This window comes from Rhodococcus sp. NPDC059968 (assembly GCF_042738615.1).
Taxonomy (GTDB): Bacteria; Actinomycetota; Actinomycetes; order Mycobacteriales; family Mycobacteriaceae; genus Rhodococcus_F.
The window spans coordinates 1-54,972 of record NZ_JBHWUE010000053.1 but is presented as its reverse complement, the minus strand read 5'-3'; the positions used below and the strand labels follow the sequence as shown (position 1 = coordinate 54,972).

Genomic DNA, 54,972 nt, shown 5'->3' with positions numbered 1-54,972 from the left:
CAACCACATCACCACGGGTCTCATCCGCACCGAGAGCGCGGCGTCCGTCTACGGTGACGACGGCGGCGCCGCCGTCACCCGAACCCTGCCGATGGGGCGGATGGCTGTGCCGTCCGACATCGCGGACGCCTGCCTGTTCCTGGCGAGCACGCAGGCGTCGTACGTGAACGGCGCCGATCTCGCCGTCCACGGCGGCGGCGAATACCCCGCGCGGTACCTCGCGACCCACCCCTGACCTCCTCGCCGAATGTCACATCGGTTCAGTTCATCTGCACCGATGTGACATTCGGCGACGGCGGGCGAACGTGCGGTCAGCCGAACGCGGCGCGGGCGCCGGCGATGAGCGGCCGATCGCCCTGGACGAGTTCGAACGACGCGCCACCCGCATCGCCCCAGGCTCGCAACGTCGGTGCGTCGCCCGGATACACCGGCGCGGCGAACCGTCCCTCCAGCCGGACGAGGTCGGCCGGGTGGACGTCCAGCGCTCGCGCGAGTTCCAGCGTGCTCGCGGCGAGGGTGCACAGCCCGTGCATGATCGGCCTGGGCTGCCCGATCCGCTCGGCCGCCGCCGGGTCGATGTGGATGTGATGCCGGTCGCCGGTCAGCCGGTACAGGGCCGCCTGGTTCTCCGCTGTCTGCAGAACAGCCTCCACGGCCGGTTCGCCCTCGGACCGAGACGGTTTCGCGGGGCCTCGATCGCCACCGAAACCGCCGGCACCGGGCGCGAACAGCGACCAGGTGGCGACGAAGAACTCGGACTCGACGCGCACCTCGAACACCGCTGCCGAGCCCTTGTCCCACACCTCGCCGACCGACGCCGACAACGCGATCTCGCCGCGACACGGTAGCGGCGCGAACACCGTCAGTTCCTGCGATCCGTGCAGTGCCGTCTTCGTGTCGAAAGCGCCCCGCGACCCCAGTTCGTCCGGCGCCCACTGGGCGAGGGTGAGCGCGAACGTGGGCAACACGCGCAGACGCTCCTCGAAGACGAGGTCCAATTCGGTGGCCCGTGCACCCACCGACAGTGCGTACAGGATGGCGTCGCGCTCGTCGTAACTCACGGTGCGGGTGCCGAGGTCCTCGCCTCGCCACGCTCCTGCCGTCGTGCGCTCGGTTGTCGTCATGATCAGTCCTCTCTGCCCAGGATCAGGCCGCTGGTGGGCACGGCGGTGCCCGCGGTCACCAGCACGTTGCCGATGCCGTCCGGTTGTGTGGTCGACGTGCCGCGGATCAGGCGTACCGCCTCGGCGATGCCGTTGACGCCGTGCAGATAGGCCTCGCCGATCTGCCCGCCGTGGGTGTTCGCCGGGAGGCGGCCGCCGACCTCGAGGTGTCCGTCCCGGATGAAGTCCTTCGCCTCGCCGGGGTCGCAGAAACCCAGTTCCTCGAGTTGCGGCAGGACCAGCGGGGTGAAGTGGTCGTAGAGGATCGCCGACGAGATGTCGTCCGGCGCGAGACCGCTCTGCCCATAGAGTTGCCTGCCCACGAGGCCCATCTCGGGGATCCCGGTGATGTCGGGCCGGTAGTAGCTGGCCATCATGTGCTGGTCCTTGCCGGAGCCCTGCGCGGCGGCCTTGACGATCGCCGGGGTGGTGCGGAGGTCCTTGGCGCGTTCGGCGGAGACGACGACGAGGGCCTGACCGCCGTCGGTTTCCTGGCAGCAGTCCAGGAGGTGCAGCGGTTCGGCGATCCACCGCGACTGCTGGTGGTCGTCGAGGGTGATGGGCCGCCCGTGGAACCAGGCGGCGGGGTTGTCGGCGGCGTGCTTGCGTGCGACGACCGCGACCCGGCCGAAGTCCTCACTCGTGGCGCCGTACCGATGCATGTACCGGCGGGCGAACATCGCCACCCACTGGGCGGGCGTCGACAGTCCCTGCGGGGTCAGCCAGGCGTACGCCGCCCGGTCCGCGGTGCTGTCCATCGGGCGGTCGTGCTGCCCGAGTCCGTAACGCACACCGGACCGTTCGTTGAACGCGCGGTAGCAGACGACGACGTCCGCGATGCCCGTCGCCACGGCCATGGCCGCCTGCTGGACCGTGGCGCACGCGGCGCCGCCGCCGTACCCGATGCGGGAGAAGAACTTCAGCTCGCCGATGCCCGCGTTGCGGGCGACCAGCACCTCCCCGTTCGTCTCGGCGGTGTACGTGGACAGTCCGTCGACCTCGGACGGGTCGATGCCCGCGTCGGCGAGCGCGGCGACGATTGCCTCGCACGCCAGTTGCAGTTCGCTTCGTCCCGAGTGCTTGGAGAATTCGGTGGCTCCGATGCCGACGATGGCGGCGGCGCCCGACAGGGGGCTGGTCACAGGTCTCCTCGTGCAGGCCAGGCGACGACGACGGTGCCGGTGGCGTGATCACCGAGGCTGTTCGCGCCGCGGATCTTCACGGTGACGAGGTCGCCGTCCTTCGCGACCACCTCACCGGTCAGGGTCATCTCGTCGCCGGGGTAGTTGGAGGCACCGAGCCGCACCGCGATCCGGCGCAGCGACACGTGCGGGCCCGCCCAGTCGGTGACGAACCTTCCCACCAGCCCGTTGGTGGTGAGGATGTTCATGAACACGTCCTTCGACCCCCGCTCCACCGCGCGGGCCGGGTCGTGGTGAACGTCCTGGAAGTCGCGGGTGGCGAGGGCGGTGGCGACGATCAGGGTGCGGGTCAGCGGAATCACCAGCTCCGGCAGCCGATCGCCGATCGTGACGGACTCGTAGGTCGTGGCGCCGACGGTCGCGGTCATGCGACCACCTCGACCCCGGCCGCCAGCTGCGCGCCCAGACGTGCCAGGTCGGAGCCGGCACCGCCGAGTGTGGCGGCGAGCTGTTTGCCCCACAGCAGGTGCCGGTGCACCGGGTAGTCGGTGTCGACGCCGATTCCGCCGTGCACGTGCTGCGTGCGGTGAACGACCCGCTGCCCGCCGTCGGTCGCCCACCATTTCGCGACCAGCACAGCGGTTCCCGGATCTTCCCCGCTCGCGAGGAGCCAGACGGCCTGCCACAGCGTCACCCGCATGGCCTCGAGGTCGATATAGCAGTCCGCGAGCTGGTGGGTGACGGCCTGGAACGTCGCGAGCGGGCGACCGAACTGGGAGCGTCCGTTGAGGTACGTGACGGCCTGACTCACCGCACCTTCCCCCACGCCCAGTTGCAGAGCGGCGACGGCCAGTTCCACCCGTTCGAGCAGCCACCGCACCGCGGTACCGTCCGCCGGGCCGATCGGTTCCGCGGGGGCCTCGGCGAACGTGACGTTCGCGCAGATCTCGTGGGTGGTCGACTCCGCCTGCTGCGCAGTCACGCCCGCGGTCCCCGGATCCACCAGGAACAGCGCTGGACCGCTGTCGGTGGTCGCGGAGACCAGGAGGCGTTCGGCGAGGTTGGCCACCGGCACTGCGGCCTTGGCGCCGTGCACCTGCCACCGGCCGTCCACCTCGCGTGCCGTCGTCGCCGGTTCGCCCGCGACGTACGGTCCGAACTCCTCGAGTCCGACGGTGACGATCAGGCTGCCGTCGGCAGCCGCGGGGACCAGCGCGTCCCGTTGGTCCGGCGTCCCGAACTCGGCGATCGCGAGCGCGCCGAGGACGTGCGGCCACACCGGAACCGGCGCCACGGTCCGGCCCTGCTCCTCGAGCAGGACGTACAGTTCGGCGAGTCCCATGCCGCCGCCACCGAGGTTCTCGGGCAGGGCGATGCCGAGCAGACCCGTGGTCGCCAGTTCGCGCCACAGTTCCCGGTCGATCCTGTCGGCGCTCGACTCGACGTCCTTGATCCGCTCGGGTCGCGACTTGGCAGCGAACACGTCCGCGGCCAGTCCGCGCACCGCTTCCTGCTCCTCGCTGAAGGTGAAATCCATCAGTGGTCCTCCGATGCCGGACGGAATACGGGAAGGGTGAGCTCCGGGTCGGCGTCGATCCAGTCCAGTACCACCGGCATTCCGATGCGCACGTGGTCGGGTTCGACTCCCGTCATGTTGGCGATCAGGCGGGTGCCCTCCTCGAGTTCGATCACCGCGACGATCAGTGGGTAGTCGAAGGCGTCGATCTTCGGGTGGTGATTGACGACGAACGTGTAGACGGTGCCCCGCCCCGACGCGTCGACGGTGTCCCACTCGGTGGAGCGGCACTCCCCGCACATCGGTCCGGTCGGGTGCCGCAGCACACCGCAGCTCACGCACCGCTGAATGACGAGGCGGTGCTCGCGTGCGGCCGCGAACCAGAACGCGTTGTCGTCGTCGAGGGCGGGCCTCGGGCGCAGCGGGCGCGTGGCCGTGCGCTCGGCGGGCCGGAAGCGGAGTGTCCGCCACCGCTGGGTGCCGACGATCTCGCCGTCGCCGTTGCAGTACGTCTTGAGGGTGGTGACGAAATGTCCTGCGCCGAGACCGGTCTGCTTCTCCTCGGACACGGACTCGACCACCTCGGTCGTGCTCACCCGGTCGCCGAGGCGCAGTTCGGCGAAGAATTCCTGGTCCGAATCCGTGGCGACGACAGACGTGAATCCCGCCTCGTCGAGTGTGGCGATCAGTTCCGTCCAGACGGGTGACGGGTCGGCGCCGGACATCTTGTCGGCGTACGTGCGCATCGTCCACACCTGCAGCATCTGGGCGGGTGCCACCGCGCCGCCGCGGCCGGTGGCGCGCGCGGCGTCGTCGTCGAGGTAGACGGGGCTCGTGTCACCCATCGTCTCGACCCAGTGCCGGATCATCGGAGTGTTCACCGGGTCGGGACCCCAGGTGGCCGGGACGATCGTCCGTCCCTCGAAAGCGCGCAGCCGGGTGAGGAGTTCGCTCATTTCACCCTCTTCTCGCGGACGAGTCCGAGGCCGAGGGTGCCGACCATGTCGCGGAGCACCTCGTTGACGCCGCCGCCGAACGTGTTCACCACGCTTTGACGGGAGATCTGTTCGATCTGGCCGGCGAGGATCGCGCCCGGCGAGCCCGGACGCAGCCGTCCGGCGGCACCGAGGATCCCGAGCAGCGTGCGGTAGACGTCGACGTGGGTTTCGGTGCCGAACGTCTTGGTGGCGCCGGCATCGGCACCCGACAACGCATCCCGCGCGACCGCGGCGGTCATCTTCCAGTTCAGCAGTCGCATCGCCTCGAGCTTCGCGTGAGTGCGCGCGAAGTCCATCTGCACCCACGGGATGTCGAGTGCACCGTTCTGCCCGGCCCAGTCGAGGACCTGGTGCCACAGGCCGAGCGCCCGTCCACCCAGCGCGGCGAGCCCGATGCGTTCGTGATTGAGCTGCGCGGTGATCAGCTGCCACCCGCCGTCGACGTCGCCCACGACGTCCTGATCGCCGACCCGGATCCCGCTGTAGTAGGTCGACGTGACCGTCAGCCCACCCACGGTGTGGATCGGCGACCAGCCGAAACCGGGATCGTCGGTGGGCACGATGAGGATCGAGATGCCCTTGTGCTTGGGCGCGTGCGCATCGGTGCGGCACGCCAGCCACACGTAGTCGGCCGTGTTGGCGCCACTGGTGAAGATCTTGTTGCCGTCGACCACCCAGGTGTCCCCGTCGCGCACCGCCCGGGTCTGCAGCGAGGCGAGGTCGGTGCCGGCTTCCGGTTCGGTGTAACCGATGGCGAAGACGATGTCGCCGGCCAGGATGCCGGGAAGGAACCGCGCCTTCTGCTCCTCGGTGCCGTACTTCATCAGGGTGGGTCCGACGGTGTTGACGGTGACGAACGGGAACGGCAGTCCGGCCCGTTGCACCTCGTCGAAGAACACGAACTGGTCGTCGATCGACCGTCCCTGCCCGCCGTACTCCACCGGCCAGCCGACACCCAGCCAGCCGTCCTTGCCCAGGAGTCGCACGATGTCGCGGAAGTGCTCTCCGCCCACACCCTCCTCACCCGCGATCCGCCGCGTCGCCTCCGGCAGCAGCGCCGCGAAGTAGGCGCGCAACTCCCGCCGGAGTTCCCGTTGCCCGGGCGATTCCCTCACATCCATCGGCGTCCTCCTCGAGCCTGTGCGTGGCTGTCGCCACGTGTGTTCTGGACGCTAACCAGCACTCCCACGCCTCGGTGCCGATGTCTCGGTCAGCGGGAGGCGGCTGTCGCCGATGCCGGACGTCCGCTGGAATGGTGGAATGGCCACCGGATTCGCTCTCACCGAACTCACCGCCCGCTACGCGCGGGCCGTCGACCGGCGCGAGGCGGCAACGCTCGCGGCGTTGTTCGACACCGACGCGACGTTCGTCCTCCCGCCTGCGTTGACGGGCACCGGCGCGGCAACGGAACTCCGCGGCAGTGACGTGCTCGCGTCCGCCGTCGTGGACGCGGTCTCGCATCTGCAGTCCACCCGGCACGTCGTCCACCAGCAGGTGATCGACGTGGACGAGTCGACGGCGTCGGGCGAGACGTACTGCACGGCGCACCACGTCTATGCCGGCCGAAACGGATTCCGCGACAACCGGATCGCGTTGCGCTACCACGACCGGTACGTGCTCGGCGTCACGGGCTGGCAGTTCTCCCGGCGCGAACTGATCGTCGACTTCAGCGAGGACGTGCCGGTCACCGTGCCGGACTGAGTCCCAACCGCGCCGAGCAGGCGGCCATCTCGTCGATGACCTGGCCGAGGGACTGCGCGTGCCGGGACGCCGACAGCACGAGCCGATTCGCGCCCAGGTCCCGGGACCGGTCGAGCTTGGCCTCGTCCAGCCGCGGCAGCGTGGCACCCAGCACGAGGTCGACCTCGGCGGGATCGCGGCCGGCGTCCGCTGCCGCCGCCCGCATCCGGGCGATCGCCCGGTCCAGGTCGTCACCGGCCAGGCCGAGCGGCTGGAACCCGTCGCCCAGCCGCCCTGCCCGTCGTGCGGCCGCCGGGCTGTGTCCGCCGATGTAGAGCGGCACTCCCGTATCCCGGTGGGGTTTGGGCCAGCTCTGGGCGCCACGGAAGGAGAAGTGTTCGCCCGCGAAGTCGACCGCGCTGGTGCCCGACCACAGCGCCCGCATCACCGCGATCGCCTCGTCGGCGACCGCGCCGCGCCGGTCGAAGTCGCCGCCGCAGGCCTCGATCTCCTCGCGCATCCAGCCGAGACCGAGGCAGATGCGGAGGCGCCCCGCGGACAGCCGGTCCAGGGTGGCGAGACGCTTCGCCAGCACCACCGGGTGGTGGTTGGGCAGGACCAGTACTCCCGTCGCGAGACCCAGGGTCGTCGTGGCGCCGGCGACGAACGACAGCAGTTCCAACGGGTCCGGCAAGCTGCAGTCGTCAGGCAGGTGCGACTTGCCGGTGGGCGAGTACGGATAGGCACTCGCCGTGTCCGCGATGACGACCGAGTGCTCGACGGCGGAGATCTCGTCGAACCCGAGTGATTCGGCGGCCCTCGCGAATTCGAGTATCCACTCGGGCTCGCCCGCCCGTCCCAGCTCGACGGGAATCACCACACCCAGTTTCATGTCACCCTCACCGTCACACGTGCAGGAATCGTTGCCGGCCGTGCGTGTGGAACTCCTGCTCCAGCGCGGCCTTCTCACTGTCGGTCATCTCGTGGTACTCGGGAACACCGCGTCCCACCCACCGGAAGACCCGATCGTCGCAACGCCAGCACTGTTCCTGCAGCATTCGTTTGAGCACCTTGTTCGATCCCGTCACCGGCAGGTCCGTCGACACCCGGACGAAGCGCGGCGCAGCCTTCGTGCCCAGGTCGTCCTGGCCACCGAGGAACGCGGCGAACTCCGCCGGATCGAAATCGGTCGGGTCCGACACCTCGACGGCCGCCATCACCTGATCGCCCGACCGCGGGTCGGGGACGGCATACACGCCGGTAGCGACCACTTTCGGGTGGCGGCGCAGAATCCGCTCCACCATCAATGCCGAGGTGTTCTCCCCGTCCACGCGGATCCAGTCGCCCTTCCGGCCGGCGAAGTAGATGAAGCCGGCCTCGTCGACGTACCCGAGGTCGCCCGTCCAGTACCAGCCGTGCCGGATGCGGTCCGCGATCGCGCCCTCGTTCTTGTAGTAGCCCTCGAACCGCGCCGCGCCGGCCTTGTCGATCATTTCGCCGATCGCCTCGTCCGGGTTGAGCACGCGACCGTGCTCGTCGAGCCGCGCCCGGGCCTTCTCCATTCGGGTGTCGGGGTCGACGATGACGATGTTCTCGTTCGCGGGTCTGCCGAGCGCGCCCTCGGGGGCGTTCGGGTCGAGCGTCACCGAACCGGCGCCCTCGCTCGAGCCGTACCCTTCGTACAGTTCGGCGCCGAACCGGCGGACGAATTCGGTTTTGTCCTCCGGGGAGGCCTCGGTCCCGAAACCGCGGACGAGCGTGTTGTCCCGGTCGTCGGGTTGCTCGGGTGTGGCCATCAGGTACGCCAGCGCCTTGCCGACGTAGGTGAAGAACGTGGCGCCGAAGAACCGGATGTCGGGCAGGAATCCGGACGCGGAGAATTTGCGCGGCAGGCAGACCGTGGCGCCGTTGGCGAGGGCCGGCGCCCACAGTGCCATCAGCGCGTTGCCGTGGAACAGCGGCATGCAGCAGTAGTCGACGTCGTCGCGCACGTGCCCGTATTTGGCGGTGTTCGCGTATGCCAGGCGGGCGAGCCGGCCCTGGCTGCACCGCACCGCCTTCGACGTGCCGGTGGTGCCGGACGTGAACAGCAGAAGGAACAGCGTCGACGCGTCGATCCCGGGATCCTCTGCCGGACTCTCCACCGCGTGGGACGCGACGAGTTCGGCGTAGGCCGGATCGTCGACCGGCAGAAACCGGTCCTCGGACAGCCCGAGGTCGAGACCGGCGAGCTGCGCCTTCCCCGCGGTGTCCGTGACGATCAGCTGGCAGTCGACGTACCGGATCTCGGCCTCGAGTTCCGCCCCGCGACGGGTCGGATTGATGCCGACGACGGTGGCGCCCGCGAGCGCCGCGCCGCCCAGCCAGAACAAGAACTCGGGGGTGTTCTCGAGCAGGACACCGACGTGGAACGGTCCGTCGCGCCGCAGCGAGGACGCGACGGCCCCGCGGGCCGCACTCTCGCGCACCACCTCGTCCCAGGTCCAATCCTGTACCCGGGTACGGACTCCCAGCCTGTCGTCGCCCAGCCGGTCGAGCAGCATCCGGGCGATCGTGGTGCGTTCCAACTCCATCTCTCCTGTCGACACGGTAGGCACGCTCACGGCACGCGGAGCACGCAGTGGGTGCCACCGTAGATCGCCGTCATGCACTTGTTGCAGTGAATGCACAGACCGGGATTGTGGGTCTCCTCCGCGATCCGATTGACGAGGTCGGGTTCCCGCAGCAGTGCCCGTGCGACAGCCACGAACTGGAAGCCTTCCGCCATCGCCAGATCCATGGTCGCCCTGCCGGTGATGCCGCCGAGCAGGACGAGCGGCATCGTCACGGCGGCCCTGATCTGGCGGGCGTCCTCGAGAAGGTAGGCGTCGCGGTAGGGGTACTCCTTCAGGAAGTGCTTGCCGACCAGACGGATTCCCAGTTTCGTCGGCTGCGGCATGACGGCGGCGAACTCACGGAGCGGCGCGTCGCCCTTGAACAGGTACATCGGATTCAGCAGCGAACTGCCTGCGGTGAGCTCGAGCGCGTCCAGCGAACCGTCCTGTTCGAGCCACTGCGCCACCTGGATGGCCTCGTCCACCCAGAAACCTCCGGGAACACCGTCGTCCATGTTCAGCTTGGCGAGGATCGCGATCCTGTCCCCCACCGCGTCGCGTACGGCGCGGGCGGTCTCGAGCGCGAACCGGGCGCGGTTCGCCAGGGATCCGCCGTACTCGTCCGTGCGTTTGTTGACCTTCGGGCTGAGGAAGGAGCTGATCAAATAGTTGTGGCCGAAATGGATCTCCACGGCGTCGAACCCCGCCGCCGCCGCGCGGCGAGCCGCGTTGGCGTGCGCCTCGACGATCCGGGCGATATCTGCCGTGGACGCCGGCTTGGAGAAGTTCTGAGTGGTCATCCGGAATGCACGGGACGGGCCCAAGGCCGGGGATCCGATGTACTTCGCGGCCGCGACCGGTCCCGCGTGGCCGATCTGCGCCGACACTGCCGCACCCTCGGCGTGGATGGCGTCGGTCAGCTTCCGCAGGCCCGGCATCGTCTCGTCGGTCCATTGGATCTGGCCGGGTGACGTCCGTCCGTCCGCGGCGACCGCGCAGTACGCGACGGTCGTCATGCCCACGCCTCCGGCGGCGGGCTGCCGATGGAATTCGATGAGTTCGTCGGTGACCAGCCCCTTCGGCGTCAGGCCCTCGTACGTCGCTGCCTTGATCACGCGATTGCGCAGGGTGATCGGCCCGAGTTTGGCCGGGGCGAGCGGATCGACCTTCACTGTGGGCGGGTCGAGATCTATCGTCATAGTGTTCCTCCAGCTGCGATTCGCTGTCGAACGTAACGGCGCCGGGATGTCACGGATCGCGGCAGTCTCGCTGAGTGGTAACCACGTCCGGGCGCCCGTCACGGCGTGCCATCTTGTGTCGGTACGAGTGCCCGAGGACGAAAGGTCGCCTTGATGACTGCCCCTACAGATCCACAGTTGCACCTGGATCAGGTGATGTCGCGTCTCACCGGACCCGGTGGCCGGTTCGAGCTCGTCGAGGAGGCTGTGCTCGGCACCCGGATGCCGGTGATGAAGAACCGTGGGCGCTCGGTGGGCGAACTCCTCACCACGTCGCTCCGGTGGGGTGACCGCGACTACCTCGTGACCGCCGACCGCCGGATGTCGTACACCGAGCACGCCGCGGCGGTCGCGGCCCTGGCGACGGCGCTGCGCGAGGACTACGGGGTCCGGAAGGGCGACCGGGTCGCGTTCCTGGCCGCGAACACCCCCGAGTGGGTGGTCGCGTTCTGGGCCACACAGGTGCTCGGCGCCATCAGCGTCGGACTGAACGGCTGGTGGGTTCCGCGGGAGGTCGAGTACGGACTGACGCACAGTCGCCCCACCGTCGTGATCGCCGACGCGAAGCGCGCCGAGACGCTCGCCGCGGTCGGCACCGACCTCCCGGTCCTCACGATGGAGGAGGATCTGCCTGCCATCTTCGCGCGGTATGCAGGTTCCCCGATGCCGCACACCGACGTCGACGAGGACGATCCCGCCGCCATCCTGTACACCAGCGGCACGAGCGGCAGGCCCAAGGGAGCGTTGCATTCTCAGCGCAACATTCTGGCCGTCGTCGACTACCACCGGTTCAGCGACGCCGTGGTCGGCGAATTCAGCGGACGGCCCGTCGATCCCACGGTGCCGAGTTCGCTTCGCTACCTCCTGACGTCTCCCCTGTTCCACATCGCGAGCCTGCACAATCTGGTGATTCCGCGGCTCGCGACGGGCGGCGCGGTCGTCATGCACCAGGGCGGATTCGACGTGGACGCCGTGCTCCGTCTCGTCGAGCGGGAACGAGTCACCAACTGGGGAGCGGTGCCCACGATGGCGTCCCGTCTGGTCGAGCACGACGACCTCGACAGGTACGACCTGTCGTCGCTCACGTCGTTCTCGCTGGCGTCCGCACCGTCGTCGGTCGCGTTCAAGGAACGCCTGCGCGAGAAGGTGCCGTTCGCGCGTAACGCGCTCGTGGACAGTTACGGGCTCACCGAGTGCAGTACCGCGATCGCCGTCGCCACCGCCCCCGAACTCGAGCAGTTCCCGGGCACGCTGGGCCGGCCGATCATCACGGTGAGCATGGAGATCCGCGACCCGTACGGGGAGTGGCTGCCCGACGGCGTCGAGGGCGAGGTGTGCGTGCGCAGCCCGTTCGTGATGCTCGGCTACTGGGAGGACGAGTCCGCCACCGCTGCGGCGATCGCCCCGGGCCGGTGGCTCCGGACCGGCGACTACGGACTCGTCGAGAACGGCCGCCTGCGGCTGACCGGACGCCGCTCGGATCTGATCCTCCGCGGCGGGGAGAACGTGTACCCCACCGAGATCGAGCAGTGCCTCGACGAACACCCCGACGTGCTCGAGTGCGCGGTGATCGGGACACCCCACGAGGATCTGGGGCAAGAGGTGGCGGCCGTCGTGGTGTTGCGACCGGGTGCCGTGACCACCGAGGCGGAACTGCGAGACTACGCCGCCGATCGCCTGTCGTATTTCAAGGTCCCGACCCGCTGGCGGATCACTACAGACCTGTTGCCCCGCAATGCGACCGGCAAGATGATCCGCCGCGACATCACCGTCTGACACCGCTGAGCGCCGAATGTCGCAGTGGTGCAGTCGAACTGCACCACTGCGACATTCGGCGAGCGTGTGAACGTCAGCGAATGAGGTTGCCGAGGTCGACGGGAATCTGCGCCCCGGTGATGTATTTCGCCTCGTCGGAACACACCCAGGCGACGACGGCGGCGACATCCTCCGGCTGGGTGATGCTGTAGGGCAGCGAGTTCTGGTAGATGGAACCGAGCGTCGACGCGTACCGGGCGATGAGCGGATGCAGGTCGCGCACCTTCATGCCGGTGTCCACGCCCGCCGGGTGCACCGTGTTGACGCGGATGCGGTGCTCACCGAGTTCGTTCGCCATCGTCTTGGCCAGCCCGGTGATGCCGTGCTTGGTGGCGACGTAGTGCCCGGTGAACGGCGTGCCCTTCAGCCCGGACACCGAACTGGTGAAGACGACGGCGCCGCCCTCGCCCTGTTCGATCAGATACGGAATCGCCGCCTTCGCGGTGTGGAAGGTTCCCGTGAGGTTGACGTCGACCGTCTCCTGCCACTGCTCGGCGGTGATCTCCCACGACAACGCCCCCGAGCAGATGCCCGCGTTCGCGATCACGATGTCGAGGCGACCCAACCGTTCGATGCCGTCGGCGAGGGCCCGCGAAAGGCCGTCGAAATCGCGCACGTCCACGGTGGCGGCGACGATCCGCCGGCCGGTCGACTCGACGAGCCGGACCGTCTCGGCCAGGTCGTCCTGCGTGGCGCCGGGGTAGGCGGTGGACGCGAATTCGGTGCAGGCGTCGATCGCGATGACGTCGGCGCCCTCGGACGCGAACCGGACGGCCTCGGCGCGGCCCTGCCCGCGCGCCGCGCCGGTGACGAAGACGACCTTGTTCTCGAAACGGCCGGGTGACGTCATTGCCTGTTCCTGATCATCGTCTGCTCCTGGTCGGGGTCATCGTGGGCGGGGCACGGTCTTGTCGACGAACAGTCCCTCGACCGAGACGCACACCTGGCCGTCCGCGGTCTGGATGTCGCCGACGGTGGTGATCTTGCGGCCGTCGACCGCCATCAGCTTCCCGGTCAGGGTGAGCGGTTCGAACAGCGGCGTCGGGCGGTGGTAGCGGGTGCTCAATTGCGCTGTCATGCCGGCTTTCCCACCCCAGGCGTTGGCGACGCCGAGAACGTGGTCGAGCAGGAGCGCGGACACGCCGCCGTGGACGTGCCCGGGCGGCCCCTGGTACGGGATGGTCAGTGTGACGGTGCCCTGGACCGATCCGTCGGACAGTCCCTCCAGAACGAGGGGCGGCGCGAGCGCGTTCTCGGGCCCGGTGACGGGGTCGTGCCGGGTGACACCCTCGCCGTTCCACATGTCGATCAGCCGCTCGGCGACGGCAGGCGCGTGCTCCTCGAGATGCTCGGCGATGCTGTTCAGCTCTTCCGCGACTCTGTCGAGATTGGCGTTGCCGCGATCGGTGCGCAGCAGCGCGTCGATCACCCGCCGGGCCGCCCCGGTCGCCCGGTCGACGGCGGAACCGTCCGGCGGAGACGTCAGCACCGTTCCCGACGGGCTGTTGTCGAACGTGGGATGCGTACCGATGCTCACCCGATCACCTCCATCGTCGCCTGGGTCAGCACCGGTTGCCCGTCACGGTCGGGGCACGTCGCGCGCAGGGTCAGCCGGTCGCCGTCGTGCCAGACCGCGGTCTCGACGGTCTCGCCCGGGTACAGCGAACCCGCGAACCGCACCGCGTAGTGGCGCAGTCGCGTGGGATCGCCGTCCAGCATCCCGTCGACGACGGCCTTGCACACCACACCGTACGACGCGAGCCCGTGCAGAATCGGCCTTTCGAACCCGGCCGCGGCCGCGAATTCTGGGTCCGCGTGCAGCGGGTTGAGGTCGCCGCTGAGCCGGTAGAGCAGGGCCTGCGCCGTCCCGGTGCGCGACACGAGCACCTTGTCGGGTTCCCGGTCCGGCACCGTGGCCACCGACTCGGGTCCCGGGGAGCCGCCGAACCCGCCCTCATCGCGGGCCCAGATCTGCATCCCCGTGGTCCACAACGGGTTCCCGCCCGAGTCGGTGGCCGTCTGTTCGAGCACGATGACGGCAGCCTTGCCCTTGTCCCACACGTCGGCCACCCGCGAGGACACCCGGGCCCCGCCCGACGGAGGAATCGGCGCGTGCACGGTGAGCGACTGTCCGCCGTGCAGGATCCTGCGCAGGTCGATGTCGATGCCGGGCAGGCTCAGCGCGGCCGCCGGTGCGTCGCCGGCCCAGATCCCCTGCCCCGCGACGAGAGCGAACGTCGGCAGCACGTGCAAGTTCTTCTCGTACACCCAGCGCAGTTCCGCGGGGTCCTGGGCGTTCTCGCCGGCGCCGAGTCCGAGGTGGTAGAGAATCACGTCGCGCTCGGTCCACGCCACGTCCCGCACGACCGGTTCCGCGGTCAGCGCGGCCATCACGTCGATCGCCATGTCAGGTCACGCTCCCTTGCCGGACTCGGGGTCACGCGGCAGACCCAGCAGTCGTTCGCCGATGATGTTGAGCTGGACGTTGGTGGTGCCGCCCGCGATCGACATGCACTGCGCGTTCAGGAACATCTGCGTGCCGGACGTGCGGGGCTGATCGCCCAGCAGGGCGCGCGGCCCGGCCCAGTCCATCGCCACCTCCCACACCTGCTGGATGTGTTCGACACCGAGCAGTTTCGCGACCGACGACTCGGCGCCGGGCTGCCCGCCCGCGATCGATCGCAGGGTGGTGCGCAGCCCCATCAGGCCGCCGGACTGCGCGTCGCAGAGCACCTTGCCGAGCACGGTCAGCTGCTCGTCGTCGAGGCCACCCGGCAGTTCCCCGGCCAGGGTCAGCAGAGCCTCGCCGCCGGAACCCAGCGAGGAGTCGTGCGACAGCGACACCCGCTCGTTGGCGAGGGTCGTGCGGGCCAGCTTCCAGCCGTCACCCGGTTCGCCCACCAGGAGTTCGTCCGGGACGAACACGTCGTCGAGGAACACCTCGTTGAACAGGGCCTCGCCGGTGATCTCGCGCAGCGGCCGGATGTCGAGACCGTCGCTGCCCGACATGTCGATCAGGAAGTACGACAGTCCCCGGTGTTTGGGCACCGATCCGTCCGTGCGGGCGAGGCAGATGCCCCAGTCCGCATCCCGGGCCATCGACGTCCACACCTTCTGCCCCTGCAGCACCCAGCCGCCGTCCACCTTGGTGGCCTTGGTGGTCAGGCCGGCGAGGTCCGATCCGGCGCCGGGTTCGGAGAACAGCTGGCACCAGACGAGGTCGCCGCGCAGCGACGGGGGCACGAAGCGCTGCAACTGGTCTTCGCTGCCGTGCGCGATGAGCGTGGGCACCACCCAGTTGCCGATGATCATGTCGTGGGGATTCAGCCCGGCCGCGTGCAGTTCCTCCTCGATCACGAGTTGTTCCACGGCACCAGCTCCCCTGCCCCACGGCGTCGGGAGGTGCGGTGCGGTGTAGCCCTTCTCGGCCAGATAGCTCCTGCGCTCCGCCTCGTCCAGTGCGGCGGCGGGCGCGAGTTGTGCGAGCACGTCGGCGCGGATGTGCTCGGCGTCCGGAGGCAGGTCGATGCCGAGCGCCCGGCGTGTGCCGCCCAGGGTCGCGCGGGCGACGCGCCGCCGCCACGATGCGGTGGACCCGAGCAGAATCCGCAGCGACTGCGCCCGGCGCAGGTACAGGTGGGCGTCGTGTTCCCAGGTGTAGCCGATGCCCCCGAGCACCTGGATGCAGTCCTTCGTGACGGAGAACGCTGCGTCGGGTGCGGTGGCCCCGGCGACCGCGGCCGCGAGTGACGCCTCCGCCGCACTGCAGCGCGGCGCAGCCGTCGCGGCCCTGGCACTGCGTCCGGGATTCATCGCACGGGCCGCGTCCCACGCGCACACGCGGGCCTGCTCGGCGAGGCAGAGCATGCGGGCCACCCGGTGCTTCACGCCCTGGAACTGGCCGATGGGGCGGCCGAACTGCTGGCGCACCTTCGCGTAGTCGACGGCGGTGGTCACGGCCCAGTCGGCGACGCCCGACGCCTCGGCGGTGAACAAGGTGGCCGCCAAATCGCGAACGCGCTGCGAATCGATCCGCAGGACATCGGCTTCGGCGATCTCGAGTCCGTTCACCGTCGCGGTCGCGTTGCGGCGCACCACGTCGTGGCTGGGCAGGTCGGTCACCTCGAGCCGGTCGCGGGCGAGCGCCACGAACGCGGTCTCGTCGCCGTCCGTCGCCGCGAGCAGGAACAGGTCGGCCACCTGCCCGCCGAGGACGTACCCGGACTCGCCGTCCAGCGTCACCACTGCGCCGTCCCGGACGAGACGCAGCGAGCCCGGCTGCAGGGCCACCGCGCCGAGGGTCGAACCGTCGGCCAGCCCGGCGAGCTCACCCGTGCGCCCGGACTCGTGCAGGACGGCGCCGAGCAGCACGGTCGGGAGGAAGGGACCGGGCAGCAGGACCCTGCCGAGTTCCTCGGTGACCACTGCCAGTTCCACCAGCCCACACCCCGCCCCGCCCACGTCCTCGGGCAGGTGCAGTCCCAGTACACCCAGGTCCGCCAACGACTTCCAGAACAGCGGTCGTTGCTCCGTCTTGGCCTCGACGGCCTCCCGGAGCACGGCCGGGGTCACGGTCCGCTTGGCCCAGCCGCGCACCGAGTCGCGCAGGTCGCGCTCTTCTTCGGTCAATCCCATTGTCATGTCGGCCTCGTCGATCGTTTCGGGGGTCAGATGCGTTCGATGATGGTTGCGGTGGACAGCGCGCCACCGGCGCACATCGTGACCAGCGCGGTGGAGCTGCCGGAGCGCTCCAGTTCGTGCAGGGCGGTCGTGATCAGCCGCGCCCCGGTGGAGCCCACCGGATGTCCGAGGGCGATGGCGCCGCCGTTGACGTTCACCTTCGACATGTCGGCCCCGTGCACCTGCGCCCACGACAGCACGACGGACGCGAACGCCTCGTTGATCTCGACGAGATCGATGTCGCCCAACGACATTCCGGCGCGCCCCAGGACCATCCGCGTCGACTCGATCGGCCCGTCGAGGTGGTAGTACGGGTCGGAGCCGACCATGCCCGACGCGACGATCCTCGCGCGGGGCCGCAACCCGAGTTCGCGGGCACGGTCCTCGTCCATGAGAAGGACGGCGGCGGCGCCGTCGCTGATCTGGGACGAGTTGCCCGCGGTGTGGATGTGGCCGTCGATCACGGGTTTCAGGGCCGACAGGGCCTCCGCCGTCGTCTCCCGCAGTCCCCCGTCGCGGGTGACCACCGCGAGTTCACCGGTGGGTGTGCCGGACTTGTCCACGACGGGAGCGGTGACGGGAACGATCTCGCGGTCGAACCGTCCTTCCGCCCAGGCCTGGGCGGCGCGTCGTTGCGACTCGAGGCCGAACGCGTCGACGTCGCCGCGCTCGAGTCCGCGCAGGTCGGCGATCCGCTGGGCGGAGGTGAACTGGTCGCCCATGTCGATCGACCAGTCGTCGGGGTACGGGTTGCCGGTCTCCGGTGTGACGGCCTGGCCGAGGAACACCCGGCTCATCGCCTCGACGCCGCACCCGATTCCGGCGGAGATCTGGCCGGACGCGATGAGGCCCGCCACGACGTGCACGGCCTGCTGGGACGATCCGCAGGCGCAGTCGAGCGACGTGGCCGCCGTCGCGTACGGCAGTCCCGCGTGCAGCCATGCCTGCCGGGTCACGTTGTTGGACTGCTCACCGGCCTGGGTGACGCATCCGCCGACGATCTGGCCTATGTCCGCCGGGGCGACACCGGCGCGTTCGAGGACACCCCGTTGTGCGGCGCCGAGTAGTTCGGCGGGGTGCAGTCCGGACAGTGCCCCGCGCCGGCGCCCGATCGGTGTCCGTGCCGCGTCGACGATGACGCCGTTGCCCATGTTCCGCTCCTTGGGTTCTTCTGGCTCGCGGACGAGTCCGCGGCTCATTTTTGAAATGTATTCTACGTTTGAAGAGACATCAACGCCCTTTGCCTTGCGAAATAGTTTTCGGCGCAGCTCAGGAGTCAGGAATGAATTTCACTTCGAGGTCGACGATGAGGCGACCCGAAGCCGGCGAGCCGTCAGCGGTGCGACAGGTTGACCAGCAGCAGGTCACACGCCTTACGGATGTCGGACTCGGCATCGGGAATCGAGACCCGGCCGTTGAGGCAGGACTGGATGACGCCGAACCACAGCTGCACCAGCAGGCGCAGCGCTGTGAGGTCTTCCTCCGTCGGGTGTTCGATCCCGGCGGCGTCCAGCATGATCTGCCGGAATGCCCGGTCGACCTTCCCGGCGTCCGGCACGGACGCGACGTTGGCGGTGCTCGTGGACTGGATCATCGCGGTGGACAGTGCGGGACGGCGTAGCAGACCGCGGGTGGCCCGGACGAGCACGTTGTACACCGCATCCTGCGGCGATTGGCCGGGGGGTGCGCTCTTCTTGAACCCGACACCCATCCGGTCGATCTGGTCGACCATCACCGCGACGAAAAGATGCGTCTTCGACGGAAAGTACCGGTACAGCGTCCCGATCGCGACGCCGGCACGTTTGGCCACCTCGTGCATCTGGACCCGGGCGAGTTCCTTCTCGGTGGCCAGTTCGATGGCGGCCTCGAGCATGCGGACGTGGCGGGCCCGCTGTTCCTCCGAACTCGGTTCGGCAGCGTCCCGCACTTCGGCGATTCTCGGCACCCTCGATCCCCCTTCACTCCGCACACAGCCCCGGATCCGGTGTCGATTCTCGCATTGGATCGGGAAAGCATCGAATTTCGTCCGGTGAGTGGGACCGCAGGTGCCGCAGGTCGCCCGGATGCGATTGCGTGAACCCCACGACTGGACCGCCAGTCTCCCCACAGACCATCAACGGAGGAAACGACGATGCAGGACTGGACAACCGAGTGCGACGTGCTGGTGGTCGGTTCGGGGGGCGGCGCGCTGACCGGCGCATACACGGCCGCTTCGCAGGGTTTGCGCACCCTCGTCCTCGAGAAGACCCCACTGTTCGGCGGCACGTCCGCGTACTCGGGCGCCGCGGTGTGGCTGCCGGGCACCGCCGTGCAGGAGCGCGCCGGCATCGGCGACTCCACGGACAAGGCGCGCACGTACCTGCGCGCAGTGGTGGGCGACGAGGAGATCGACCGTCAGGAGGCGTACGTCGCCACCGCGCCCGAGGTCGTCGACCTTCTCGAACGCGATCCCCACATCGAGTTCGAGTGGCGCGCGTTTCCCGACTACTACAAGGCACCCGGCCGGATGGACTACGGTCGCGCGATCAACCCGCTCGACCTGCCGAGCGACGAGATCGGGGACCTGCGCGAGGTCATCCGGCCCGAGGCCGACGTGGACCGGGCCGGGGAACCGCATCCGGAGGGAACGCTGAACGGCGGCCGCGCCCTGATCGGCCGTCTTCTCATGGCTCTGCACGGCACCGGGCACGCGGAACTGCGCACCGAGACCGCCGCGCGCTCGCTGATCGTCGAGGACGGCCGAGTCGTCGGCGTCGAGGCGACGAACGCAACCGGTGAGACCGTCCGGATCCGGGCGACGCGCGGCGTGCTGCTCGCGGCCGGTGGGATCGAGGGCAACGCGGCCCTGCGCACCGAGAACGGAACGCCGGGCAAGGCGGACTGGAGCATGGGCCCGCGCGGCGCGAACACCGGCGACCTCCTGCGGGCGGCGGTGGAGATCGGCGCGGACACCGCACTCCTCGACGAGGCGTGGTGGTGCCCCGGGGTCGAACTTCCGGACGGCTCGGGCGCTTTCATGGTGGGCGTGCGCGGCGGCATTCTCGTCGACAGGTCCGGAGAGCGGTACCTCAACGAGTCGCTGCCGTACGACCAGTTCGGTCGAGCGATGATCGAGCACGGAAGCGGCAGTTCGTATCTCGTGTTCGACTCAAAGGAGGGCGGGCCCGTGTTGCCTGCCATCTCCATTCCGAACATCTCCGCCGAGAAGCATCACGCGGCGGGCACCTGGGTCTCGGCCGACACGATCGAGGAACTCGCGGAGAAGATCGACGTCCCCGCAGACGCACTGCGCCGCACCGTCGAACAGTTCAACGACTTCGCCAAGCACGGCGTCGACGAGGCGTTCCACCGAGGAGAAGACCCGTACGACAACTTCTTCTGCCCTCCGGGCACGGGGGCGGACGCTCCCCTCAACCCGGCACTGAGCCCGGTGTCGCAGGGCCCGTTCCACGCGGCCCGCATCGTGCTCAGCGATCTCGGCACCAAGGGCGGCGTCCGGACCGACGCCGACGCCCGGGTCCTGCGCGCCGACGGAACACCCATCGACGGACTGTATGCGGCGGGCAACACCAGCGCATCGCTCAGCGGCCGGTTCTATCCCGGTCCCGGAGTGCCGCTCGGCACCGCAATGGTCTTCTCCTACCGGGCAGTTCAGCACATGCGGAGCTGACTACACGAGGTTGTCCTCCACCGGGAGACCGAACGCGCCCCTGCCGAACAGGGCGAGGGCGCGTTCGGGCTCGTTGGCCACGTGCACGCTGCCCGCGTGGGCGTCGCGCCACGACCGTTCGATCGCGTTGCCCCGCGACAGCGAACTCCCGCCGGCGGTCTTGAACAGCAGGTCGATCGCGTCGAGGGCTCGCTCGGTGGCGCGAACCTGATCGCGGCGTACCCGCAGGCGCAGACTCATGGGGAGTTCCTCACCGGCCTCGGCCAGCTCCCACAGTTCACGCACGTTGCGATCCATCTGCAGCATCGCGGCGTCGATCTCGGACGAAGCCCGGGCCACCGCGACCTGGGCAAACTGGTCGTCGACGAATCTGCCGCCACCGAGGCTGAGCCGCACGCGTTCCCGCATGACCGTCAGATAGCGTTCGTAGCAACCCGCGACGACACCCACTCCCGGGGCCGCCACCGCGGTCGTGAAGAGCGTCGCGAACGGCAGCCGGTACAGCGGTCCCCGGTTCACCTTCTGACCGGGTCCGCGCAGTTGCGCCGTCTCGTAGTTCCTCTTGATCCGGTGGTCGGGAACGAACACGCCCTCGGCGCTGATCTCGTTGCTGGCGGTGCCGCGCATCCCCACCACGTCCCACACGTCGTGAATGCGGTAGTCCGACCGCGGCACCAGCGCGGTCATGAAATCGACCGGGCGGCCCGCGGTCCCGACCACCATCGCGCCGAGCAGCGCCCACGACGCATGCTCGCAGCCCGAGGAGAAATGCCAGTCCCCCGTCAGCCGGTATCCGCCCTCGACCGGGACGAGCCGCCCGACGGGCGCGTAGGCGGACGACACGAGCACCGAATCGTCGTGGCCCCACACGTCACGCTGCGCCCGGTCGTCGAACAGGGCCAGGTGCCACGGGTGCACCCCGAGCACCGACGCCAGCCAGCCCGTCGAGCCGCACACACCGGACACGGCGCGCACCACCTCGAAGAAGTGCACCGGGTTACATTCCGTGCCGCCGTACCGCCTGGGCTGCAGCATCTTGAACAATCCGGCGTCGCCGAGCTCACGGATCGCCTGTTCGGACACCCGCCGCGACTCGTCGACCTTGTCCGCGCGTTCCGCGATTATCGGCAGCAGGCCGCGGACCGATCTCAGGACCTCGTTCGTCATCTGTCGGAGGGTAGGGCGATCACACCCGTGCGTGGACAGGCGTCTCGCTCAACGGGAAACGCCGGCCCACCGCCCGGTCCCGTCCAGTGGGACCACGCGATGCGGGCCGTCCACGCTCACTTAGCGTGCAGGGCACCGCACAAGCCCAGGAGAGGACGGGACGCATCGTGACCACCCAACAGTCCGAGACAGTCGAGGTACGCGAAATCGACGCGGGCGCAGCGCCCACCCGATTCGCCCGTGGATGGCACTGCATCGGATTGTCCGAAGCATTCCGGGACGGCAGGCCCCATTCCGTCGAAGCGTTCGGGACCAAGCTCGTCGTCTTCGCCGACAGTGCGGGCGATCTCGCCGTGCTCGACGGCTATTGCCGGCACATGGGTGGCGATCTCAGCCAGGGCACGGTCAAGGGCGACGAGGTGGCGTGCCCGTTCCACGACTGGCGGTGGGGAAGCAACGGCCGGTGCAAGAAGATTCCGTACGCGCGCCGCGTTCCGCCGCTCGCCCGGACCCGGTCGTGGCACGCGCTCGACCAGGACGGGATGTTGTTCGTGTGGAACGATCCGGAGGGCAACCCGCCGCCCGCGGACGTCACTATTCCCCACATCGAAGGCGCACTCGACGACGAGTGGACGGACTGGGTCTGGTACCGGACCACGGTCGACACCAACTGCCGCGAGGTGGTCGACAACATCGTCGACATGGCGCACTTCTTCTATGTGCACTATTCGTTCCCCACCTACTTCAAGAACGTCTTCGAGGGCCACGTCGCCAGCCAGTTCATGCGCGGGCAGGCCCGCGACGACATGCGACCGCACGCGTCGGGTCAGCCCCGCATGCTCGGAAGCCGCTCGGATGCCAGGTATTTCGGCCCGTCGTTCATGGTCGACGACCTGACGTACCGCTACGAGACGCACGCCGTCGACTCCGTGCTGATCAACTGCCACTACCCCGTCAGTGCCGACAGGTTCGTGTTGCAGTACGGCATCATCGTCAAGAAGTCGAAGGAACTCGAAGGCGACACGGCCACCGAGATGGCGAAGAGTTTCGGCACGTTCATCGCGAAGGGTTTCGAGCAGGACATCGAGATCTGGAAGAACAAGACGCGCATCGAGAATCCGCTGCTGTGCGAGGAGGACGGCCCGGTTTACCAGCTGCGACGGTGGTACGAGCAGTTCTACGTCGACGTCGATGCGGTGACCCCGCAGATGACCGAGCGGTTCGAGTTCGAACTCGACACCACCCGGCCGGTCGAGTCGTGGAAGAGGGAAGTCGAAGAGAACCTCGCACGAAAGGCGCGCGAAGCCGATGCAACCGCTGCAGTGCACTGAGTGCGGCGCGAGCGTCCTGGTCCAGAAGAACAGCTGGGAACACACTTCCGTTCAGTGGGACGACGCGGCCCGCGCCCGGTGCCGTGAGATCGGCAGCGCCGGGCCGGGACGCCCCGGCGCTCCCCGGAAAGAATGCGCGGCGCTGACGGCGTCGATCACCCGGGCCGCGGAGGCGGGCGTCGTCCCGGTGCGCGATCCCGACCCCGTCCCGACACCTGTCGTCGCCCACTGAACGATTTACAGAAGGACACAACATGATCGACACCGAGCACTACGGTCCGTGGGCCGTGATCGCAGGCGGCTCCGAGGGTGTGGGCGCGAGTTTCGCCGGGGAACTGGGCCGCGCGGGGATCAACCTCGTGCTGATCGCCCGCAAGCCTGGGCCGCTCGAGGAGACCGCGGCCAAGGTCCGCGCCCACGGCGTCCTGGTGCGCACACTCACGCTCGATCTCCTCGATCCGGACGCCGTCGACCGGATCCGCGCGGCCACCGACGACGTCGAGGTGGGGTTGCTGATCTTCAACGCCGGAGCCAACAGTTACGGACACGAGTTCGTCAGCGGAGACCTCGCCGGCTTCCAGCGTGTCATCGACCTGAACATCACGTCTCAGCTGCACCTTTCGCAGCATTTCGGCGCGAGGATGAAGGACCTCGGCCGGGGCGGCATCGTGCTGGTCGGTTCGCTGGCCGGGTACCTGGGTTCGGAAGACCAGAGCATCTACGCCGCATCCAAGGCGTTCGGCCGGATCTTCGCGGAAAGTCTCTGGCTCGAACTCGCGCCGTTCGGCGTCCACGTGGTCGAACTGGTCCTCGGCGTCACCCGCACGCCGGCGATGGTCCGGGCGGGCCTGAACTTCGATCTTCCCGGGATGAAGGTCGCCGAACCCGAAGACGTTGCCCGTGAGGGGCTCGCGCACCTCGCCGACGGCCCGGTCTGGGTAGCGGGTGGCAACTACGACGCGGCCCAGACGCGTAGTGGTTTCCCCCGCGACGCACTCGTGCGCGGGGCAGCAGAGGGAATGCGGAAACTTCTGGGCCGCCGGTAGCCGCGGACGTCAGAGGGTGGTGACGAGTCCGCCGTCGATCACGAAGTCGGAGCCCGTCACATTGCCCGCCCGGTCGCTCGCGAGGAACACGACGAGATCCGCCACCCCGTCCGGGCGGGTGAACCGGCCCGTGACCGCCTGCTTCGCGACTCGCTCCGCCACTGCCTCCGGGTCGCCGCCTGCGGTGCGTGCGATCGTGGCGGCGACCCCGTCGTCGCCGAGCCACAGGGCGGTCGACACCGGACCGGGACTGACGGTGTTCACCCGAATGCCCAACGGTCCCACCTCTTTCGACAGAGCCTTCGAGAAGTTGGTGAGCGCGGCCTTGGATGCGCAGTAGTCGATGACGGTGGGGTCGGGCAGGAAACTGTTGACCGAACTCGTGGTCACGATGCTCCCCCGGCCCGCCGCGATCATCGTGGGCAGTGCGGCGCGGATCGTCCGCACCGCCGACATCAGGTTGAGATTCATCGTCGTGATCCAGTCTTCATCGGTCACGTCGAGGAAACCGGTCAGTCTCGGGTGGGCGGCGCCGACGTTGTTGACGACGACGCCGAGACTGCCCCGAGCAGTGGCGGCGGCGACGAGTTCGCCCGGGCCGGTGGGGGTCGACAGGTCGACGCTCACCGCCTCCACCGTTCCGCTGCGGACGAGTTCTTCCAGTTCGGGGCCGGGCGACCGCGCCCCCGCCACCACGAACGCGCCTTCCGCGGCGAGCGCCCGGGTGACGGCGAGCCCGATGCCTTTGCTGGCTCCGGTGACCACGGCGACGGTGTCGCGTAACGCGAGATCCACGGGTTCCTCCTGACGACGACGGAGCGTGCACAGACGAGCGGTGCGTCCCCCTCCAGTCACGCTAGCCGAAATGATGCCGACCGCGTTGCAGGCGAGTAATCTCAGCGACGAAGGGCCAGGCCACGGCGTTGCTCTCGTACGGCGATGTCTCTCGTCGGACGACTACATCTGGCGCGCAGGGCCCTTCACCCCTAACCACTGTGTTCTTTCCTGACTCGGGAGACGAGTGATGCGACTTCTTCGACTACGAACCGCCGTTGCCGCGTGCGCGATCGCGGCTGCCGGCACGCTCACCGTGGGGGCCGGACCGGCCCTCGCCCAGGATCTGCCGACGGTGGTGCTGGTCCACGGTGCGTTCGCCGACACGACGAGCTGGGATGCGGTCGCCGCGGAACTGCGCGGCCGAGGGTATGAAGTCGTGGTCCCGGACAACCCGTTGCGCGGACCGGCGTACGACTCCGCCGCCATCGAGAAGGTGCTCGCGGACATCCCGGGACCGGTGGTGCTCGTCGGTCACTCGTACGGCGGCGCGGTCATCACCAATGTGCATTCGCCGAACGTCGAGGCCCTCGTCTACGTGGCGGCATTCGCGCCGGCGCAGGGCGAGCCGGTCATGCTGAACCTCGACCCGATCCGGTTCCCCGGCAGCCAGCTGCTCCCGCCGGTGCTGCAGGTGAAGGTCGTCGAGAACGATCCCACCGGAATCGCCGGAAGAAATCTCGACGGTTACATCGATCCCGGCCGCTTCCACGAGGTGTTCGCGCAGGACGTCTCGGACGCCACGGTCGCGGACATGATCGCGCACCAGAAGTCGGCGGCGCTCGTCGGGAACCTGGAGCCGACCGTCGATCCGTCGTGGGCGTCGACACCCAGCTGGGCCCTGGTCGCTCAGAACGATCGCGTGATTCCGGCGGCGGCGGAGCGGTTCATGGCCACGCGCGCGGGAGCCCAGATCACGGAAATCCCCGCGTCGCACGCCGTCCTGGTGTCCCAGCCCGCCGCGGTCGCGGACATCGTGGTGCAGGCAGACCAGGGAACTCCGTAACGGACCGCCGTGAACGAGCCCGGACAACCGGCACCGAACAACAGGAACCTCGCCCACCGCGTCCAGAAGATGGTCGGGCGTGATCCGCACGAGGAACACCGTGCGGCAACGCCGTTGGAGCTGCTGTTCGACCTGACGTTCGTCGTCGCGTTCGGAGTCGCGGGCGATCAGTTCGCGCACCTCGTCGCCGAAGGACACGTCGCCGCCGGGCTGGCGGGATTCGCGTTCGCGATGTTCTCGATCATCTGGGCGTGGATCAACTTCTCCTGGTTCGCTTCGGCCTACGACACCGACGACTGGATCTACCGGGTCACCACCATGATCCAGATGATCGGCGTCGTCATCCTGGCGCTCGGCATGCCTCCGATGTTCGCGTCGATCGACCGCGGAGTCGAACTCGACAATTCCGTGATGGTGTCCGGGTACATCGTCATGCGCGTCGCCATGGTGTTCCAATGGCTGCGCGCCGCCAAACACGACCCCGAGCACCGTTCCGCGGCACTGACGTACGTCACGACTCTCGTCCTCGCGCAGATCGGCTGGGTCGCCCTGTTGATCGCGCCCCTCACCGTCGAGTACGCGTTCGGCCTCGGCGCGATCCTCATTCTCGTCGAGCTGACCAGCCCCGTCATCGCCGAACGGTACAAGGGCGGAACACCCTGGCACGCACACCACATCGTCGAGCGTCACGGCCTCCTCGTCATCATCACGCTCGGCGAGGGGGTGATCGGCACCGTGGCATCGCTGTCCGCCGTGGTCGAACACCAGGGTTGGACACTGGACGCGATGCTCGTCGCGGTGGCGGGCATCGGACTCACGTTCGGACTGTGGTGGGTCTACTACACCCTGCCCTCGGCCGAGGTGCTCGAGGTGTACCGCGGCCGGTCGTTCGTCTGGGGTTACAGCCACATCGTGCTCTTCGCGTCGCTGGCCGCGGTGGGGGCCGGACTACACGTGGCGGCGTATTACATCGAACACGCCTCCCACATCGGCGCGACGGCGACGGTGCTCTCCGTTGCCGTGCCCGTCGCGATCTTCCTCGCGGGCGTGTACCTGCTGTACACGTATCTGCTGCGGGTGCCCGACCCGTTCCACATCCTGCTCCTCGTCCTGACCGCGGCCACGATCGCGCTCGCACTGGTGCTGGCGGCGCAAGGCGTGTCGATGGCGTGGTGCCTGATCGTGGTGATGCTGGCACCGGTCGTCACGGTCGTCGGATACGAATTGCTCGGGCACGCGCACGAGGCCCGTGCGCTCGAGATCGTGCTCGGGCGCGCCGACCCCGGTGCCCGCGAGGAGTATTAGGACCAGGGGGTCACCGGCCGCGACCGGGCCACACCGTCGACGACCAGATCGAGCCGCTCGTCGAAGAACGCCACGAGTCCCCGAACTTCCGACGCGTCGACGAGGGGCTCGTCGTAGCGCCACGCGATGTCGTGGAGCACTCCGCCGGCGGTGACCGCGGACCGGTAGGCGGCCATGCCCTTGTAGGCGCAGTACGACGTCGTCGCACTCGGTTGCAGTTCCGCGACGACGTCGTCGGGCGGCAGGTAGAAGCGGACCGGAAGCAGTGTTTCGAACAGCATTTTCGCCCGCCGCGTGTCGGCGAGGAGGGTGTCGCCCAGCATCACCCGGATGTGGCGGGACGTGCGGCGGACGTCGATGCGCTGGAACGGGTCGTGCGGATGGCCCACGATCTCGTCGTCCTCCTCCAGCCAGCGGTCGAAGCCGTCGAAATCGAGAACCACGTACCCGGTCAGGTCCTCGTCGCCGGGCCGGAACCCCAGCGCGTCCCCAACGCCGGCGGTACGGATCGCGACGGGTTCGCCCTCCGTGCTGTGCACCGAGAACGGCACCCGCGGATCGAGTACCGGCATCGTCGTCACGTCCGGCAGGGCGAAGCCGACATCGCCGGTTCCCTCCGCCGGCACCGAACCCGTTGGCTCCGGCGACAACTCCGCGTCGATGTCCTCCGCAGGCACCGCATACGCGGGAACGACGCGCCGCGGTTCCCAGACCAGGACCGCACGGTCACTGTCGACCACCGTGATCCCGTTCAGCACGGCACGGATCCGCTTCGCCGTCGGCTCGTAGCGAAGCTCGCGTAGCTGACGTCCGATGGTGTCGCGCAGTCGCAGGCCCATGGTTCGAGACTAGGCCTGTTAGCGGGCCAGGCCGAGGGAAGCGATGAGGTCCTCGTGGAACTCGAACCAGACGCGGTGGCAGGAGTCGCGGTCGGTTCCCGTGATCCAGGCCGGATCGGTGCCCGCTCGCTCGAGGGCGCCGGCGAACCGCTGGTGATAGCCGGCGAACCGGTCCATGCCTGCGACCAGGCGCTCCTCGAGTTCGGCCAGGGCGTGCGCCGCGGTCGCCAGGCGGGTGATCGTTTCGTCGATGGTCACGGTCGTCTCGCCGAGGCCCATCTCGGCCAACTGCCAGGCGGCGCACGCGTCCGCCACGGCGACGTTGTGCGGCAGGAAGTCCTGGTGCACCTGCACCACCACGGCGCGGGTGCCGCACCGGTCGAGTTCGGCGGCGAGCAGTCGCTCGCCGTGGACCGTCCCGGTTTCGGTCAGGGACCAGCCGCTGTCCCCGGCAAAGTCGGTGTGGGTGACCCACCCACGGGCCTCGGCATCGAGCAGGTGCTCGGCGGCCAGTCCTGCAGGCAGGGCGAAGCGGGCGGCGATGCGCGCAGTCTCCGCGTAGCCCAGGATCCGCACGGCGTGCAGCACCAGGATGTCCGTCGGTGTGCGGTGCGACATCAGTTCCTCCCAGCGTTCCGGGTGGCGGTGCCGACGTTCCCGTGGGTGCCGTCGACGCGGACCAGCCGGCCCTCGGTCAGGGTGGTCATGGCCCCCGGCGCCGCGAGGACTGCCGGGATGCCGAATTCGCGGGCGACGATCGCGGCGTGCGCGAGCATCCCGCCCGTCTCGGTGACCACCGCGCACGCGCGGGCCAGCATTGGGGTCCACGCCGGCGAGGTCGTACGGCAGACGGACGAAAGCGGGCGAAGTCGTCCAGGTTGCCGATGATCCGCGCAGGCCCGACGGCGGTGCCCGGGCTGGCGGCGACGCCTGTCAGCAGCACGTCGCCCGGCGTTGCTCTCGCTCGCGGTGCGGTGGTGGGAGCGGTCGTGATCGGGCGGGTCTGCAGGACCCGGATCTCGTCGCCGGCGATCGCCCACTCGATGTCCTGCGGGCGCCCGAACAGGTTCTCGATGTCGCGTCCCAGAGCCGCGAGGGCGAGGACCTGGGCAGTGGTCAGCAGTTGCCCGCCCCGGTGCCTCGCGATCTGCACGTGCGCACCGTCGACCAGGTACGCCTCCGGAGTGACGGTCCCGGCCACGACAGTTTCGCCCAGGCCACTCGCAGCCTCGATCACCGCCTGCTCGGCCCCGGTGACCGGGTGCCGGGTGAACATGACTCCGGCCGTCTCGGGTTGCACCATCACCTGCACGATCACCCCGGCCGACGCGGGGGCTTCCCGATCCGTGCGAGCCGCGTAGGCGACGGCTTCGGGTGAGGAACCCGACGCGGCGCTGCGATGCACCGCCTCGATCACCTCGGCGGTGGAGGTGACCCCGAGCGTCGTGGCCAGCTGTCCGGCGAACGAAGACTCGACGCCGTCCTCCGCGAGGGCGGACGAGCGCACCGCGAACGGACCGGGACCGAGACGGTGCAGTCCGGCCTCGATCTCCCATTCCCAACCGGGATCGCCGAGCGGATCGGGTATCACGAATCCGTCGGGCACCCGGAATCCGGCACGCAGCAGCAGGCCGAGGTTGCGGGCCTTGGCACCGCAATGCTCGGACGCGTCCGGCAGTGGGACCGTCGGCACTGCTCAGGCCTCCGCGTCGCGGTCGCCGGCCCTGGCAAGGACCCGGTTCAGGCGCTGCTGGGCAGCCTGCGCCGAACCCAGGCCGAGCGCCTCCGCGACCTGCGGCCAGGTCATCCCACTGCCCCGGGCGGCGAACAGCAGGCCGGCCTCGATCTGATCGAGCTCGACCCGAACTGACGACAGCAGCCGCAGCCCGGCCGCGAGCACAGCCGGGTCCGTTCCCTGTGCGTCCCGGGCGGCCCACGCCGCGAACCTGACGAGGTCGGCGTCCGATCGTGGCTGCCCCGAATGCTCCCAGGGACGCCGCTCGAGCCGCGCAGCACCGGCCTCGTTCAGCGTCGTGCGTGCCTGATCGAGTTCGGCCGCGTGCGTCTGGTCGTCGGTGGTCACCCGACCACCACACGCCATCAACAGTCTGTTGTCAACATTCTGTTGATGGTCGTGTCGTCGGGCGAGGTCCCGGCATCCTCAGCCGGCGAGGATCCCGGCGACGAAATCCTGCGCGTCCTTCTGCGACGCACCGATCGTCCCGCGATGGTCCGCGCCCTCGTACGTGCGATACGTCAGTTCGTTCCCGTTGTCCTGCAATGTCTTCACCATCAGATCCGTCGACGGTTTGCTCACCACCAGGTCGCCGGAACTCTGCGCGACCAGCGTCGGGACCTGCACGTGGACCCTCGACGGTTCCTGGCGGGCCAGGTACTCGGTGAGCGGTCCCAGGTCGGCGTCGGGCCGGAAGACCTGATCGGCGGGCACGGGCGGCACCTTCCGGATGTCGTCGATGCACCCGGTCCGCGCCACCGTCAGCAGCGGTTGCGCCTCCTCGGTCAGCAACGCCGACGGGTCGATGGCGGGATCCGCGGCCTGGGCTCCGAGAAGGATCAGCGGCAGGAACGCCTCGGCCGCTTCGATACCCGGAACACCCGAGCGGAAGTACTGCGGCGTCTGGTCGAGCCCGTTTCCCGGTGCGATCGCCACGGCACCACCGAGATGCAGTTCCGGGGCGCGCTCCCCGCCCTGCGCCGCGGTGAACAACGCCGCCTGCCCACCCTGGCTGTGACCGATCACGAACCACGTCGAGCCGACCGCCGGATCCATCGCACGGGATGCGCGGACGATGTCCACGACGGCGTTCACCTCCGTGTCACCGTTGATGTACGGGTGGACACCCGGCGTGCCCAGACCCTGGTAGTCCGTGCTCACCACCGCATATCCCTTGGCGACCCAGTCGCCGAGGGACGCGTCCACGCCGGACAGATAGCCGTGGGCGGGACCACCAGCGAAATCCGCGGACGGGGCGCAGGCGTCCGCGACGCCGGTGGTGCCGTGCGCCCAGCTGATCACCGGATACCCGCCCTCGGGTGCCGGCGTGCGCGGAATCGACATGGTGCCCGACACCACGACGGGGTCGCCGTTGCCGTCCTGCGACGCGTAGGTGATCACCTCGTTCCGTCCGGCGCTCGGCAATGCCGGACCGTCTGCGACGACGCGGGACGAGAGAAGCCGACCAGGGCGAAGTGCGGCCGGGTCGGTGGCCGTCTCGGATGTCGCAGTGGAACAGGCACTTCCGCTGATGAGGACGAGCGCGGCCACGGCGCCGATTCGGGCGCGCGCGAACGTCATGAGAAGGCCGCCAGCGGTTCGGAACCCGACCAGTCGTGACCCCAGTAGCTGTCCGCCGTGATCTCCTCGGCGGTGTAATGCGTCTCGTCGACGAGCATGCCCTCGGTGCCGAACTCGAGGTCCCAGCCGCCGGGGGCACGCACGTAGAACGACACCATACGGTCGTTGGTGTGGCGCCCGAGGGTCGACGAGATGGAGAAGCCGAGCTTGCCGAGCCGGTCGAGTGCCTGGCCGACGGCGTCGAGCGTGTCGACCTCCGTCATCAGATGCACCATCCCGGGTTCGCCGCTGTGCGGCGCAGGGCACAACGCGAGGCTGTGATGGCGCTGATTGACTCCTATGAACCGCACGCGACGGGCCGGTCCCGGGGCGTCGGCCGAGCCGAGCCGGATCGCGCCGCGAGGCAGGAAGCCCAGCACCTCGGTGTAGAACGTGTAGGCCTCTTCGAACGCCGGCGTCGGGAGGACCACGTGCCCCAGACCCTGTGCGCCGGTGACGAACCGCCCGCCGTGCGGGGTGACGACCGGACTGTGGTCGAGCACGGGCCCGAAGAACACCTCCACCCGGGTGCCGGACGGATCGTCGAACGCGATCACCTGCTCGGCGTCGCGGTAGCGCGACTCCTCCTCGGACAGGACGTCGACCGTGACACCCGACTTCTCCACCTGCTCACGCACCCGCTGGAGGGCGAACTGGTCGCGCACCTCCCACCCCACCGCGAGCGCCTTGTCCGTGTCGCCCGGGAGGACGATCAGCCGCGACCGCCGCTCGTCGACACGCAGGTACAGGCCGCCCGGCTCGGGGCCGGACCCCTCGGCCATGCCCAGCCCGTCCACCACCAGCTCCCGCCAGCGTGGCACGTCCTTCGTCTGGATCCTGAGGTAGCCCAGTCCTCGAATGTCGGTCATGTGAAAGTCCTTTCCTGGAGGCGGCTCCGCCGCCCGTGCGCCTTTCTGGTAGCTGGAACTACCAAAAAGGCGCACGGGCGCGGAGCGCCTAGATCATCGAGCGGTGGATGCCCTGAGGTTCTCCGCCGAGCTGGGTCAGAGCCGAGGAGTGGAAGATCGATCCCGGCACGTGGATGGCGTGGGAGAGACCGGCGTGGGCGTCCCGCCAGAAACGCTGCAGGGGTGTCTTCAGTTGGAGCGCACCGCCACCGGAGCGTGCGAAGATCTCGTCCACGGCCCGCACCGCCCGCCAGGCGGCGGCCGTCTGCGTGCGCCGGCCGATGGACCGAAGTTCGAACGAGACGCCCCGGCCCTTCTCGGTCATGTCCCAGAACCGGTCGACCGTCTCGAAGATCGCCGCGCGCGACGCCGCGATCTCCGCCGCCGCCTCGCCGATCGCGAACAGCACGTACGGGTCGTCCTTGATCGCGGTGCCCGACACGGTGACACGTTCACGCTGCGCGTTCAGATGACAGGCCAGTGCACCCTCGGCGATGCCGATCAGCGACGACGTGATGCCGAGCGGGAAGATGCACGAAAACGGGAAGTTGTACAGCGTCTGGGTGCGACCGAACTCCTTGGGCGCGGACCCGTCGAAGACCTTGTCGGCCTGCAGCGTCCGGTGTTGAGGGATGAACGCATCCTCGACGATCAGGTCCTTGGACCCGGTGCCACGCAGCCCGACGACGTTCCAGCTGTCCTGGTCGATGTCGTAGTCCGAGCGTGGGAGCAGCACGTGCAGGATCTTCGGGGGCATCACCCGGTTACCGTCCCGATCACCGACCGCGGCGCCGATCATGATCCACCCGCAGTGGTCGGTGCCGGAGGAGAACGACCACCGTCCGTTGAGGACGTATCCGCCGTCGGTGGGCACGGCCACACCCATCGGGGCGTACGGCGAGGCCATCCACATGTCGGAGTCCTCGCCCCACACCTCGTCCTGGGCCGTGCGGTCGAAGAACGCCAGTTCCCACGGGTGGACGCCGACGATGCCGCTCACCCAGCCCGCGGCCCCGTCGATGGCGCCGATGCCCATCGCGGTCTCCGCGAACTCACGCGGATGCGATTCGTAGCCGCCGTACTCCTTGGGCTGCAGCATCCGCATCACTCCGGAGTCGCGCAACCTTTTCGCGGAGGTGTCGGACAGGCGCATCAGCTTGTCGCCCTCGGCGCCTTCCGCGCGGATCTCGTCCGCGTACTGCTCGATCCTGTCAAGAACGTGACCCATGATGATCTCGGCTTTCTGGTCGGTACCCGGCGAAACGCCTAGGCGGACTTTTTCTCGGCGACTGCGGAACTCGCGGACTTCCGGTCTGCGAGGCCGAGGGCGATCTCGATCAGCTGGTCCTCCTGACCGCCGACCAGCTTGCGTCGGCCTGCCTCGATGAGGATCTCCGCACCGGACACGCCGTATCGGCGGGCGTGGGAGTCGGCGTGCTTGAGGAAGCTGGAGTAGACACCCGCGTAGCCCATGGTCAGCGACAGCCGGTCGAGTAGGCAGTCGCCGTCCATGATCGGCCGGACGACGTCCTCCGCCGCGTCGATGATCTTCAGAGTGTCGATGCCGGTGCGGATTCCGAGCCTCTCCGTGACGGCGGCGAATGCTTCCACCGGGGTGTTGCCCGCACCCGCACCGAAACGCCGCGTGGAGCCGTCGATCTGCAGGGCGCCGGCCTCGACGGCGAGCACCGAGTTGGCGACACCGAGCCCGAGGTTCTCGTGCCCGTGGAAGCCGACCTGCGCGTCGTCGCCGAGTTCGGCCACCAGGGCGGACACGCGGTCGCTGACGGCGTTCAGGATCAGCGCCCCGGCCGAGTCCACCACGTACACGCACTGGCAGCCGGCGTCGGCCATGATCCGGGCCTGCTGCGCGAGAACCTCCGGCGGCTGACTGTGCGACATCATCAGGAAGCCGACCGTCTCCAGCCCGAGTTCGCGGGCGAGACCGAAATGCTGCACGGAAATGTCGGCTTCGGTGCAGTGCGTGGCGATGCGGCAGATGCTCGCGCCGTTGTCCGCCGCTTCCCGGATGTCGGATTGCACCCCCAGTCCGGGCAGCATGAGGAACGCGATCCTGGCCCGCTCGGCCGTCTCCACCGCGGCCTTGATCAGCACCTGCTCCGGGGTGTGGCTGAAGCCGTAGTTGAACGAGGAACCACCGAGTCCGTCGCCGTGGGTGACCTCGATGACCGGGACCCCGGCGGCGTCGAGCGCCCCGACGATCGAGCGGACGTGTTCGACGGTGAACTGGTGTCTCTTGGCGTGGGAGCCGTCGCGCAGGGACGAGTCCGTCACCCGGATGTCGAGATCAGCACTGTAAGGCATCGGTATTCCTTCGAAGAGTGAATGGGGCGGACGCGTTCAGACGCTCGCGCCGAGGATCTGCGTCGCGAAACTCTCGCCGACCTTCGTGGCGGCGGCGGTCATGATGTCGAGGTTGCCGGAATAGGGCGGCAGGAAGTCGCCCGCTCCCTCGACCTCGAGGAAGATGCCGACCCGGGCGAGGCCACCGCTGATCGGCGTCGGGTCGTCGAACTGCGGTTCGGCGCGCAGGCGGTAACCCGGGACGTATGCCTGCACGGACGCCGCGACGTCGTGGATGGACGCGGTGATCGCGTCCCGGTCGGCGTCGGCAGGAATGGAGCAGAACACGGTGTCCTTCATGAACATCGGCGGTTCGGCCGGGTTCAGGATGATGATCGCCTTGCCCTTCTTCGCCCCGCCGATCGTCTCGATGCCCCGGCTCGTGGTGATCGTGAATTCGTCGATGTTCGCGCGGGTTCCCGGGCCCGCGGACGGCGACGCCACGCTGGCGACGATCTCGGCGTACGCCACCTCGGTGATCCGGGAGACGGCGTGGACCATCGGGATGGTCGCCTGGCCGCCGCACGTGATGAGGTTGACGTTCGGCGCGGTCCGGTGCGCGCCCATGTTCACGGCGGGCACGACGGCGGGTCCGAGCGCGGCGGGGGTGAGGTCGACGGCCTGGATGCCGAGTTCCCGGTAGCGGGGGGCGTTCGCCCGGTGCACGTAGGCGGACGTCGCCTCGAAGACGATGTCGGGGCGCTCGTCCTGGGCGAGCAGCCAGTCGACGCCCTCGGCGCTGGCGGTCACACCCCGGTCCGCGGCGCGCTTCAGTCCTTCGCTGTCGGGATCGACGCCGATCATCCAGCGGGGCTCGATGATCTCCGAGCGGAGAAGCTTGTACAGGAGGTCGGTGCCGATGTTGCCGGATCCGACGATCGCGGCGAGAGCCTTGGTCACAGTTGTCGCCTTTACTTGAATTCTACTGATATGGAACCGATGTCACTGAAATCGGCGCGGAACACGTCGCCGGGCCGGGCGTCGATCGCGCGGGTGCAGGAGCCGGGCAGGATCACGTGCCCGGCCTCGAGTCGCACTCCGAAGCTCGCGACCTTCCGGGCCAGCCAGGCCACGGCCTTCGTGGGATTGCCGAGCACCGCCGACGCCTCGCCCCGCGCGATCTCCTCGTCACCCTGGAACAGCACGGCGGAGATCCCGCCGATGTCGACGTTCGCCGGTTCCACCCGTCCGGCGCCGAGGATCACCCCGGCCGAGGACGCGTTGTCGGCGATCGTGTCGGCGAGCCCGATCTTCCAGTTGGCGATGCGCGAGTCGATCAGTTCGATGCTGGGAACGATGTACTCGGTGGCCGCCAGCACATCCGCCTCGGTGCACCCCTCCCCCGGCAGGGTCTCGCCGAGGACGTATCCGATCTCCACCTCGATGCGCGGGTAGCAGAACTGCGCGGTGTCGATCGGCGTCCCCTCCGCGTACACCATGCTCGACAGCAGGTGCCCGTAGTCGGGCTCGTCCACGCCCATCATCTTCTGCATGACCTCGGACGACAGCCCGACCTTGTGGCCGTACACCGTCTCCCCCGCCTCCAGCCGCGACCGGATGTTGATCAGCGCGATCTCGTAGGCGTCGACGACGTCGATGCCCGGGAACACTGTGGTCAACGGGTCGATCGGCGAGCGGTCACGTTCGGCGTTCCGCAGCAGGTGGGCGGCGGACAGCCGCTGTGCATCGCTCAGCATCACGCCACCTCTCCCGCACGTGAGTGCTGTCGCGTGTTCCGGGACTCTTTGCCACTCACGTCGGCGACGTGCAGCGCGGCGATGTAGCCGAACACCATGGCGGGACCGATGGTCGCGCCCGCACCGGCGTATTCGTTGCCCATCACCGACGCGGACGTGTTGCCGGTGGCGTACAGACCGTCGATGACGGAACCGTCCTCCCGGAGCACCCGCGCGTCGGCGTCGGTGACGAGGCCGCCCTTGGTGCCCAGGTCGCCGGCCTCGCACCGGATTGCGTAGAACGGTCCCTGGACGATCTCGTCGAGGCACGGGTTCTTCATCGTCGGGTCGCCGTAGTACCGGTCGTACGCGCTGTCACCGCGGCCGAAGTCCTCGTCCGTGCCGGTGCGGGCGAAGCCGTTGAACCGGTCGATGGTTGCGACCAGGGTGTCGGCCTTGACGCCGATCGCGTCGGCGAGGTCGCGCAGCGTGTCCGCCTTGTGCACCACCCCGGAGTCGTAGAACCCCTGTGGGAACGGCACACCCGGCAGCACCTGCGCGAACGGGTACCGCGACTTCGCCTTGCCGTCCATCACGAACCACGCCGGGACGTGACCGCCGTCGAGCTGGTCGTGGACGAAGTTCACGTACGGCGACGACTCGTTGGTGAAGCGTTCGCCGCGGCCGTTGACGATCACCGACGGCGGAATGCACCGCTCCGAGACGAGCGGGATCACGGCGCCCATCGGGTGGAACACCGACGGCATCCACCAGGCGTCGTCCATGAGGTCGACTGCTGCGCCGAGCTTCTGGCCGGCGACGATGCCGTCACCGGTGTTCTCCCGGGCACCGGCACTGACGTCCGGGACGCCGTGCTTGGGCAGGTACTTCGCGCGCATGTCCTGGTTGTGGTCGAACCCGCCGGTCGCGAGCAGCACGCCGCGACGGGCGCCGATCCGGACCGTCCGTCCGTCGCGTTCGGCGAGAACACCGACGACCGCTCCGGTGCCGTCGACGATCAGTTCCGTCATCGACGTCTTCAGCCACAGCGGCACCCCGGCATCCCTGAGGACCATCCGCATGCGCGCCACGAGTGCACGTCCACCGGTGGCCATGTGGCGTCGGCGGATCACGTTGGATGCCACTCGCCACGCCGCGACCAGTGATGCCTTGCGGCCCTTCCAGGTGCGCTTGACCATGGCGAGGTCGTGGTAGTCCTTGGACGTGACCCACAGTCCCAGCGGACCCTTCATGCTGTTCGGGCGCTGGTACTGCTCGTCGTCCTGCAGCGCCCGGGTATCGAACGGCATGCATTCGATGGTGCGTCCGAGCGGACGGCCGCCGTCGTACTCCGGGTGGTAGTCGGAGTAGCCCTTCACCCAGTAGAGCTTCATGTGCGGGCTGCGGTCGAGCAGTTCCATCAGCTCGGGACCCTTGTCGACGAACGCGTCGAGACGGTCGGCGGGAACCGTGCCCGCGGTGATGATGTCGAGGTAGCGGCGGATCGATTCCCGCGAGTCGATCACACCCTTCTCCCGCAGTGTCGGGGCGTTGGGAATCCAGATGCCGCCTCCGGAGATGGCGGTGGATCCGCCGAACGTGGCGCCCTTGTCGATGACGAGGGTGTCGATTCCCCGGTCGGCCGCGGTGATCGCCGCGGCCATGCCGCCGCCACCGCTGCCGACGACGAGGAAATCGACTGTGGTGTCGAAGTTTTCTTCGGTGCCGCTCATCGTCCGCTGCCGTCCTTGCGGAGCAGGAAGGCGAGGACGGCACTCTCGAACGCCGTCTTCTGCTCGATCATCGCCCAGTGCCCGCAGTTCGGGAACACGTGGAGTTCCGCCCGGGGGATCGACCGCATCGGGATGATCGCCATGTCCAGCGGGCTGACCCGGTCGTCGCGGCCCCACGTGAGCAGTGTCGGCGCCTTCACCTTGTGCAGCTGAGCCCAGTACGGGGTCGCGTCGGACTCGAGTGCGGCCCGGGCGCCGGCCTCGAACGCCGCCCTGCTGTACATCTTGCGGGCGCTGGCGAGGGTCTCGGGATCGGTTGCCTGTGTCCAGCGTTCCTCGATCAGTTCCTCGGTGACCATCGCGGGGTCGAACACCATCGAGTGCAGCCACGCGATCAGTCGTTCCCGGGTGGGTTCGTCCGTGAACTCCATCAGGAGGTTGATGCCCTCACCGGGGCCGGGGCTGAAGAGGTTCTTGCCGATGCCGCCGATGGTGATCAGCTTGCCGACCCGGTCGGGGTGTGCGATGGCGAACTGGGTGGCGACGATGCCGCCCATCGAGTTTCCGAGCATCGCCACCTCGTCGAGTCCGAGCCCGTCGAGGAAGCGGAGTACCGCGTCGCCTGCGGTGAGCATCGGATGACCGCCGAAGTCGTCGCTGACCCCGAATCCCGGGAACTCCAGGACGAAGGTGCGGAAGTGCTCGGCGAAGACGCCGAGGTTGCCGCGGAAGTTGCGCCATCCCGTCACGCCGGGGCCGGAGCCGTGCAGCAGCAGGAGAGGCGGACCGTCGCCGGCCTCGTGGTAGCGAAGCACGCCGAGGTCGGTCTCAAGCTCCTTCAGGGTGCCCTCGTAACTCGAGTCAGTCGTCATGGTCGATCACGTTGCCAGCGTGCTCCCGGCTCGGACAGAAGCGATCCCGGTCAGCGAGACATCGCCCTGATGGCGCAGGCATCGGCCGGGGATTTCCACTGACCGAGACGGCATCTCGTGACCGTTCGGAGGCGTCCCTAGCCTCGGGGACGATCGTCGAACGGGTCGGCGACGCAGAAGCAATCGGAGGCGGTCTGATGGCAACCGAACCGGCCGGCACCCAGCCCGGGACACGCTCGGACGCACCGTCACCGGACGAGATGCGCCGCGCCCTCGGCCAATTCGCCAGCGGAGTCACGGTGGTGACCGGCCTCGACACGGAGGGTCCGGTGGGTTTCACGTGTCAGTCGTTCGCGTCGGTGTCCCTGGAGCCGCCACTGATCCTGTTCTGCGCCGATCACCGCGGGCGGGCATGGCCGCGCATCCGGCGGTCGGGGCGTTTCACGATCAACGTGCTACGCGAAGACCAGACGGACTTCTGCTTCCGGTTCGGCTCGAGCCGGGGTTCCAAGTTCGACGGGCTCTCCTGGGAGCCGTCGCGGTGGTCGACTCCGTCGTTGCCGGGCGTGCTCGTGCGTGTGCACGCTCACGTGCAGTCGGTGCACACCGCGGGCGATCACGACGTCGTGATCGGACGCGTCCTGGAACTCGAATCGGTGTGCGAGGAGCGGCCGATGGTGTTCTTCCGGGGCGGTTTCGGCCTCGACGCCGCTCCGCGGCCCGTGCGCTCGTAACGAGTCCAGAGACTCGTCACGCGCGCTACAGCCATTGCCCGGACTGCACCGCGAGGAGCTGGTCCAGCGCCTCGGTCGACCACGAGCTGTCCGGGATCTCCGGAGTCCGGCGGCCGCGACGGGGTGTTCCCAGTTCGGGGTGGAGCGTCCGGGTGACTTCCCGGGCGGCGTCGACGACGAGCGGGGCGACGCGTTCGAGTTGGACGGTGCGCGCGTCTCCGCACAGCGAGATGCCGGCCACCGGCCCGTCGGCGCTGCGGACCGCGACACCGACGCACCCGATTCCGCGCACCGCCTCCCCGCGCTCGAACGCGAGTCCGCGGCGCTGCCGGATCCGGTTGAGCTCCTGGTGCAGCGTGGACAGTTCGGTGATCGTGCGGTCCGTGCTCCTGTTGAGCCGCGGCCCGTACATGCTGTCGACCTGTTCCGGGTCCACCCACGCCAGCATCGCCTTGCCGCCCGCCGTCGTGTAGGCGGGAACGCGCCCACCCACCCGCGACGGCAGGCTCGCGGCCATCCGTCCGCCCACCTTGTCCAGGTACACGCTCTCCGCGCCGTCCAGCACGGCCAGGTGCACCACCATTCCGGTCTGCATGTGCAGTTCGTGCAGCAGCGGGGCCGCCGCAGCTCGGACCTGGCTGTGCCCGTTGTCGCCGCCGCCGAGCCCCATCGCGCGCCGTCCGAGGCAGTAGCCGAAGCTGGCGTGGTCGACCCAGTCGAGGCGGACCAGCTGGTCGAGGATGCGGTGCACCGTGGACCGCGGCAGCCGGGTGCGGCACGCGACCTCCTCGAGGGTCAGGCGCGACGTCCGGCCGTCGAACGCGTCGAGGATCAGCGTCATCCGCTCGACCATCGACGGTGGCAGATCCTTCTTCGCAGCGGGTACCGACAGTGCATCATCCGAATCGACGACAGTCATCGACGCCTCCAAATATCCTGGTCACACGCATACGCCCGACAAAAATTGAAATGAATTCTTAAAATGTACCAGTCGTGCCCGGCGCGGGGAAGAAATCGGACGATCGCCGCGTCCGGTCACCGGGAATCCCTGCGCGGTCACTGGGCACCTCCACTACAACGGTGACGACAGACCGACCCCCGACAACGGAGGAACGAACTGATGCACATAGGAATCGCGCCGCCCATCGTCATCGCGCACCCCGCCGTCCGCACGGACTGGGAACTCGGCGCCGGCATCGCGGAGTTGACCGCGATCGCCCGCACGGCCGACCGCCTCGGCTACCACCACCTCACCTGCAGCGAGCACGTCGCCGTCCCCACCGACGTCGCGGTCGAGCGCGGCGGCACCTACTGGGACCCGCTCGCGACACTCGGGTTCCTCGCCGCACAGACCACCGGCATCCGCCTGGCCACCCAGGTTCTGGTACTCGGCTATCACCATCCCCTCGAGATCGCGAAGCGCTACGGCACGCTCGACGTCGTCAGCGGCGGCCGACTCGTGCTGGGTCTGGGCGTGGGCAGCCTGCGCGAGGAATTCGATCTGCTCGGCGCCCATTTCGACGACCGGGGCGCCCGCGCCGACGACGCCCTCGCGGCGCTCCGCGCGTCGCTGTCGCAACCTCGGCCCGAGTACCACGGCACCTTCTACGACTTCGACGGCGTCGTCGTCGAACCGCACGCCGTCCAACCGCGGGTCCCGCTGTGGATCGGGGGACGGACACTGCGATCCCTGCGCCGCGCGGCGACGCTCGGCGACGGGTGGGTGCCGTTCGGCCTGTCCCTCGACGAGTTGTGCGCGCTGCTCGCCAAGGTCGACCTCCCCGACGGTTTCGACGTGGTCCTCAGCGCGGGCGCGCCCCTCGACCCGATCGGCTCCCGCGACACCGCGGCCCGCGCCCTCGAACGACGACGCGACGCCGGCACCACCGTCGTCAGCGCCACCCTCGCGTCCACGAGCGCAGCCCACTACTGCGAGCAACTGGAGGCCCTCCGGCAGTTGGGCGACGAACTCGGCCTCTCCTTCCGCACCGCAACCGCAGACAGGATCCGTCCATGACCGGCACCGAAGAACTCGTCCGCGCACTCGCCGAACGCGTCACCGCACTCGAAGACAAGCTCGCCATCCTCGAGTTGATGACCGCCTACGGTCCCGCCATCGACAGCGGTTCGGCCGACGCGGTCGCGCGGCTGTGGACAGAGGACGGCGTGTACGACGTCGACACCGGAGTGATGCGCGGACATGCGGCCATCACGGCGATGGTGCAGTCACAGGCGCATCAAGGCTGGATCGGCGGTGGCTGCGCGCACATGCTCGAACCCGGGCACGTGCGCGTCGCCGGCGACACCGCGGTGGCCACGTGCAAGTCGCAGTTGATCATTCACGACGACGACGGATTCCGCGTCCACCGGATCACCGCCAACCGGTGGGAACTCGCCAAGATCGACGGCGAGTGGAAGGTGACCCGGCGCATCAATCGGCTGCTCGACGGCCGCGAGGAGGCACGCACCCTGCTGGCCGCGGGCGTACACGCCTGAGCAAAGCTTCAGCTGCACCGGCACGAGGCCCGCAGGTGCTGCGGGCCTCGTGGTCTGTGCGGGGGAAGGTCAGGCGACCATCTCCGACTTGGGCACCGCCGTATCGACTGGACGCTCGATCTTGTTGCGGGTGAGGAGAAGTCCCATCACCGCGGCCAGCAGTCCGGCGACGGCGAGTGTGAAGAAGGCGTAGACGAACCCCTTCTCCGAGTACTGCGCGGCCCGGCCCACCAGCACGACCCCGGGGATCGCGATGATGGCGATCATCACCTGACTGCCGATCGCACTGCCCAGCGAGCCGGACAGGTTCAGCATCCCGCCTGCGATCCCCTGCGTCTGCGCGGGCACGGTGCGCATGATGAGGTTCGGCAACGTCGCCGACGCGGAACCGAGACCCAGGCCGATCACCAACTGCCCGAACATCATCTGGACGGTCGAGTCGTGCAGGGTGGCGAGCAGGAACGACCCGAGCGCGAGGGAGGCGCCGCCGAACACCAGAACCGGCGCCGGGCCGATGCGACGGGTGAAGTATCCGCCGACCGGGCCCGCGATCATCGACACGACACCCGTGGGGACGGTGTAGATCGCCACGGCGAGGGCGGTGACACCGAATCCGTAGCCGAGACCGAGGTCGGGATCGGTCATCACGAACATCGGGATGAGCATCGAATGGCTGACGAGGACGAACTGGACGAAACCGCTGGCGGCCAATGTTTTCGCGACGGGTCCGTGCTTCAGCATCTGCAGGTCGATGAGCGGTTCCTTCGGCGTGCGCTCATACACCAGCCAACCGGCAAGAATCGCGAGACCGCCGCCCACGCAGAGAAGCGTCTGCGGTGCGGCGTACCCCCACGCGGTGGCCTTGCCGATGCCGAACAGCAGCACGAAGGCGCCGAGCCCGAGGATGACCGCGCCGAGCACGTCCAGCTTGGACCGCGTGCGCAGGGTGGACTCGGGAACGAAGATCGCGACCGCGATTCCGACGACCGCCACGTGGAGGAGTTGCGCCCAGAACACACCGGTGTAGCCGAAGTGGTCGATGAGATAGCCACCGATGATCGGGCCGAGGATTGTGCTGGCGCCCATGCCTGTCGCGACGAATCCCACGGCCACGGGAATGATCGACGGGGGCAGAATATCTCGGATCAGACCGTACGCGAGCACGAGGATCGCCATGCCCGCACCCTGGAGTCCGCGCCCGACGAGGAAGAGTTCGAAGTTGGGGGCCAGCGCTCCGAGTAGCGATCCGGCGCCGAATACCGCGGCGGACACGAGCATCATCCGCTTCTTGCCGTAGATGTCGCCGAGTTTGCCGACGAGGGGTGTCGAGGCGGCGAGCATGAGGGTGACGATCGTGATCACCCAGCCGACGTTCGCGGTGCCGAAGTGTTTCGCGATCTCCGGCAGCGCGGGGGTGACGAAATTGTAGGCGAGCGGGATGACTTCGACCAGAAGGATGATCAAGGCCAGGAGGGTGAACGACTTCCCGCGCGAGAGCGGTGCGCGCTCCGCCTCGCCTGCGGACAGGGGCATGTTATGCATATGTGGCTCCGGGGGATTCGTGAGGATCGGCACGCCCAACCTGGCATGCCGGCCAGTGACGTCGACCACAGTTCCCACTCACCGAGACCTACCTGCAGCCGGTGTCGTCGATGCCGAATCGGCAGAGAAAGTAGAAAACATTCCTCCACGAAATCGCGCTTCTCTAGTGACTGAACACTAGTTCATGCGATACAACTAGAATGAAATCTAATTCTCTCGAAACAGGAGTTCCCATGACTGAATCACTCAGCCTCGCCGGACGCACCGCCGTCGTCACCGGTGCCGGCGCAGGCCTCGGCCGGGCCGAGGCCCTCGCGCTCGCGGCCGCCGGTGCGGCAGTCGTCGTCAACGACATGGGCGACGGCGCACACGAGGTGGCCGCGGAGATCACGGCGGCAGGCGGTCGTGCCACCGCCGTGCCCGGCGACGTCTCCGACTGGACACTGGGCGAACGCCTCGTGCACGAGGCCGTCAGCACCTTCGGATCGATGGACATCCTCGTCAACAACGCCGGAATCCTGCGCGACAAGATGATTTTCAACCTCTCCGAAGCCGACTGGGACGACGTCATCCGCGTCCACCTCAAGGGGCACGCCGCCACGTCACGCGCCGCGGCCGTGCACTGGCGCGAGGCGAGCAAGGCCGCCGGGGGGCCGGTGTACGGGCGGGTCGTCAACACGTCGTCCGAGGCGTTCCTGTTCGGATCGGCAGGCCAGCCCAACTACTCCGCCGCGAAGGCCGGGATCACCGCACTCACACTGTCGACGGCACAGGGCCTGTCCCGCTACGGGGTACGCGCCAACGCGATCTGCCCGCGCGCCAGGACGGCCATGACCGCCGACGCGTTCGGCGAGAACACGGCCGACGCGAGACTCGACCCCCTGTCCCCCGACCGGGTCGCCACCCTCGTCCACTACCTGTCCTCCCCCGCCGCCGACGAGATCAACGGACAGGTGTTCGTCGTGTACGGCAAGATGGTCGCGCTCATGGCGGCACCGAAGGTCGAGAACCGCTTCGATGCAGCGGGTTCCGCGTTCTCACCCGAGGAGCTCGAGGAGCTTCTCACACCCTATTTCGCCGGCCGCGGACCGTACGAGAACTATGCCGCGTTCAGCGTCGCCGAATTGGAAAAGGTCGCGCTGGCGACCGGCGACACCGCCGATGTCTGAGCCACACTCGCAGACGGAGCACACGATGAGGCTGCACGGAAAGACGGCGATCGTGACGGGCGGAGCCGGAGGCATCGGCCGGGCCGTGACGACGGTGTTCGTCCGCGAGGGCGCCAACGTCCTGTTCGTCGACATCGACGACGAACGCGGCATGGACCTCGAGCGGGAACTGGGATCGTCCGCTCGCTTCCTGAACACCGACATCTCCCGGCGCGAGTCCGCCGAACAGATCCGGGACGCCGCCGTCGCAGCGTTCGGATCCGTGGACGTGCTGGTCAACAACGCCCACGCCTCGCGGCAGGCACTGCTGATCGACCACACCCAGGAAATGTTCGACCTCTCGTTCCGGACCGGGTTCTATCCGGTCGTGCACCTGATGCAGGCCTGCTACGAGCAGTTGAAGGCGGCGAAGGGTTCGGTGATCAACTTCGCGTCCGGGTCCGGGCTCGACGGCATGCCCACCCAGACGTCGTACGCCGCGGCGAAGGAAGCGATCCGCGGCGTCAGCCGGGTGGCGGCCAACGAGTGGGCGGCCGACCAGATCCGGGTCAACGTGATCTGCCCGTTCGCCGCGACCGAGGGGGTCCTCGCCTGGCAGGAATGGTTCCCCGACCGTGCTGCCGCGTCCGTGGCGAAAGTTCCGCTCCAGCGGATCGGCGATCCCGAGACCGATATCGCTCCCGTCGCCGTGTTCCTCGCCTCCGAAGATTCGCGGTACATGACCGGACAGACACTGATGGCGGACGGCGGCAGCATCAAGCTGCGCTGACCCGCCCGGACAGGAGAGCAACGATGGAAGACTTCGAAGGCCGGGTCGCCCTGATCACCGGAGGCGCCCGCGGCCAGGGCCGCAGCCACGCGGTCGCACTGGCGGAATGCGGAGCAGACATAGTTCTGTGCGACCGCTGCGAGGACAGCCCGGCCGTGAACTATCCCCTGGGCACCGCCGCCGACCTCGACGAGACCGCCGAACTGGTGCGCGCCACCGGTCGCCGGTGCATCACCGCCAAGGCGGACACCGCCGACCGAGCCGCGATGGACGCACTGGTCGCGGAGGCGGAGTCCGAGTTCGGGCGTATCGACGTCGCGGTCGCGAACGCCGGCGTCTCGGTGGCCGCCCCGGTGCAGTCGCTCACTCAGGAACAGTGGTCGGAGGCGATCGGTTCCAACCTCACCGGCGTCTTCAATACGGTGGGAGCGGTGACGCCCGGCATGATCCGGCGGGGATACGGCCGGATCGTCACGATCTCGTCGATGCTCGGCCGGGCCGGCAGCACCAACATGGCCGCGTACGCGGCGTCGAAGTGGGGCGTCATCGGGCTCACCAAGAGCGCGGCGCTCGATCTCGCCCCGCACGGCATCACGGTGAATGCGATTGCGCCGGGCAACATCTCGACACCGATGATTCACAACGACGCCCTCTATCGGATGATGCGTCCCGACCTCGAGGCCCCCGCAGCGGAGGACGTGGAACCGGTGTTCCGCAGCCTGCACGCCCAGCCCGTGGCGTGGCTGGACGCCGCCGAGATCACCCGGGTCGTGCTCTTCCTCGCCGCCGAGGGCAGCGCACACATCAGCGGCATCGTCCTGCCCGTCGACGCGGGCAATGCCGCCCGCGGCCTGTGAGTACTTATTAACCGCCCGACGTTAATAAGTACTCACGGGAGCTTTGATCAATACTTTGATTAAACCGATCCGGCCGCTAACCTGTGGTCATGCCCGAGGAGACGACCGACCAGAGCAACCTGGACTTCCTGTCCTTCGTGGACTTCGCGGTGGGCAAGACCGTCGACGAGTTGCCGGAGGTCGATCCGGTGTCCATGCGACTGGTTCTCGCACTGCACCGGGTGACCAGCGCCCTCGTCTACGACCTCGAGTCCGCGGTTCACCGCCCCAGCGGGTGGAGCTGGCCCGGATTCCGGGTGCTGTTCGTGCTGTGGCTCGCAGGTCCCTGCGAAGCCAAGCGCGTGGCCTCACTGTCAGGCATGAGCCGCTCCGCGGTGTCGGCCCTGGTGAACACGCTCGAGCGCGACGGTCTCGTGACGCGGAGTCCGTCCGCCGAGGACCGCCGGGCGGTCGCCCTCGAACTCACCGGGGCCGGGCACGACGCCATCGTCAGCACATACTCGGCGCACAACAAACGGGAGCAGACATGGACCGAGACACTGACACCGTCGGAACGGCTCGTCCTGATCGGCCTGCTCGAGAAGCTCGCGTCTGGAACGGCGGCTCAGGAAGCCATCAAACGCAGTTGAGGTAGGTGATGGCCGTGAGCAGTCTCCTTCGTCCGGAGGAACCGCATCTCGTCTCGTTCGACGAGTTCCGCGAGTCGGTGAGCGACGCGTTCGTCCCCCTCGAGATGACGTCGGCAGACCACGACGACTTCCGTGGCGTCGTGCGGGGCGCGACGGTCGGGGCGGTCCGGATCAGCGAGGTCACGGCAGCCCCGCACGTCATTCGGCGAACACCCCGGACCATCCGCGCCGCCAACCCCGACTACTTCAAACTCGGACTGCAGGTCCGCGGGTATTGCGTCCTCAGCCAGGACGGCCGGGAAGCAGCGCTCACCCCCGGCGACTTCGCGATCTACGACACGACCCGCCCGTATCAGTTGTCGTTCGACGACCGGTTCCGGATGCTGGTCGTGATGTTCCCCCGCCACCTCCTCCGCGTTCCGCCCGACGGCATCGCCCAGCTCACCGCGCGCCGGGTGTCGGGCAGGCAGGGGCTCGGTTCCGTCGTCACCTCGCTGTTGCGCGGGCTCGGCGAGCAGATCGCCGACGCCTCCCCCACCGTCGCGGTGCACCTCGGCGATGCCGTCCTCGATCTGGTCGCGGCCGCGTTCGCGGAGCAACTCCACCTCGCCGACGGGCTGATGCCGCAGTCGCGCGGGGACGCACTGCGAGCCAGGGTCACCGCCTTCATCGACGAGCGCCTCGCCGACCGGGAGCTGGACCTGCACTCGATCGCCGCCGCGCATCACATCTCGGTGCGGCACCTGCAGAAGATGTTCGAAGCCGACGGCGACACGGTGAGCGGGTGGATTCGACGCCGCCGCCTCGAGCAGTGCCGACGCGATCTCGCCGACCCTTGTTGCCGCGATCTGCCCGTCTCGGCCATCGGTGCACGCTGGGGTTTCGCGGACGCCGCCCACTTCTCCCGGCTGTTCAAGAGCACGCACGGCTCGACGCCCGGCAGATACCGCACCGACACCACACCGGTCACCGAGTCGACTCGTCCGACCCGATGATTCCCGCGATCTCGTCGACGTGCACGGGCCTGCGCCAACTGTCCCAGCCCACGTGGATCTGCCGCGGGTGCACGGACATGTCGAGCACGCCGCCCTGGTGAGTGTGCCCGTGCAGCAACCAGTCTCCCTCGTCCTGCAGCCGGTACTGCACACCCCGGTCCTCCGCGGTGTGGTCGCCGACGTACGGGAAATGGGAGAGCAGCACGGTCTCGCCTCCGATCTTCCGCCGCGCGAACAACTGCACCGACGCGAACGTCTCCAGGAACACCCGCTGCCGGATGTGACTGTTGCGGTTCGCCATCGGGTGACACGAGTCGTGATTGCCGGGGATCAGATGCAGTTCGACGTTCCGCGTCCGCGCGAACTGGTCCAGTGCGCGCAGCGCCCAGTCCTCGGCGGCCTTACCTCCCACGGTGATGTCGCCGAGTATCCAGAGTTGTTCGCCGCTCCCGACGGCGGCGCCCAGTGCGTCCAGGATCGATTCGTCGTGCGCGTCGATCTCCGCGTCGAAGCCCCGGATCTCCACCAGCCGTGCGTGACGCAGGTGCAGATCGGACGTGAACCAGACGCTCATGTCAGGAACCGCGACCGCAGTTCCGCGAAGAACGCCGCCGACAACCGCTCGAAGTCGTCACCGCTCAAGCGGATCCGGTCGCCGATCTCGAGCTTCAGAACGGACTCGCCGGAGACGTACTTCAGGACGCTGATGCCGCGCAGGACGCCGTCGTTGTTCATCAACGAGTCGACGATGATCTCGACTTCGTTGAGCGGGTTCCCGTCCTTGCCCGTCACCGCCCGGATCCGGTGGACGAAGTAGCGGTCCAGCACCAGGACCATGTTGTCGAAGAACAGTGGGTCGAAGTCCTCGAGTGCGGCGAAGACCTCCTTGCCCGTGACCTCACCCGCAATCGCCCCCGTCAGCGACGTGTACGCGGCGACCTGCTTCGCGACGGACGCCTCGGCGTGATCGATTTCTTCCTTCGTGTAGTTCTTCCGTCCGAGCACTTCGCCGTCTCCTTCGATGCACCGGGTGTCGGATCGACACGCTGAACTCCCAGACCAGCAGTGTTCCACTTTCCACATCCCAGCGGATCAGGGTTCGGGGTGCGATACTCCCGGGTGGCTCTTTGCTCGTATCAACCGGCAACCGAGAAGTCCGGAAGGATGCACCGATGAAGGTCACGATTGCACGAACCGTAGGTATCGCCGCCGCTGTCGCCGGCGCGGGTCTACTCGCCGCACCCACCGCGTCCGCGGCACCCGAAGACGTCACGGTCGACATCGCTGTCGACGGGAATGCGGTGGTCATGGACGTCCGGTACGACGTGTCCGGCGCAGTGGTGTGCGTGATGAACATCCTCACTGTGGGCGAAACCACGCCCACCGCCTTCGTTGGCCCGACAGTGGTCATGGGCGGCGACGACGGCGAGCTGAGGGCCACCGTCGATCCCGGCGAGTACACGGTGCAATGGTCTTGCTCGAGCATTCCGTCGTTCGAGCAGTGGGGAACCGCCCCGCCGCTGACCACCGGCACCGCCGAACCCACCCTCGTCACCGTCGCCGAGACGTCCGGACCGGGCGGCGGAGGCTCGTCCGGCAGTCCGTTCGGCAGCTGACGGCCCGTGCGTACGTGAGCGGCAAAGCGTGTTCGAGCACTCTTTCGCACTCACGTACGCGGGAATGGCGAACTTCCTGGACCGACGCGTAACGAAACCGGTGCGAGCGGGGATTGACAATACGGAATCCCGCAACGGACAGGAACCCTCCGCCATGGCTACCGTCACGCACATCGATATCGCTCGCGCCCGCCGCTCCCGTCGGGTTCTCTTCATCGGCAACCCGACGCGGTACAAAGAGGTGTCGCACTGGGCGATGGTCAAGCAATGGATGGTGGTCCACGGACTCGAGCCCGTCCGGAAGTTGGACGGCCCCGCGCTCTGCGCGATCGTCACCGAGGACGTCCTCGACGGAGTCGGCTCACCCCAGGACGCGCTGGCAGTTCAGAACGCCCGTGAACAGGGCATACCGGTGATCAGCGTGCACGACAGCACCCAGATCTGGCAGGCCACGGCCCGCGTCCGCGCGTCCATCGCGCGATCCGGGGGCGGCGCACACTCGAGCCCGCACCACCAGGGCGCCTGAGGAAGGCCGGGCCCGGCCGTTATGGTCGATTGGGACGGCGAAGGCTACGCCGATGTCGGCGCCCTCCAGCGCGCCGTCGCGGAGAAGTCGATCGCGGAACTCGCCCTCGCGGGCAGTGAACGGGTGCTCGACGTGGGATGCGGCGACGGATTCGTCACGCTCCGGATCGCCGAACGGGTCCCCAGCGGTTCGGTGGTCGGAGTGGACGCGTCGCCGCGGATGATCGCGAAGGCCCAATCGCGAGTCTTGCCGGACGGCGCCCGCGCCGACTTTCGTATCGCCGACGCACGCGACCTCCCGTTCGACGGCGAGTTCGACGTCGCGGTGTCGTTCAACGCGCTGCACTGGGTCCCCGACCTGCAGGTGGCATTGGCCGCAATCGCCCGCAGCGTCGTGGACGGCGGACGTGTGATCATCCAGATGGTGTGCGCGAGCCCGCGGACCAGTGTCGAGGACGTCTCGATGTCCGTAGCGGCGCGCCCGCGATGGGCGGAGTTCTTCACCGACTTCACGGCGCCGTTCATCCACGTCGAACCAAAGAAGTTCCGCGACATCGCGAAGGCAGCAGGACTCGACACCACCGACCTCGTCGTCCGCGACGTCGAATGGGATTTCGGTTCCCGCGAGAAATTCACGCGTTGGTGCACCGTCGGATCCACCGACTGGACCTCACACCTCGACGCCGCAGGCGTGCCCGAGTTCATGGACGACGTCGTGCGCGAGTACGAGCAGATCTCCGGACGCCCCGGACTCTTCCTGTTCACCCAGATGCGGGCGGAACTCGTCCGAACGCCCTGACCCGCGCTGAAGCACGCCTGCAGGGTGGTGCCTCCAGTCGGACTCGAACCGACACTTGGCGGATTTTAAGCCCGAATGCACCGATCAGAGGATGTTGCCATTGTGAGTTTTGTTGTGCGACATGGGAGGGTGCGCGGCGTGGGTGATCGTCCGACCTCTCGTGTCGGGTTGTTCCACTGGCTCTTTCGCGTCGAGGCCGGGCAGGTGTCGCGGGCGTTAGGTGATGATCGGCTGGGTGCGACCGAGTGTGTTGTCGAACAGGGCGTGCCACGCTCTTTCCCACGGCCAGTGTGTTGGTAGGTGCAGCGTCAACCTCCGGGCGGAGGAGGCGACGCGTGCGGGGACCGAGACGATGGTGCGCCGGATGGTGCCGGTGGTCGCCCTCGTCAGCTTCGGATAGCGGGTGAGGGTGCCGGCGGCGCGGGTGAGATTGAACGCCATCACCGCACAGACGAGCCAGGCCGCGTTCGCGGCGAACCGGCTCGAGGGTAGATGCGCGAGGGCGGAGTTCTTCAGGTCCGCGTGCACCTGCTCGGTGATGGCGTGGTGGCGGTAAAGTTTGTCGGCGGCGACGGCGAAAGAGGTCGTCGGGGTCGGTGGTGGTGATCTGGTCCCTGTTGCACGAGCCCAAGACAGTCTGGGAACTCCACCGAGTGTGGTGTTTCTTTCTTGTATCGGCGCACCGGTCCTCCTTCGCGGGAGCCAGGGAGGTTTCCCGCTGCCTGACAACCCATCCGAGGAGCCGGTGCCGAACCAGTGCTCGGGTTGCCGTCACCCTCCGAGGTATTTAATACGAACACAGACGATCGCATGTGGCAAATGCTCAAACAAGTCCGAGCAGAAAGTTTTCATGCATGAAACAAGTGAGCGAGCCCCGCTTTCCAGTCCTGCCGGAGGCGAAGAACGGCGCCACGTCGCAACCAACTTGATACAGGTACTGCCGTCGGTCACACGCCGGCGTAGCGAGTAAGGAGACGTGGAGTGTTCTCCGCAGCACATCCACAAGGAGCCGCGGGCACTGCGCCCGGTTTCAGCGCAGGTCTCCGATGTGCGGCAGACCAGGGGTTTTGCTCGCCGCCACGGCGGTGGCACCGTGCTCCAACGGATCTGAAACGCCCATACCTGCGGGGTCGCCGGCACTCGTGGCACGCATCGGGCACGTGAGGGTTCGATCCGTGTCGTTTAACTCGCCATCGGCGCGGGGCCCGTTCGCCATGCCCGCGACTGGACGACCCAGCCACCGTCAGCCCAGCGGCGTGACCCTTCTAGTCCGCCTACAAACTATCGAGTCTCGAAATCACCTTCACCCAGCGCTTGCGTACGCAGATACTCTGTGTTCGTATTATATTTGACCCGGAATGCCTGGCGCAGCGTTCGAGTGACTTTTCGCCGGTCCGCCGGTGCACAAACGTCCAGGCTTCAGAAGACGACAAAGGAGAACGCAGTCGTGCCCGAGTTACCCGCGGCCCAGTTCTACCGAACCTCGGTGGCCCACATCGCATATCGAGACCTGGGGTCGGGTCCAACCCTGCTCCTACTTCATGGAGCAGCTCCAGGAGAAACAGGATGGGACAGCTTTGCTGCCAGTATCGAAGTTCTGCGGACTAGGTTCAGAGTAATCGTTCCGGACCAACCCGGCTTCGGACAGTCATCTCTCGTTGAGGACAACGGACTTCCTTACAACGCCATCTCCGCGAAGGCAATGGCCGAGCTCCTCAGGCATCTCGGTACGGGGAGGGTGCACGTGTCGGGGAACTCTCTGGGTGGGGGTGTCGCGCTGCGATTGGCGCTCGAGTATCCGGGTCTCGTCGACCGCATCATCCTCGTAGCTCCATTCGTTCGCGGATTCTGCCCGCGATTTCTTGCACCCCCCTCGGAGGGGGCTGCGCTTCTCAACGACTACTTTCCCGGCCCGTCACCAGACAAGATGCGACACTTGCTCAGCCGGCTGGTGGGGGACGTCAGCACCCTTCCCGACCTCGACGCAGCGGTCGCGTCGCGGTACCAAGACACGCTGAGGTCCGAAATCGAGTCGGCAAACGAGCGCCTTGCCAGCGGCGGCTGGGTGGAGGACTACGAGCGCCGAACCCCAGCTCAGTGGATCAGCACCATAGACAATCTGACACTCGTCCTGTGGGGGCGCGACGACAGATTCTGTCCGACCGACGATGCGTTTCATTACTTGTCCGCGCTTCGCCGGTCCGAACTTCTGGTCTTTCCGGAAACCGGCCACTGGCTACAGCATGAACGAAGTACGGAATTCGCCAGCTACGTGACTGCCTTTCTCACCCGATAGCGCCAATTACACCCAACACCACATGTGCCGCTTCGAAGGATGCAAAGAAACAACATGACCAGTTCAGGTATGTCTCCGATCCCGCTCGCGAACGCGAGACAGTCGGCTCGGTCGGACGGCGGACATGCGGAAATTGCAACTCTCGGAAGCGCTGCGCCCGAACACTCTGCGGGACTGCCGACCGTCGTCGTCGTCGACGCGGGCGGGACGATCACAGCCACGACGCCGGACCGCATCAGCTACCTCAGTTATTCGCAGTCTCTCTCAGGCGGGATTACGGACCTTCTGATACGGATGTACCCGGAGCTCGGTCGTGTGGCCAAGGTGTCGGTAGTTTCGACAGACATCTCCGGCCTTTCGTCCGATTCGACTACCGAGAGCAGGCATCAGCTATCCCAGACAGTAGACGCCTGCCTGGCGCTCTCCGACGTGGTTGGCGTCGTCGTCACTGGCGGCACAAACATCCTGGAAGAAGACGCCTACTTCCTCGATCTCACCATCCGAAGCGAGAAATCCGTCGTCGTCACCGGCGCCATGCACCAGAGCGGAACGTTCACCGAAGACGGAATGACGAACCTGTTCAGCGCTATCCGCCTAGCGGCAAGCGAAAGGACGACCTCTTTCGGCACCGTGATTCTCATGAACGATCAGATCTTCGCCGCTCGCGAAGTGACCAAAACGGACGGATATCGCCTCGACGCCTTTGCTGCCGGCAGCTATGGGGCACTAGGCGTCGTGAACGCGGATCGAATCCGACTGATTCGTGCGCCGGCTCGCGTCACACTTCACGGAACAGCCTCCTGGAAGACTCCTTTCGACCTTTCCAGGAAGACCGCGGCCGAACTCGTACGTGTCGAGATCGTGAGCGGCTACCTCGACGCTTCGGCGGTCCCGATTCAGGCGCTTGCCGCCGCTGGAACCAAGGGCATCGTCACCGCGGGGCACGGACCCGGCAGCATGTCGGTTGCTCAGGGGGCAGCGATGGCCGCAGCTATAGCCGACGGAGTGCTTTTCGTCTCCGCGACCAGAACCGGCGGCGAAGGCAGATACGACGACGGATCGCCCGGAATCATCGGCGCCGCAGACCTGACGCCTCAAAAGGCGCGGCTCCTGCTTCAGCTTTGCATGAGCTTCAGCGAAGAAGAAACTCAAGTTCGGGACTGGTTCAAGTCGATAGGAGACCCGCAGTTCGGCTTACGACCTAAACCTTGGCGACGGTGACATCGCAGTCCGAAAGAGTCAGGAGAGCGGATCGCGCTTCACGGCCGACCGTTGTTCAAAAACTTCCACGCGCTACCGATCCGCCCAAGCCTTGGGACACGTCGGGCGGAGTCGAATGTGCGTTCGCGTCAGTGACATATCTGCATCCGGCGGCAACTAGCAGCGCTGTTCACTCAATTCGAACAGCGTGACCATGCGCCGGGGAATCGCAAAAACCGGTACGACGTCGACCTTAGCTCGACTAGCGCGGCTGTGGCCGATGCGCTGAGACAACTTCCGTACCGTCCCTGTGGAGGCTGTCAAGGGACATGAGGGCGTCCCTGTAGGCGGACAGCTGGTGTCCCTGTGCGCGGACAGCTGATCTCCCTGCCGGCGGTCAGCTGATCTCCCGC

At 68.1% G+C, this 54,972-nt stretch carries 54 protein-coding genes and 3 pseudogenes (1 of these 57 only partly in view); 22 read left to right on the top strand and 35 right to left on the bottom strand.

Translation table 11 applies throughout. The features are described 5' to 3' along the window. A protein-coding gene (locus ACFWAY_RS33325) for an SDR family oxidoreductase (RefSeq protein WP_378513548.1) crosses the window boundary here: on the top strand, positions 1 to 235 show its final stretch. The gene continues 539 nt to the left of window position 1, outside the view; only the last 235 of its 774 coding nucleotides appear in the window; its start codon lies off the left edge, out of view; it ends in the stop codon at positions 233 to 235. A 76-nt stretch (positions 236 to 311) separates the two neighbouring features. Here ACFWAY_RS33325 and ACFWAY_RS33320 read toward each other — a convergent pair whose 3' ends face one another. Genes ACFWAY_RS33320 through ACFWAY_RS33295 form a run of 6 tightly spaced genes read right to left on the bottom strand, consistent with a single transcriptional unit; the run spans position 312 to position 5,940 of the window. Then, positions 312 to 1,124, bottom strand: a complete 813-nt coding sequence (locus ACFWAY_RS33320) for a MaoC/PaaZ C-terminal domain-containing protein (protein ID WP_378513547.1) — start codon at positions 1,122 to 1,124, stop codon at positions 312 to 314. Positions 1,125 to 1,126: 2 nt separating this feature from the next. Then, positions 1,127 to 2,305, bottom strand: coding sequence for a lipid-transfer protein (locus tag ACFWAY_RS33315; RefSeq protein WP_378513546.1), 1,179 nt, complete (start codon positions 2,303 to 2,305; stop codon positions 1,127 to 1,129). After that, positions 2,302 to 2,733: a MaoC family dehydratase gene (locus ACFWAY_RS33310; protein ID WP_378451683.1), complete on the bottom strand. Its 432-nt coding sequence runs from the start codon at positions 2,731 to 2,733 to the stop codon at positions 2,302 to 2,304. Before ACFWAY_RS33310 ends, ACFWAY_RS33315 begins: the two co-directional genes overlap by 4 nt. Next, entirely contained in the window at positions 2,730 to 3,842 is a 1,113-nt protein-coding gene (locus ACFWAY_RS33305; protein WP_378513545.1) for an acyl-CoA dehydrogenase family protein, read from the bottom strand. Before ACFWAY_RS33305 ends, ACFWAY_RS33310 begins: the two co-directional genes overlap by 4 nt. Further along, positions 3,842 to 4,777 carry a bifunctional MaoC family dehydratase N-terminal/OB-fold nucleic acid binding domain-containing protein gene (locus tag ACFWAY_RS33300; protein WP_378513544.1) on the bottom strand — a complete coding sequence of 312 codons (936 nt, stop codon included), beginning with the start codon at positions 4,775 to 4,777 and terminating at the stop codon, positions 3,842 to 3,844. Before ACFWAY_RS33300 ends, ACFWAY_RS33305 begins: the two co-directional genes overlap by 1 nt. Then, positions 4,774 to 5,940, bottom strand: a complete 1,167-nt coding sequence (locus ACFWAY_RS33295; protein ID WP_378513543.1) for an acyl-CoA dehydrogenase family protein — start codon at positions 5,938 to 5,940, stop codon at positions 4,774 to 4,776. The genes ACFWAY_RS33300 and ACFWAY_RS33295 overlap by 4 nt, the downstream gene beginning before the upstream one ends. 139 nt (positions 5,941 to 6,079) lie before the next feature. On the opposite strand from ACFWAY_RS33295, the gene ACFWAY_RS33290 reads away from it, so the two are divergent. Continuing rightward, the gene (locus tag ACFWAY_RS33290; RefSeq protein ID WP_378451687.1) at positions 6,080 to 6,520 is read left to right on the top strand and encodes a nuclear transport factor 2 family protein; all 441 of its coding nucleotides are present in this window, start codon (positions 6,080 to 6,082) and stop codon (positions 6,518 to 6,520) included. On the opposite strand, the gene ACFWAY_RS33285 is transcribed toward ACFWAY_RS33290, so the two are convergent. Genes ACFWAY_RS33285 through ACFWAY_RS33275 form a run of 3 tightly spaced genes read right to left on the bottom strand, consistent with a single transcriptional unit; the run spans position 6,504 to position 10,292 of the window. Further along, positions 6,504 to 7,391 (bottom strand): LLM class F420-dependent oxidoreductase, encoded by an 888-nt coding sequence (locus ACFWAY_RS33285; protein ID WP_378451688.1) that lies wholly within the window; start codon positions 7,389 to 7,391, stop codon positions 6,504 to 6,506. The genes ACFWAY_RS33290 and ACFWAY_RS33285 overlap by 17 nt on opposite strands. Positions 7,392 to 7,404: 13 nt before the next feature. Continuing rightward, complete coding sequence (locus tag ACFWAY_RS33280; RefSeq protein ID WP_378513565.1) at positions 7,405 to 9,072, bottom strand: AMP-binding protein; 1,668 nt, start codon at positions 9,070 to 9,072, stop codon at positions 7,405 to 7,407. 26 nt (positions 9,073 to 9,098) lie between these two features. Continuing rightward, entirely contained in the window at positions 9,099 to 10,292 is a 1,194-nt protein-coding gene (locus tag ACFWAY_RS33275; protein WP_378513542.1) for an NADH:flavin oxidoreductase, read from the bottom strand. 153 nt (positions 10,293 to 10,445) lie between these two features. Here ACFWAY_RS33275 and ACFWAY_RS33270 point away from each other — a divergent pair, with 153 nt between their 5' ends. Beyond that, positions 10,446 to 12,107 (top strand): class I adenylate-forming enzyme family protein, encoded by a 1,662-nt coding sequence (locus tag ACFWAY_RS33270; protein WP_378513541.1) that lies wholly within the window; start codon positions 10,446 to 10,448, stop codon positions 12,105 to 12,107. Between the two features lie 73 nt (positions 12,108 to 12,180). Here ACFWAY_RS33270 and ACFWAY_RS33265 read toward each other — a convergent pair whose 3' ends face one another. From ACFWAY_RS33265 to ACFWAY_RS33240, 6 genes are all read right to left on the bottom strand, one after another. Then, entirely contained in the window at positions 12,181 to 12,996 is an 816-nt protein-coding gene (locus tag ACFWAY_RS33265; RefSeq protein WP_378513540.1) for a mycofactocin-coupled SDR family oxidoreductase, read from the bottom strand. Positions 12,997 to 13,032: 36 nt separating this feature from the next. After that, positions 13,033 to 13,683, bottom strand: coding sequence for a PaaI family thioesterase (locus ACFWAY_RS33260; RefSeq protein ID WP_378513539.1), 651 nt, complete (start codon positions 13,681 to 13,683; stop codon positions 13,033 to 13,035). Then, on the bottom strand, positions 13,680 to 14,552 hold the full coding sequence (locus tag ACFWAY_RS33255; protein WP_378513538.1) for a MaoC/PaaZ C-terminal domain-containing protein: 873 nt from the start codon (positions 14,550 to 14,552) through the stop codon (positions 13,680 to 13,682). Before ACFWAY_RS33255 ends, ACFWAY_RS33260 begins: the two co-directional genes overlap by 4 nt. 6 nt (positions 14,553 to 14,558) lie before the next feature. Beyond that, positions 14,559 to 16,787 carry an acyl-CoA dehydrogenase gene (locus ACFWAY_RS33250; protein ID WP_378513537.1) on the bottom strand — a complete coding sequence of 743 codons (2,229 nt, stop codon included), beginning with the start codon at positions 16,785 to 16,787 and terminating at the stop codon, positions 14,559 to 14,561. 26 nt (positions 16,788 to 16,813) lie between these two features. Continuing rightward, positions 16,814 to 17,977, bottom strand: a complete 1,164-nt coding sequence (locus ACFWAY_RS33245) for a steroid 3-ketoacyl-CoA thiolase (protein WP_378513564.1) — start codon at positions 17,975 to 17,977, stop codon at positions 16,814 to 16,816. 182 nt (positions 17,978 to 18,159) lie between these two features. After that, positions 18,160 to 18,771: a TetR family transcriptional regulator gene (locus ACFWAY_RS33240; RefSeq protein ID WP_181450479.1), complete on the bottom strand. Its 612-nt coding sequence runs from the start codon at positions 18,769 to 18,771 to the stop codon at positions 18,160 to 18,162. Between the two features lie 186 nt (positions 18,772 to 18,957). Between ACFWAY_RS33240 and ACFWAY_RS33235 the strand changes: the two genes are divergently transcribed. Then, positions 18,958 to 20,496 (top strand): FAD-dependent oxidoreductase, encoded by a 1,539-nt coding sequence (locus ACFWAY_RS33235; protein WP_378451695.1) that lies wholly within the window; start codon positions 18,958 to 18,960, stop codon positions 20,494 to 20,496. On the opposite strand, the gene hsaA is transcribed toward ACFWAY_RS33235, so the two are convergent. Beyond that, positions 20,497 to 21,663 (bottom strand): 3-hydroxy-9,10-secoandrosta-1,3,5(10)-triene-9,17-dione monooxygenase oxygenase subunit, encoded by a 1,167-nt coding sequence (hsaA, locus tag ACFWAY_RS33230; RefSeq protein WP_378513536.1) that lies wholly within the window; start codon positions 21,661 to 21,663, stop codon positions 20,497 to 20,499. A gap of 167 nt (positions 21,664 to 21,830) precedes the next feature. On the opposite strand from hsaA, the gene ACFWAY_RS33225 reads away from it, so the two are divergent. From ACFWAY_RS33225 to ACFWAY_RS33215, 3 genes are read left to right on the top strand one after another with little or no spacing between them, the layout of a single operon-like run. Further along, the gene (locus ACFWAY_RS33225) at positions 21,831 to 22,994 is read left to right on the top strand and encodes a Rieske 2Fe-2S domain-containing protein (protein ID WP_378513535.1); all 1,164 of its coding nucleotides are present in this window, start codon (positions 21,831 to 21,833) and stop codon (positions 22,992 to 22,994) included. Continuing rightward, positions 22,972 to 23,226: a hypothetical protein gene (locus ACFWAY_RS33220; protein ID WP_378513534.1), complete on the top strand. Its 255-nt coding sequence runs from the start codon at positions 22,972 to 22,974 to the stop codon at positions 23,224 to 23,226. The genes ACFWAY_RS33225 and ACFWAY_RS33220 overlap by 23 nt, the downstream gene beginning before the upstream one ends. A 22-nt stretch (positions 23,227 to 23,248) precedes the next feature. Continuing rightward, a complete protein-coding gene (locus ACFWAY_RS33215) occupies positions 23,249 to 24,040 on the top strand; it encodes an SDR family NAD(P)-dependent oxidoreductase (RefSeq protein ID WP_378451699.1) in 792 nt (263 codons plus the stop codon). A gap of 9 nt (positions 24,041 to 24,049) precedes the next feature. On the opposite strand, the gene ACFWAY_RS33210 is transcribed toward ACFWAY_RS33215, so the two are convergent. Beyond that, positions 24,050 to 24,835 (bottom strand): SDR family oxidoreductase, encoded by a 786-nt coding sequence (locus tag ACFWAY_RS33210; protein WP_378513533.1) that lies wholly within the window; start codon positions 24,833 to 24,835, stop codon positions 24,050 to 24,052. Between the two features lie 229 nt (positions 24,836 to 25,064). Between ACFWAY_RS33210 and ACFWAY_RS33205 the strand changes: the two genes are divergently transcribed. Both ACFWAY_RS33205 and ACFWAY_RS33200 read left to right on the top strand, forming a co-directional pair. Next, a complete protein-coding gene (locus tag ACFWAY_RS33205) occupies positions 25,065 to 25,880 on the top strand; it encodes an alpha/beta fold hydrolase (RefSeq protein ID WP_378451701.1) in 816 nt (271 codons plus the stop codon). Positions 25,881 to 25,949: 69 nt separating this feature from the next. Further along, entirely contained in the window at positions 25,950 to 27,185 is a 1,236-nt protein-coding gene (locus tag ACFWAY_RS33200) for a low temperature requirement protein A (RefSeq protein WP_378513563.1), read from the top strand. Here ACFWAY_RS33200 and ACFWAY_RS33195 read toward each other — a convergent pair. The 13 genes and pseudogenes from ACFWAY_RS33195 to ACFWAY_RS33135 form a co-directional block, all read right to left on the bottom strand. Next, a complete protein-coding gene (locus ACFWAY_RS33195; protein WP_378513532.1) occupies positions 27,182 to 28,024 on the bottom strand; it encodes a DUF427 domain-containing protein in 843 nt (280 codons plus the stop codon). The genes ACFWAY_RS33200 and ACFWAY_RS33195 overlap by 4 nt on opposite strands. A gap of 18 nt (positions 28,025 to 28,042) precedes the next feature. Further along, positions 28,043 to 28,642, bottom strand: a complete 600-nt coding sequence (locus tag ACFWAY_RS33190; RefSeq protein ID WP_378513531.1) for a hypothetical protein — start codon at positions 28,640 to 28,642, stop codon at positions 28,043 to 28,045. A 98-nt stretch (positions 28,643 to 28,740) separates the two neighbouring features. Next, a pseudogene (locus tag ACFWAY_RS33185) lies at positions 28,741 to 28,842 on the bottom strand (PEP-utilizing enzyme); the annotation flags it as partial. Between the two features lie 209 nt (positions 28,843 to 29,051). Continuing rightward, positions 29,052 to 29,531: pseudogene (locus ACFWAY_RS33180) on the bottom strand (PEP/pyruvate-binding domain-containing protein); the annotation flags it as partial. Between the two features lie 189 nt (positions 29,532 to 29,720). Beyond that, a complete protein-coding gene (locus tag ACFWAY_RS33175; RefSeq protein ID WP_378513530.1) occupies positions 29,721 to 30,107 on the bottom strand; it encodes a hypothetical protein in 387 nt (128 codons plus the stop codon). Positions 30,108 to 30,185: 78 nt separating this feature from the next. Further along, positions 30,186 to 31,340: an alpha/beta hydrolase family protein gene (locus ACFWAY_RS33170; protein ID WP_378513529.1), complete on the bottom strand. Its 1,155-nt coding sequence runs from the start codon at positions 31,338 to 31,340 to the stop codon at positions 30,186 to 30,188. Next, positions 31,337 to 32,248 carry a biphenyl-2,3-diol 1,2-dioxygenase gene (gene bphC / locus ACFWAY_RS33165; RefSeq protein ID WP_378513528.1) on the bottom strand — a complete coding sequence of 304 codons (912 nt, stop codon included), beginning with the start codon at positions 32,246 to 32,248 and terminating at the stop codon, positions 31,337 to 31,339. The genes ACFWAY_RS33170 and bphC overlap by 4 nt, the downstream gene beginning before the upstream one ends. 88 nt (positions 32,249 to 32,336) lie before the next feature. Next, positions 32,337 to 33,515, bottom strand: a complete 1,179-nt coding sequence (locus ACFWAY_RS33160; RefSeq protein WP_378513527.1) for an acyl-CoA dehydrogenase family protein — start codon at positions 33,513 to 33,515, stop codon at positions 32,337 to 32,339. A 38-nt stretch (positions 33,516 to 33,553) separates the two neighbouring features. Further along, complete coding sequence (dmpG, locus tag ACFWAY_RS33155; protein ID WP_378513526.1) at positions 33,554 to 34,612, bottom strand: 4-hydroxy-2-oxovalerate aldolase; 1,059 nt, start codon at positions 34,610 to 34,612, stop codon at positions 33,554 to 33,556. A gap of 36 nt (positions 34,613 to 34,648) precedes the next feature. After that, positions 34,649 to 35,551: an acetaldehyde dehydrogenase (acetylating) gene (locus tag ACFWAY_RS33150; protein WP_378513525.1), complete on the bottom strand. Its 903-nt coding sequence runs from the start codon at positions 35,549 to 35,551 to the stop codon at positions 34,649 to 34,651. A gap of 11 nt (positions 35,552 to 35,562) precedes the next feature. Beyond that, a complete protein-coding gene (locus ACFWAY_RS33145; protein WP_378513524.1) occupies positions 35,563 to 36,348 on the bottom strand; it encodes a 2-keto-4-pentenoate hydratase in 786 nt (261 codons plus the stop codon). Beyond that, positions 36,348 to 38,060, bottom strand: coding sequence for an FAD-binding protein (locus ACFWAY_RS33140; protein WP_378513523.1), 1,713 nt, complete (start codon positions 38,058 to 38,060; stop codon positions 36,348 to 36,350). The genes ACFWAY_RS33145 and ACFWAY_RS33140 overlap by 1 nt, the downstream gene beginning before the upstream one ends. After that, positions 38,057 to 38,932 (bottom strand): alpha/beta fold hydrolase, encoded by an 876-nt coding sequence (locus ACFWAY_RS33135; RefSeq protein ID WP_378513522.1) that lies wholly within the window; start codon positions 38,930 to 38,932, stop codon positions 38,057 to 38,059. The genes ACFWAY_RS33140 and ACFWAY_RS33135 overlap by 4 nt, the downstream gene beginning before the upstream one ends. Positions 38,933 to 39,129: 197 nt before the next feature. On the opposite strand from ACFWAY_RS33135, the gene ACFWAY_RS33130 reads away from it, so the two are divergent. Then, on the top strand, positions 39,130 to 39,666 hold the full coding sequence (locus ACFWAY_RS33130; protein ID WP_378513521.1) for a flavin reductase family protein: 537 nt from the start codon (positions 39,130 to 39,132) through the stop codon (positions 39,664 to 39,666). Positions 39,667 to 39,691: 25 nt separating this feature from the next. On the opposite strand, the gene ACFWAY_RS33125 is transcribed toward ACFWAY_RS33130, so the two are convergent. Further along, entirely contained in the window at positions 39,692 to 40,585 is an 894-nt protein-coding gene (locus ACFWAY_RS33125; RefSeq protein ID WP_378513520.1) for an IclR family transcriptional regulator, read from the bottom strand. Positions 40,586 to 40,786: 201 nt separating this feature from the next. Here ACFWAY_RS33125 and ACFWAY_RS33120 point away from each other — a divergent pair, with 201 nt between their 5' ends. Further along, complete coding sequence (locus ACFWAY_RS33120; RefSeq protein ID WP_378513519.1) at positions 40,787 to 41,683, top strand: TIGR03619 family F420-dependent LLM class oxidoreductase; 897 nt, start codon at positions 40,787 to 40,789, stop codon at positions 41,681 to 41,683. Next, positions 41,680 to 42,162, top strand: a complete 483-nt coding sequence (locus ACFWAY_RS33115) for a nuclear transport factor 2 family protein (RefSeq protein WP_378513518.1) — start codon at positions 41,680 to 41,682, stop codon at positions 42,160 to 42,162. Before ACFWAY_RS33120 ends, ACFWAY_RS33115 begins: the two co-directional genes overlap by 4 nt. A gap of 69 nt (positions 42,163 to 42,231) precedes the next feature. Here ACFWAY_RS33115 and ACFWAY_RS33110 read toward each other — a convergent pair whose 3' ends face one another. Further along, positions 42,232 to 43,695, bottom strand: coding sequence for an MFS transporter (locus ACFWAY_RS33110; RefSeq protein ID WP_378513562.1), 1,464 nt, complete (start codon positions 43,693 to 43,695; stop codon positions 42,232 to 42,234). Positions 43,696 to 43,937: 242 nt separating this feature from the next. On the opposite strand from ACFWAY_RS33110, the gene ACFWAY_RS33105 reads away from it, so the two are divergent. From ACFWAY_RS33105 to ACFWAY_RS33085, 5 genes are all read left to right on the top strand, one after another. Continuing rightward, complete coding sequence (locus ACFWAY_RS33105; RefSeq protein WP_378513517.1) at positions 43,938 to 44,873, top strand: 3-oxoacyl-ACP reductase; 936 nt, start codon at positions 43,938 to 43,940, stop codon at positions 44,871 to 44,873. A 25-nt stretch (positions 44,874 to 44,898) separates the two neighbouring features. Then, the gene (locus ACFWAY_RS33100; RefSeq protein WP_378513516.1) at positions 44,899 to 45,642 is read left to right on the top strand and encodes an SDR family NAD(P)-dependent oxidoreductase; all 744 of its coding nucleotides are present in this window, start codon (positions 44,899 to 44,901) and stop codon (positions 45,640 to 45,642) included. Between the two features lie 23 nt (positions 45,643 to 45,665). Next, positions 45,666 to 46,499, top strand: coding sequence for a mycofactocin-coupled SDR family oxidoreductase (locus ACFWAY_RS33095; protein WP_378513515.1), 834 nt, complete (start codon positions 45,666 to 45,668; stop codon positions 46,497 to 46,499). 89 nt (positions 46,500 to 46,588) lie between these two features. Further along, positions 46,589 to 47,128 carry a MarR family winged helix-turn-helix transcriptional regulator gene (locus tag ACFWAY_RS33090; protein ID WP_378451721.1) on the top strand — a complete coding sequence of 180 codons (540 nt, stop codon included), beginning with the start codon at positions 46,589 to 46,591 and terminating at the stop codon, positions 47,126 to 47,128. Between the two features lie 8 nt (positions 47,129 to 47,136). Next, positions 47,137 to 48,123 carry a helix-turn-helix domain-containing protein gene (locus tag ACFWAY_RS33085; protein ID WP_378513514.1) on the top strand — a complete coding sequence of 329 codons (987 nt, stop codon included), beginning with the start codon at positions 47,137 to 47,139 and terminating at the stop codon, positions 48,121 to 48,123. On the opposite strand, the gene ACFWAY_RS33080 is transcribed toward ACFWAY_RS33085, so the two are convergent. Both ACFWAY_RS33080 and ACFWAY_RS33075 read right to left on the bottom strand, forming a co-directional pair. Continuing rightward, positions 48,095 to 48,697 carry a metallophosphoesterase gene (locus ACFWAY_RS33080; RefSeq protein ID WP_378513513.1) on the bottom strand — a complete coding sequence of 201 codons (603 nt, stop codon included), beginning with the start codon at positions 48,695 to 48,697 and terminating at the stop codon, positions 48,095 to 48,097. The two genes, ACFWAY_RS33085 and ACFWAY_RS33080, sit on opposite strands and share 29 nt — an antisense overlap. Continuing rightward, positions 48,694 to 49,128 carry a hypothetical protein gene (locus ACFWAY_RS33075; protein ID WP_378513512.1) on the bottom strand — a complete coding sequence of 145 codons (435 nt, stop codon included), beginning with the start codon at positions 49,126 to 49,128 and terminating at the stop codon, positions 48,694 to 48,696. Before ACFWAY_RS33075 ends, ACFWAY_RS33080 begins: the two co-directional genes overlap by 4 nt. A 167-nt stretch (positions 49,129 to 49,295) precedes the next feature. On the opposite strand from ACFWAY_RS33075, the gene ACFWAY_RS33070 reads away from it, so the two are divergent. The 3 genes from ACFWAY_RS33070 (at position 49,296) to ACFWAY_RS33060 (ending at position 51,063) form a co-directional block, all read left to right on the top strand. Continuing rightward, positions 49,296 to 49,739, top strand: coding sequence for a hypothetical protein (locus ACFWAY_RS33070; RefSeq protein ID WP_378513511.1), 444 nt, complete (start codon positions 49,296 to 49,298; stop codon positions 49,737 to 49,739). 154 nt (positions 49,740 to 49,893) lie between these two features. After that, positions 49,894 to 50,265 (top strand): hypothetical protein, encoded by a 372-nt coding sequence (locus tag ACFWAY_RS33065; RefSeq protein WP_378451726.1) that lies wholly within the window; start codon positions 49,894 to 49,896, stop codon positions 50,263 to 50,265. Between the two features lie 21 nt (positions 50,266 to 50,286). Continuing rightward, complete coding sequence (locus tag ACFWAY_RS33060; RefSeq protein WP_378513510.1) at positions 50,287 to 51,063, top strand: class I SAM-dependent methyltransferase; 777 nt, start codon at positions 50,287 to 50,289, stop codon at positions 51,061 to 51,063. A gap of 216 nt (positions 51,064 to 51,279) precedes the next feature. Here ACFWAY_RS33060 and ACFWAY_RS33055 read toward each other — a convergent pair. Continuing rightward, positions 51,280 to 51,667: pseudogene (locus tag ACFWAY_RS33055) on the bottom strand (transposase); the annotation flags it as partial. Positions 51,668 to 52,510: 843 nt separating this feature from the next. Here ACFWAY_RS33055 and ACFWAY_RS33050 point away from each other — a divergent pair. Beyond that, a complete protein-coding gene (locus tag ACFWAY_RS33050; RefSeq protein WP_378513509.1) occupies positions 52,511 to 53,359 on the top strand; it encodes an alpha/beta fold hydrolase in 849 nt (282 codons plus the stop codon). Positions 53,360 to 53,413: 54 nt separating this feature from the next. Next, on the top strand, positions 53,414 to 54,580 hold the full coding sequence (locus ACFWAY_RS33045; RefSeq protein ID WP_378513508.1) for an asparaginase domain-containing protein: 1,167 nt from the start codon (positions 53,414 to 53,416) through the stop codon (positions 54,578 to 54,580). Positions 54,581 to 54,972 lie beyond the last annotated feature (392 nt).

Excerpts from the sequence above, each read along its gene's own strand:
- ACFWAY_RS33320 (WP_378513547.1), bottom strand. The coding sequence starts at position 1,124 with ATGACGACAACCGAGCGCACGACGGCAGGAGCGTGGCGAGGCGAGGAC.
- ACFWAY_RS33310 (WP_378451683.1), bottom strand. The coding sequence starts at position 2,733 with ATGACCGCGACCGTCGGCGCCACGACCTACGAGTCCGTCACGATCGGC.
- ACFWAY_RS33305 (WP_378513545.1), bottom strand. The coding sequence starts at position 3,842 with ATGGATTTCACCTTCAGCGAGGAGCAGGAAGCGGTGCGCGGACTGGCC.
- ACFWAY_RS33300 (WP_378513544.1), bottom strand. The coding sequence starts at position 4,777 with ATGAGCGAACTCCTCACCCGGCTGCGCGCTTTCGAGGGACGGACGATC.
- ACFWAY_RS33295 (WP_378513543.1), bottom strand. The coding sequence starts at position 5,940 with ATGGATGTGAGGGAATCGCCCGGGCAACGGGAACTCCGGCGGGAGTTG.
- ACFWAY_RS33290 (WP_378451687.1), top strand. The coding sequence starts at position 6,080 with ATGGCCACCGGATTCGCTCTCACCGAACTCACCGCCCGCTACGCGCGG.
- ACFWAY_RS33285 (WP_378451688.1), bottom strand. The coding sequence starts at position 7,391 with ATGAAACTGGGTGTGGTGATTCCCGTCGAGCTGGGACGGGCGGGCGAG.
- ACFWAY_RS33280 (WP_378513565.1), bottom strand. The coding sequence starts at position 9,072 with ATGGAGTTGGAACGCACCACGATCGCCCGGATGCTGCTCGACCGGCTG.
- ACFWAY_RS33275 (WP_378513542.1), bottom strand. The coding sequence starts at position 10,292 with ATGACGATAGATCTCGACCCGCCCACAGTGAAGGTCGATCCGCTCGCC.
- ACFWAY_RS33270 (WP_378513541.1), top strand. The coding sequence starts at position 10,446 with ATGACTGCCCCTACAGATCCACAGTTGCACCTGGATCAGGTGATGTCG.
- ACFWAY_RS33265 (WP_378513540.1), bottom strand. The coding sequence starts at position 12,996 with ATGACGTCACCCGGCCGTTTCGAGAACAAGGTCGTCTTCGTCACCGGC.
- ACFWAY_RS33255 (WP_378513538.1), bottom strand. The coding sequence starts at position 14,552 with ATGGCGATCGACGTGATGGCCGCGCTGACCGCGGAACCGGTCGTGCGG.
- ACFWAY_RS33250 (WP_378513537.1), bottom strand. The coding sequence starts at position 16,787 with ATGACAATGGGATTGACCGAAGAAGAGCGCGACCTGCGCGACTCGGTG.
- ACFWAY_RS33245 (WP_378513564.1), bottom strand. The coding sequence starts at position 17,977 with ATGGGCAACGGCGTCATCGTCGACGCGGCACGGACACCGATCGGGCGC.
- ACFWAY_RS33235 (WP_378451695.1), top strand. The coding sequence starts at position 18,958 with ATGCAGGACTGGACAACCGAGTGCGACGTGCTGGTGGTCGGTTCGGGG.
- hsaA (WP_378513536.1), bottom strand. The coding sequence starts at position 21,663 with ATGACGAACGAGGTCCTGAGATCGGTCCGCGGCCTGCTGCCGATAATC.
- ACFWAY_RS33220 (WP_378513534.1), top strand. The coding sequence starts at position 22,972 with ATGCAACCGCTGCAGTGCACTGAGTGCGGCGCGAGCGTCCTGGTCCAG.
- ACFWAY_RS33215 (WP_378451699.1), top strand. The coding sequence starts at position 23,249 with ATGATCGACACCGAGCACTACGGTCCGTGGGCCGTGATCGCAGGCGGC.
- ACFWAY_RS33205 (WP_378451701.1), top strand. The coding sequence starts at position 25,065 with ATGCGACTTCTTCGACTACGAACCGCCGTTGCCGCGTGCGCGATCGCG.
- ACFWAY_RS33200 (WP_378513563.1), top strand. The coding sequence starts at position 25,950 with ATGGTCGGGCGTGATCCGCACGAGGAACACCGTGCGGCAACGCCGTTG.
- ACFWAY_RS33195 (WP_378513532.1), bottom strand. The coding sequence starts at position 28,024 with ATGGGCCTGCGACTGCGCGACACCATCGGACGTCAGCTACGCGAGCTT.
- ACFWAY_RS33190 (WP_378513531.1), bottom strand. The coding sequence starts at position 28,642 with ATGTCGCACCGCACACCGACGGACATCCTGGTGCTGCACGCCGTGCGG.
- ACFWAY_RS33170 (WP_378513529.1), bottom strand. The coding sequence starts at position 31,340 with ATGACGTTCGCGCGCGCCCGAATCGGCGCCGTGGCCGCGCTCGTCCTC.
- bphC (WP_378513528.1), bottom strand. The coding sequence starts at position 32,248 with ATGACCGACATTCGAGGACTGGGCTACCTCAGGATCCAGACGAAGGAC.
- ACFWAY_RS33160 (WP_378513527.1), bottom strand. The coding sequence starts at position 33,515 with ATGGGTCACGTTCTTGACAGGATCGAGCAGTACGCGGACGAGATCCGC.
- dmpG (WP_378513526.1), bottom strand. The coding sequence starts at position 34,612 with ATGCCTTACAGTGCTGATCTCGACATCCGGGTGACGGACTCGTCCCTG.
- ACFWAY_RS33145 (WP_378513524.1), bottom strand. The coding sequence starts at position 36,348 with ATGCTGAGCGATGCACAGCGGCTGTCCGCCGCCCACCTGCTGCGGAAC.
- ACFWAY_RS33140 (WP_378513523.1), bottom strand. The coding sequence starts at position 38,060 with ATGAGCGGCACCGAAGAAAACTTCGACACCACAGTCGATTTCCTCGTC.
- ACFWAY_RS33135 (WP_378513522.1), bottom strand. The coding sequence starts at position 38,932 with ATGACGACTGACTCGAGTTACGAGGGCACCCTGAAGGAGCTTGAGACC.
- ACFWAY_RS33130 (WP_378513521.1), top strand. The coding sequence starts at position 39,130 with ATGGCAACCGAACCGGCCGGCACCCAGCCCGGGACACGCTCGGACGCA.
- ACFWAY_RS33125 (WP_378513520.1), bottom strand. The coding sequence starts at position 40,585 with ATGACTGTCGTCGATTCGGATGATGCACTGTCGGTACCCGCTGCGAAG.
- ACFWAY_RS33120 (WP_378513519.1), top strand. The coding sequence starts at position 40,787 with ATGCACATAGGAATCGCGCCGCCCATCGTCATCGCGCACCCCGCCGTC.
- ACFWAY_RS33115 (WP_378513518.1), top strand. The coding sequence starts at position 41,680 with ATGACCGGCACCGAAGAACTCGTCCGCGCACTCGCCGAACGCGTCACC.
- ACFWAY_RS33110 (WP_378513562.1), bottom strand. The coding sequence starts at position 43,695 with ATGCCCCTGTCCGCAGGCGAGGCGGAGCGCGCACCGCTCTCGCGCGGG.
- ACFWAY_RS33105 (WP_378513517.1), top strand. The coding sequence starts at position 43,938 with ATGACTGAATCACTCAGCCTCGCCGGACGCACCGCCGTCGTCACCGGT.
- ACFWAY_RS33100 (WP_378513516.1), top strand. The coding sequence starts at position 44,899 with ATGAGGCTGCACGGAAAGACGGCGATCGTGACGGGCGGAGCCGGAGGC.
- ACFWAY_RS33095 (WP_378513515.1), top strand. The coding sequence starts at position 45,666 with ATGGAAGACTTCGAAGGCCGGGTCGCCCTGATCACCGGAGGCGCCCGC.
- ACFWAY_RS33090 (WP_378451721.1), top strand. The coding sequence starts at position 46,589 with ATGCCCGAGGAGACGACCGACCAGAGCAACCTGGACTTCCTGTCCTTC.
- ACFWAY_RS33085 (WP_378513514.1), top strand. The coding sequence starts at position 47,137 with ATGGCCGTGAGCAGTCTCCTTCGTCCGGAGGAACCGCATCTCGTCTCG.
- ACFWAY_RS33080 (WP_378513513.1), bottom strand. The coding sequence starts at position 48,697 with ATGAGCGTCTGGTTCACGTCCGATCTGCACCTGCGTCACGCACGGCTG.
- ACFWAY_RS33070 (WP_378513511.1), top strand. The coding sequence starts at position 49,296 with ATGAAGGTCACGATTGCACGAACCGTAGGTATCGCCGCCGCTGTCGCC.
- ACFWAY_RS33065 (WP_378451726.1), top strand. The coding sequence starts at position 49,894 with ATGGCTACCGTCACGCACATCGATATCGCTCGCGCCCGCCGCTCCCGT.
- ACFWAY_RS33060 (WP_378513510.1), top strand. The coding sequence starts at position 50,287 with ATGGTCGATTGGGACGGCGAAGGCTACGCCGATGTCGGCGCCCTCCAG.
- ACFWAY_RS33045 (WP_378513508.1), top strand. The coding sequence starts at position 53,414 with ATGACCAGTTCAGGTATGTCTCCGATCCCGCTCGCGAACGCGAGACAG.